The organism is Janthinobacterium sp. OK676 (assembly GCF_900103595.1).
GTDB lineage: Bacteria > Pseudomonadota > Gammaproteobacteria > Burkholderiales > Burkholderiaceae_D > Janthinobacterium.
The window spans coordinates 171186-228856 of sequence record NZ_FNHA01000006.1; the positions used below are offsets into that span (position 1 = coordinate 171186).

Here is a 57671-nt window from a genome sequence, read left to right on the forward strand (position 1 = left end):
GCGCGTGATCCTCGCCGAGCAGCTCTATCGGGCCTGGTCGATCACGCAAAACCACCCCTATCACCGCGTCTGAACTCCCCCATGAAAACGGCTGATCACAAGATCTACCTCGCTTCCAAAAGTCCGCGCCGGCGCGAACTGCTGCGCCAGATCGGCGTCGATTTCGAATTGCTGCTGCTGCGCAGCGACGGCCCGCGCGGCGCCGACGTCACCGAGGAAGTCTTCCCCGGCGAATCGGCGCTCGACTATGTCGCCCGCGTGTCGAATGAAAAAGCCGCCTTCGCGTGGGATCTGGTGCGCCGCCGACACCTGACCCCGCGTCCCGTGCTGGCGGCCGACACCACCGTCACCATCGACGGCGTCATCCTCGGCAAACCGGCCGACCGGGCGGAAGCGGTGGCGATGCTGCAGCAGCTGTCGGGCCGCACGCACGAGGTGCTGACCTCGATCGCCGTGCACTACAAGGATTTCGCCGAGCAGCGCACGCAGGTGTCGCAAGTGCGCTTCGGCGTGCTCTCGCCCGCCTCGATCGCCGCCTACTGCGCCACGCCGGAACCGTACGACAAGGCCGGCGCCTACGGCATCCAGGGCAGCGCCGCGCTGTTCGTCGAGTACATCGAAGGCAGCCATTCCGGCATCATGGGCCTGCCCCTGTACGAGACCGCGCAATTGCTGCGTGAAGCGGGTTTGCCCCTGCCCTGATCCCGGGTATGATGTCATTCGTTGCCTCCACTCCCGCGCCCCCATGAACGAAGACATCCTGATCAATATCACGCCGCAAGAAACGCGCGTCGCCCTCATCCTGCAGGGCGCCGTGCAGGAATTGCACATCGAGCGCACGCTCACGCGCGGCCTGGCCGGCAATGTGTATTCCGGCAAGGTGGTGCGGGTATTGCCGGGCATGCAATCGGCCTTCATCGACATCGGCCTGGAGCGCGCCGCCTTCCTGCACGTGGCCGACATCTGGGAAGCGCGCGGCCACGACGGCCAGAACGCCACGCCGGCGCCGATCGAAAAAATCCTCTTCGACGGCCAGGTGCTGACGGTGCAGGTGATCAAGGACCCGATCGGCACCAAGGGTGCGCGCCTGTCGACGCAGATTTCCATCGCCGGGCGCATGCTGGTGTACCTGCCGCAGGATAAACATATCGGCATTTCGCAGAAGATCGAGAAGGAAGCGGAGCGCGAGCAATTGCGCGTGCGCCTGCAAAGCCTGCTGCCGCCCGATGAAAAGGGCGGCTACATCGTGCGCACCATGGCCGAGGACGCGTCCGACGCGGACCTGAAGGCGGACGTCGACTACCTGCGCAAGACCTGGAGCACGATCACGCACGGTGCGCGCACGCGGCCCGCCACCAGCCTGCTGCACCAGGACTTGAGCCTGGCGCAGCGCGTGCTGCGCGACTTCGTCGGCGATGAAACGGCCACCATCCAGGTCGATTCGCGCGAAAACTATGTGAAACTGCGCGAATTCGCGGAAATCTACACGCCCAGCGAACTGACGCGCCTGCAGCACTACACGGGCGAACGCCCGCTGTTCGATTTATATGGCGTGGAAGAAGAGATTTTGCGCGCGCTGGGCCGCCGGGTCGACCTGAAGTCGGGCGGCTACCTGATCGTCGACCAGACGGAAGCGATGACCACCATCGACGTCAACACGGGCGGCTTCGTCGGCGGGCGCAATTTCGCCGACACGATTTTCAAGACCAACCTGGAAGCGGCGCACGCCATCGCGCGCCAGCTGCGCCTGCGCAACCTGGGCGGCATCATCATCCTCGACTTCATCGACATGGACAACGCCGAGCACCGCAACGCCGTGCTGGCCGAACTGAAACGCACCTTGTCGCGCGACCGCACCAAGGTTTCGGTGAGCAACTTTTCGCCGCTGGGTCTGGTGGAAATGACACGCAAGCGCACGCGCGAATCGCTGGCCCACATTCTGTGCGAACCGTGCCCCGCCTGCGCCGGCAAGGGCCAGGTAAAAACCTCGCGCACGATCTGCTATGAAATCCTGCGCGAACTGCTGCGCGAAGCCAAGCAGTTCAACCCGCGCGAATTCCGCATCCTCGCCTCGCAGGAAGTCGTGGATCTGTTCCTCGAAGAAGAATCGCAGCACCTGGCCATGCTGGGCGACTTCATCGGCAAGAAAATCTCGCTGCAGGTGGAGAATGCCTACCATCAGGAGCAGTACGACGTGATTTTGATGTAGGAAATTTATACAATTAAATCAATAGCTTATCTACAAATTTTGTAAAATAATGTTTTAGCTACGCAGCTGACTACACAAACAGCAGCACTGCAGTTTACTCATTACTCCTCATCAGATTTACTGTCATCTTCCTCCTTGGTGCCGCTTTTATCTTGAAGATAATCTAGCGGCACCAATTCAAGGTACCCGCCATTCATTAAAGCCCGTGCTCGCTTTTTATCCTCGCTAAGCATTCTGCGCGCCCGCGAAAGCGCATCTCCTGTTGGCAAAGTCCTTGTCCGATTGTATGGTGGATATATACACGTAATTATTTCATCATCGGAAGCGTTTGCATAAATGGCATCCAGAATTCGCAAACGAATGAGGAGCTTGTGCCGTCGAGGTTTCTTGATCTTAGGAAGTGGCGCATCTTTAAGTCGAAGCAATGACTCATAACGATCCATCTCCGCCATTAAATCTGCTCGGACATGCGAGAGCATTGACTCTACTGCCGCCCTCCCTGCACTAATTGTACGACTTAGATCGAGCACCACTGCTACTTCACCTTGCTTCAAGGTCAGATTAAGTTCACGTTCGCTGGAAAACTTGGGTACATAAAAACCGCTGTGCCGCTCAGGCAGCCACGCCCGGCTTTCATCCCCAGGCGTAGGGGTATCGTAGTGCTGATTGAAGTCTTTTAGAGTTGTCCGCCCAAACCTAGCATAGAGGTCCCTGTATCCAGGTCCTCGGGCATTCGGTTTGATCGCCTGATACTCAGGATTTCGCCTTAAAAACTCCCAAGCCCACCTCCTAAATGACCAGTTCACACTGATGTCATAAGCATGTTCATCATCCCAGCTAGGACGTTGTCTCTTCACTTCTTGAACCTGTGGTTTGGATGTGTTCATGCAGCTCCCTTAAATAACTAAATCTTTTCACGCAGAACAGTCAGGATACATCAAAAGACTATAACTTTTTCACGGAATAACGCGTAATTGGCTCTTTTCGTGCCCAATGACTACAATCAATAATGTTGTTTTAATTGCATCTATTTGATGAGAAAATTCTTCTTGTCGCGACATACTAAACATGCCCACGGAGAAGAAATGAAAACTGTAAAACATCGAGAAATATATAAGGCTCCCCATAAGAATGCTGACAAGGTTGACGATCGGCTATTAGTCACCCCAGCTCTGGACTCGCTTCCCGAAGCATTTCAAGAACTCATCAACACCGCCCGAAACAGCCCAAATCGAGCCGTTCGTAAAGAAAAGGAAACAGCAGAGAGTTCCGGCATCGCGAGGTCTACTTTATGGCGCGATGTTAAAGCTGGAGTCTTTCCACCACCTATCAAGGTCTCAGCAAGGTCTGTAGCGTGGATTTCTGAAGAGGTGAACGCGATACTTGCGGCAAAAGCACTGAACACGCGTTCGAGGCAAAAAGTGGACATAAAGAAATTCGTCTCGTTGCTTACAGCCATCTAGGCAAGTCACACGGCATGAACGTGCATGTGTTTGATTGTCTCGCAGGATCGTTAGTGCGTGCACGTCAACTGCGTCATGTCAGCACAACATCGTAATACCGTAATACCGTACAACATGGCAACAAACACACCATACATAGACGGTCATTATCAGTTTGCAGACATGGCAACTGCATCCGTACATAGCTAACAAAGAGAGCTATCTACTTGCCAATGATGCTCCCCTTAAAGAATAACTGTTTATACCGTTTTCAACAGCGATTAAGGTCGCTACTTAGCCTGCCATAGCATGGTCTAGCGGCTAGGCAACGCAAAAAAACAGCATGACCATTGAAAGGAACTGAAATGAACAAGGACAAAAAGCGGTTACAGCACATGATGGATTGCATCATGATCGATACCATGGGTCTTCGAGTTCACGGTGTTTTCGGCGTTAAGCTTCAACGGGAATTCGCACAAATTAGCGATGATCCTGAGATCGTACATAACTCCAGTTGGGCCAAGGGCCAACTAAAATCGAACTCAGGCAAACAAATGCCGTTGCGAGTCCGGTCGAAAAAATCTGGGACAAAGCTGGAAGTAGAGGGCAGCAACTCTATGCACTACGTCGGCCACAATATTGTCACCTCGGGCGACGCGGTCATGACTGCGTATTCGATGCTGGATGCTGTCAGGTGTCAGTATCCACTGGAATTCCAGCACCCGCGTCAGGCTATGGTTTTCAGAATGGGGGAAGGTGTTGAGGTAACGAGGATCGATACCCCCGCTATGCTAAAAGTACCTGACGGCTTCAATGCAGGAGCCATTATTAACGCATTAGCATATGCTGCCCTAAGCGCTGGCGTCACAACCAGCATCTACCCCAACGAGACAGTCTACTTTGATCAGCATTCCCAACTCGCGTCGTTAAAGGCATATGTAAAAGCACTGGAAATGAAGCAAAAGCGACGCGAACATAATCTGCCTGATAGCCCAAACGCTGCTGCCCTGATGAGTCTTGCGGAAACCACCGTCCGCTTCGAGGCCGTTTATCGCTTAAAACACTTGAGCCGGGAATTTGACGGGAAGCCTGTTACGCCATCCATGCTTTCCCCCAAGACACTCGCCAGCATGTTTTTGAATTTGCTGGACAACTACGATCTCAAAGGTAGCTTGCGGCGGTTCTTGAAAGATGAAGAGCTATGGCTTATCCGCCCGCCCTATCGCTCTACCGTAGCTCTGTGGCAACGCGGTGCGGATCTTCAGAGGTTGTTCAAGGGCGATGAAAAACTGCTGATTGGTCATCGCAGAGTGCTAAAGAAACAGTACAGCATAGATATATTCCTGCCCCCGCCGGGTACGATAGAAATGCCAATTGAATTGGGTGAAATCTTGCGCATCGAGAACTTCGTGCCGATTCCTGCTGCAATCAAATCAGACCCCGCGCTGTTCTATGACCGCGATATGCAAGCTGAATGGATCGCGCGCACTAGAGAGATCGGGCAACGTGGCATCAGTTCAATCTACGTTGATCCTTACCACTACGACGTTGAAGAAAAAGAGGTTGGCAATCATGACTAAATTCGTGCGTATTCACATTGATCTTGAACACTTGGGTACTGAAATACTTGTCCTTGTACCAGACCTTGGGAACGGTGCCAACAACCTCCCAGGGGCCATATTTTTTACGCTATGGAAGACGATCAACGGCAAAGCTCTTGCAACTTCCGTGGTAGCCGACATCACGCTGCCACACGCGGTCTTACCACCAAATATTGCACTTGGCACTAGCGTGTTTGCTGCCGGGCGTGCAGGATTAGAACTGGTGCGAATCGCGCTGGCCCGTACCGGTTTGCCAAAATCCGCGCTTGATCAGATCGGGATCGGGCATGTGTCAGTGCAATCCGCATCTATCACCTATATTCTGCCGTTTGCGCATGCAGAACAGGCCTCTAATTTCAAAAAATTGATTCGCCAACACGTATTGCTGCTAGGTCTACAGATTATGCCGTCCCACGCTGATAGTCAGAGTCAATATCGTGCTGCGCCCGGCAGCACGTTTGCCGGCGAAGATCAGTCGAATACCGATTTTCTAGGAGTGACGGTGTCAGTCGACTTTAGGCCCAATACCAATTTCGTTTGTATTGATGTCACCCTTGATGAAAACTACCTCCAGCGATACGATTGGGCCGAACTAAGCAATTGGGATGCCGGGTATGCTGGGAATCGATATAAGCACATTTTTGATCGAGCGGTGCGTGGAATCCTGCGCCTGGATGGCCCGTTGGCCCAACACCCGGAACCGAGCAACGCTGCACTTGCTCAACTGGGGCCGAGGAACGAACAGCTGTTGCGCGAGTACTTCACAGGCAAAGACCCCAAGATGTTTTCCGGCTTCCCTTTCAGGCCACCCAATCTTGACTCTGGAAAACGGAAAGGTTGGCGCACTGCACAAAAGGTAATTCTGGAGCAAACAGGTATCGATATCAAAAAACCTTGGCATGAGTACCAGTGGCAACGCCCAGATTTGCTCGTGAAACAGCTTATTTATCCAGGCGACCATTCACCAAAGTCGCGCGATATTTCATTCCGCTTTTGCGCAGAGAACTGGCCGGCACTGCTCGATAGCCTACGTAGTGAATACGACAACGTTTAGAACCAATATTAATAGGAAGGGCATCGATGTTGCATAGGGGTGCAGTATGAATAGAAAAGACAGTTCCCCTTAGCTAAAACTCTACTTCCTATTTTTCTTATCATTTGGTAAACTCCCCCGAAAGTTTCCATAAAGAATTAACGATTCAGACTAAAGGTTTCTCCTCAAATATTCGGGGTGCTGCCTGCCCCGCGACACTACCTGTCGCGCGAGGCAACTATATTGCCCCATGACATCTACCAACACGACCAATAGCGGAAAAGGGGAAAAACTGGCCCAGCGCTTGTCCCGCATCCTCGCCCGCCTGCATCAGGGCGACCGAATCGACAAGCACCAGTTGGCCGAAGAGCACGGGGTCGACGTGCGCACCATCGAACGCGACTTGGGGGAGCGCTTGCTCGGCATCGCCGAACGCGACTCGGAAGGCCGCTGGCAGCTGACGCACGCTGCCCGCAGCAGCATTCCCGTCAAACACCTGCACGGCTACGCCCGCTTATCCGGCACCGAACACCTGTTCCCCGACGGCAGCCTGCGCTATCTGCTGGAACAACTGAACACGCCCGAAGTACACCGTGCTACCCAGGTACAGGCGACTCCCCAAGAGGATTTGCGCGGCACCCGTACCTTTACCGCGCTCCATGCTGCCATCGCCAAACGGCATCCTTGCAGATTCATCTATAAAGCCCGGCCGCGACTTGCCCAGCCATACCGACTGATTCACAAAAACGGCATCTGGTATGTGGCTGCGGAGGAAGGCGCACGGCTCAAGAACTTCAGCGTTGCGCTGATCGATCAACTGGAAGTAGACGAAGCGGCGCAGTTTCCATTCAATCCCGCGCACGCCGACTACATCGATGTCCAGGACGATGTGTGGTTCACCACGGAAACCACGGACGTGCTGCTGCGCGTCGCCCCCGATGTCGCCCACTACTTCAGTCGCCAACCGCTGCTGCCGCATCAACGGCAACACGCAGAAGATGACGGCTCGCTGCTGGTCAACACCCGGATCAATCACATCAATCAATTATTGCCGGTTGTACGGCACTGGTTGCCCCATGTGCGGATACTCCAGCCGCGGGCGTGGGAGGAGGAACTGGTTCGGGGCCTGAAGCAGGCGATCCAGATGTGGGAAGGTTGAGATGGATTCAGCCTACATTTTTCCGCCGCCAATTTTGCCAATATAAGAGTTCGGAGCCACCATGAATAATGAACGCAAAAAAGCCATCACACAGGCGGTCAGCGCCTGCCCCATCTTGCCCGCGCAGGCGGCGGAGCAAATCGGGCGGATGCTGGAGGAAATCAACCAGGCCAACACCCTGATGAGCAATATCTCCATGACCGCGCAAAACAACGCCATCAAAGGCGGAATCGCCGCCGAAACCTTTCATGCGGAGTCGTTCAATCTGGACGCCATTTTGAAGAACAAGGACGTGCGCGCATTCACCGATGGATTCGCCAACTCGCCGCTGGAGCGCAACCATCAGCTGCACGACATCGTCGTCATGAAGGACGGCGAACAGGTGCTAGGCGCGCAACTGAAGTACTTCCAGAACGCCGATGAAACGCAAAAAGCCTTTCGCGCCTCCAAGAACGGCGTGCACAAGTACGAAAACACCGATGTGTTCGTCGGTCCATCCGATCAGATCGACGGCGTGCGGACTTCCGCCCAAAGAACAGCGATGAAGAACCAGGAAACACGCCCGGAAGTGGCGCGCGCGGCGGAAAAGGTTCGTGACAACACCGTCGGGCATTTGGATGCCGACGGTGCGCAATCCACACCACTGAGCAAGTCCGAAGCAGAGCAGCTCGGCAGCGGCTCCAGGACCGGCAAGAAGCGGCATGAACAGATGCAGGACGGCTACCTGAACAAATCCACGCTTCAGCAAAGCCTGAAAGCGGCAACGACGGCGGCCGTAATCACCGGCGTCGTCGCCGGCTGCATTAACGCATTCCAGCACATCCAGCAGGTCAGGAATGGCGAAATCAGCGCAGAGCAGGCGGCGCGCATGATCCTGAAAGACACCGTGATCGCCGCCGCCGACAGCTTCTTGAAGGCGGGCGTGGCGACGGCGAGCGTCAGCATGGCTGCACGCTCGCTGCCTGAGCTGTTCGCCGGCTCCACCTTCACGCGTAGCCTGTCTACTGGCACGGTCGCCGGCGCGGCCATCTGCGTGGTGGATTTGGTGCAATGCCTAGTGCTGTTCTCCGCCGGAAAAATGAGCCGTGAAGAATTGGAGACGCGTACTGGCAAGAATGTCTTCCAGACCGGCGCCGCCGTCGTCGGTTCCTCGGTGGGCGCGTCGATCGGCGCGCTGGCCGGGCCGCCGGGGGCACTGATCGGCGGCTTGATCGGCGGCATGATCACCTCGCTGGCGATGAGTATCGCGCTGGACAATCACGTCGAAAAAACGTTTCAGCTGACGCTCGCTGCGACGGAGCGGGTCGTCAGCAATGGAGTTACCGCTCACGATACGCTGCAGTACCTGCATCGCTCGCAAGAATACTATGCCGATTTCCACAAAGGGTTGTATTTTTCCGAACAGCATTTCGCGCAGCAAGTCAAAACCATGCAGGTGCAAAGCGTGCGCCTGAAAGATAAGATCAACAAGCTCTGAGGTATGAAAAATGAATGAAGCACCCACAGTGGAACAAAAACAAATCTTTGAAGCGTCCCTGGAAGGGGCGGAGTTCGATGCCGTCAATGCGCTAGTCGCCAAGCACAAGTACAACTCCGCGGTGACGCAGCAACTGGCGCTGGACGCCTCGAAACTGGTGACGACGAGCCAGCAGCGGCTTGCCCAGCAATCCGGAGCTGGGTTCGTCAAGCGCCTCGCCTGCGCCATCAGTGGCAAGACCAGTGAAGACCAGTTGCTGAACCAGATGGATATGCTGCAAATGCAAAAGTTTGCCTGGCATTACCTGCAGCAATTGCAGTACCAGAATTTGATAAACTCGCAGGCCATCGCGGTCATCCGCAACAATCTGGGCACGATGAATGAAACCATCATCGAAACCCGGGACTTCCTCGAACAAGCGGTCGACAGGATCGACCAGCGACTGCGCCACGTTGAAAACAACACCAGCTTCAACAACTGGGCATTGCACATAGAGGCGAACAAGCGCCAATGGAAATCGACACCTAAAATCCTGCTGATCCTGCGCCTAACCTACGACTTCATGCGCAGCCATCCGAGCGTGGCGCTGTGTACGCGCGATATCGGCAACTACCTGGTCAACACGCTGGAAAAGCTCGATGTTAACTGCGACGAAGAGGTCAAGCTAATCGACTTCATCAGTGAACTGATTGACCAGATAGCCTTCCCCGGCATCGACCAGTACCGCAACATGATCGATCTGTCGTTCGATGTCCATATCGTGGATTCGCATTTCATCCAGAAAAATATTTCCGGCACCGGCTTCAATGCGCTGTATTTCCTTTCCGATCAATATGAGAGGATCGTCGATCTAACTAGCGACAGCGAGCTTTGCAATAGCGATGCGGCCCGCGAAAAAATCATCTCCAAATTTTTCGGCAAGGAGTTCTCTGGCCTGAGCACAAGCTACAGCATCCGTCATCTGATGTATGAAATCATCGGTGGCAGCCAGGTCGCTATCGATGTCTACAAGGACCAGCATGGCTTGAACCCGATTCTGGAAGTGGCCGCCGGGAAACCTCCGCCAGAAGAAACCGTAACGCTGCTCCCCTCATTGCCGGATATCCATGCACACACCTTCTTCGACGGCAAACACAGCGACGAATCGAAGCGCAGCTATCTGCTATTGCTGGCACTGTGCGTTGACACTGCGGCGTCTTTCAATGCGCAGGCGCTGGAGTTCATCGCGCTGTTGGCTGCGAAAGGCAGCCAGCCCGGAGTTCGCGAAGACATCCTCAGACTGGCCGACAATCCGCGCAAACTGAACGAATACCAGGCCACTATGCTGACGCTGCTGGATGACGACCAAAAGAAATTCACCTGGCTGCTCGATGCATTCTTCCTGCTAACGCTGGCGCAGAAGCCAATTGAAAGCCCGCAAATCAAGGCGCTACTAGGCGCTCTTAAGCCGACCCAGTTGAAGGAGTCCCTGCCGCAACTTCTGGCCATCATTGGCGACGACGACGAGTCCAGAGTCCTGGAGGCGGCGCTCAAGCTGGCCCCGTGCACGCAAGGCTGGGAGAACGCTATCCGATACCGTAAGCTCCGTTTTAGTGGCTACTTCGCGGATGCGGTGAAGCGCCTCAATGCCGCCAGCTGGGCGGGAATGAGTCTTATCTCTGATATGAGCAAGGTGTACGTGAAAGGCATGGAGCATTCGTATTTCTTCAGCTACTCCGACGGCAGTTTCCTCGACAGACTGACTGAAAAGGCCGCAGCCACCTTATGCACCCAAGGCCGCAAGTCCGCGATGTCCAGCCTGAACGAGTCCCGCAAGAAAGCGCTGGACTTTCTGTCCGAGCACCGTTACGCGCTGCATCATGCAAACGGCGTGGTTGGACGTTGGAACATTCCTAATTTCGAGTTCAAGGATGACATCGGCCATAGCGATTTTAATTTGGACAACGCGGCTGAGAATGAGGATTGGGGCGACCAGTTCCAGCGTTACTACAACCAGATCGAGGGCACGCTGAATGCGTTCGAGGAAGCTTGCGGCAATGTCATGAAACAGATCGAGTTCTTCATTGAAGGGAACTTCGATAAGTCCGTCCATGCGATCAAGGAACAGAAGCGCGCGGAATACCTGAGTCAACAACAGCGCGAGAAGCTGGCAAAGCAATCCGTGACCATCAGCAGGAATGGCAAGGAACACATGTTCGCTACCGATTGGCAGCGGGTCGAGCATCCTCCGTGCGATCCGGAGCAGATTAACCATATTAAGACGGACGGAAAAATCTGGCTGATTGCCGCCAAAATCGATTCGGATGACGCGTTCTATCGCAGCGAGGACGGCGTCAATTGGCGGCAGATCCAGATCGATGTTCCGCAATTTAAAGTCTGGCTGGATAGCATCAGCGTCGTCAACGGCATGTGGATCATCAAGAACCGCTCGCTACGAGAAGGGACGCGCGATGAAGGCATCTATTATTCGAGCGACGCCTTAGTCTGGCAGCATAGCGCCGGACCGGGCGGCGCAAAAAACAGTCAGCTGTCGCTGAACGACGGCCACCTTTCTTATGAAAATATCATGTACTTCAAAGGCATGTGGCTTTGGGTGACGACGCAATACCAAAAATATACCTATATTGAAAAAGGCATCTGGAGCGATTCCACGAAAACCGACAGCTATCCCAAGTCCATACTCTTTTCTGCGCAGACCCTTGATGGGCCGTGGCAACGCTGGGACCAGACGCCGCAGCTTAACGATGGCGTTGAGGTGAAAACGATGCGTTCGCTACCCGGAGAAAACGCGCTGCTGGCGTTTTGCGAATACAGTTGGTCCTATCAGCGCAACAAGAAAAAGCCCGACACGCCCCCCTTCGTGATGTACTACGGAGCGGGCAAATCCTGGCAAACCTGCGACTGGGATAGCGACACGCGCTTTTCCCATTCCGGCAACAAGCCTCTCTTTTCGCAACTGGACGGCAAGCTAATGTATTTCTCTTCCGGCGACATTCTTGTGTCGACCAAAGGCTATGACTGGCGCCGGCACGAGGCGACGCTGCATGTGGACGACCACTTCCAGCTGCAAGACCTGAGCCTGTTCACCTCCAACGGTGGTTCGGCGCTTCGTCTGAGCCAGGATGGCAAGCTCTTTAAGGAGATCGCGCTCGAAGACGGTGTCTGGCGTCATCTGACAGCCAACGACGGTGGCATGTTAGGCGTTCATTATGCCAACAAGCATGAAGAAACCGTCTTGCTTGTTGGGCGCTATATCCTCCAAGAGTTAATAGAATAATATTCTTTTCCGGGTCAGCAATGAGCGGTCACACTAGCAAAGCAAGGTGCTGCTGGCCCCGCTGAAGCTGACCGAGAAGACAGGGGTTCCCGCCATTAGTCTGTCGCAAGTCAAACATATCAGCTCGCAAGCCTTCCTGCGCGACGGCACATGAAGCTGCTCCCACAGTCCGGCGTAGTGGCCGCTGTTGCTGAGTTCGTAGAAGACAAGCCGTGGCGGAAGACCGCGAGTTGATCCCCGGCCAGAATCCACAGCCGGCGATGATCGTGGCTTTTTTACTTTAATCTCGGTTATAGCAAGTATGAAGGCATATCTGAAGGCAGAGGGATGATGATGATGATGTCATGCGAAAAACTCGCATTTAAATTCGTCCGCTAACTATCGATAATGGTGGCTTTTCGCTAACTGGTCGACTTACGGCACACCCCTGACTTGCGCATGAACACAACGCGTGCATACAAGTGGCTTCGGATTGATGAGCACATTCCGTTCGTCTGGAATGATGACGGAAGGGACGCCGATCCGAACGGCGCTGTTGCTGGCAGCCCAGTCATCGCCCACCCGCGACGCTGTGCAGGCCGTGAGGTTCGGCATCGCAAACCCACAGGCGGCGGGGCGATGACACGGCGCGCATCGTACGCATCGTCCGGCACCTCGATCCTGACCAGATAGCGATTCAGGGGAAGATAAACGGAGCGAGCATAGCTTCAGCACGATTCTGGGGCTAGGACCTACGCGATAGCCTAACTGCATTGTGGCTGCCAGCAAGTGAGAGGCTGGCCATTGGGTCATAAATACTCCTGCCTGGTTGAAAAATCTTTTATTATGTATGCCTTAATACAACATCGAAACGAATAGGGGGCTGGCACGGCTTTCGCACGGTTATGGGCATGAACTCTACGAAAGCCGAACAGGTGTCGATGCAAGAAATTAAGTCGATGAACTTCGAGCCCTTGCGGGCGGTGTATCCCGAGCTTGCTAATATGGGTGGCTATGCGGAGCACTATGCACATACGGACCCGGAGAGTGCGCTGGTCAAGCTCCGAAATTTTGCTGAGCGCCTGGTTGATCGTCTCTATATCAAGTTGAAGCTTGAACGAGTGCCGCAGTCCAACTTCGTGGACCTGCTGCACGATGCCAGTTTTAAGACTATTGCCCAGCCTCTGGTGCTAGACAAGTTGCACTTGTTACGGCGTCTAGGCAATCGCGGCGCCCACGGAGAAGACGTTGAGGTTTCCGATGCAGTTCGCTGCATCCAAGAAGCCTGGCAGCTCGCTCGCTGGCTTCATGTCACATTCCTCGGCGGCAAGGTCGAGGACTTCGAGGCATTCAAGCAGCCTCCTGCTGAAGGCATCGATAGCAAGGCAGAGTTCAAACGCAAGGCCAAGGCTCTAGCCGAGGAAAACAGCCTCAAGGAGGAACGCCTTAGAATTGCGCTGCAGGAACTCGCCGAACTAAGGGCTGCCGACCGGGCAACAGCGCCTGCCGTCGCCGCTTTTACCCCATCATTGGCCCAAGCTTTAGCACAAGCTAGCCAACTCTCGGTGGCAACAGCCAACCAGCTTCGCTTCACAGAAGACAATACCCGCAAGTGGTTAATCGACCGTGACCTGCGCATGGCTGGGTGGGATGTACCGATGGGAACCGCCAGCAATCATTCAGTTGGCCAAGAAGTCGAGGTTCTACATCAATCCACCACGACGGGTAAAGGTTACTGCGATTATGTGCTGTGGGATGACAATGGCAAACCACTGGCTGTTGTCGAGGCCAAGAAAACATTGGTCGATGCTCGCGCTGGTCAGGAGCAGGCCAAACAGTACGCCGACGCTTTGGAGAAGCATCACGGCCAGCGTCCAATGATTTTCTTCACCAATGGGCACGATATCTGGGTCTGGGACGACGCTGGCGGCTATCCTCCGCGCAATGTGTATGGCTTCTATTCCAAAGACACGCTGCAGTATCGTATCGGCTTCCAGCGGCGCGAGAAGCTCGATCTGCTGAAGGACGTTAGACCCGACGCCAACATCGCTGGCTACCTGCACCAGACCGAAAGCATCACCCGTGTCGCCGAGCGCTTCACGCAACGCCACCGCCGCGCCTTGGTCGTGCAAGCTACGGGCACCGGTAAGACGCGCGTCGCCATCTCGCTGGCCAAGCTGCTGATCGATGCGCGCTGGGTAAAGCGCGTGCTTTTTCTTTGTGATCGCAAGGAACTGCGCAAGCAGGCCAAAAACGCCTTCAATGACTTCGTTCGTGAGCCGATCTACGTCATCGGCCAGGCCAACAATTTGGGCAAGATGGATGCACGCATCTATATCGGCATCTACCAAGGGCTGATCAACGATTACGAGTCCTTCGACGTCGGATTTTTCGACCTTATCATTGCCGATGAATCGCATCGTTCGATCTACAACCTCTACGGTGACCTTTTCAAATACTTTGACGCCCTCCAGGTTGGCCTGACCGCCACGCCGGTGGAGATGGTCAGCCGCAGTACCTGCCAGCTCTTTGGGTGCGACTACAAACTGCCTACAGCCAACTATCCGCTGGAACAGGCCATTGCCGATCGTAAGCTCGTGCCCTTCCGGGTGGTCGCCCACACGACCAAATTCCTGCGCGATGGCATAAAAGCAACGCACCTGACGAATGAGCAGATTGCACAATTGGAAGATCAAGGTATCGATCCCAACACCTTGGACTTCGACGCCAAGGAGATTGATGACGCCGTCTTCAACAAAGACACCAATCGCATCATCCTTCGCAACCTAATGGACAACGGAATCCGCGATGCCGACGGCCAACTCCCCGGAAAGACCATAGTCTTCGCCCGCAACATCGACCATGCCCGCCTGCTGGCAGAACTCTTCAACGAGATGTACCCGCAGTTCGCCGGCAAGTTCTGCCGCGTGATTCACTCCAAAGAGCCCCGCGCCGAAGAGCTGATCGACCAGTTCAAGGAGCCCAACGGCGAGCTGCGCGTTGCCGTCTCCGTGGATATGCTGGACACCGGCATCGACGTACCCGAAGTGGTCAACCTTGTCTTCGCCAAACCAGTCAAGAGCAAGGTGAAGTTCTGGCAGATGATCGGCCGCGGTACGCGCCTCTGCAAAGACTTGTTCGGTCTTGACCTCGACAAAAGCGAGTTCAGGATCTTTGACCACTGGGATAATTTCGCCTTTCACGATCTGAATGCCGAAGAGGTTGAGCCCAGTATTCCCAAACCACTAACGCAGCGCCGCTACGAGGCCCGCATCGAGCTCGCGGCCCTAGCGCTAGCGCGCTCCGATATCCCAGCCTTTGATGTTCTAGCGCTGCAGATCCAGCAAGACGCTGTCGCGCTGCCCGATGGCGGCATATCAGTGCGCGAGAACTGGCAAGCAGTGAACCTGGCGCGCGACGCCAAGTTGGTCCACCAGTTCGCCCCCATCACCCGCCAAGTGCTGACCGACACCGTCGCGCCACTTATGAGTGCTCTGGATGTGCGCGGCCAGGGCGATGCACTGCGCTGGGACCTGTTGCTCGCCAAGGCCGAAACCGCCGCCATCGCAGAACCCGGCCAGCCCAATGCTCACCGAGAAGCCATTCTGGAATGGGTCGGCCGCCTGCCCCCTCATCTCAACCCCGTTCGCGCCAAGGCCAAAGAACTGCAAGCCCTGCGCACCGACGTCTTCTGGCAAGCCCCCAGCTTCGCCCAGCTTGATGCCATGCGAACCGCCTTGCGCGACGTGATGGGGCTAGCCGATCGTCCCGCGTTCCCACCGCCAATGCCCAAACCTCATTTGGACATTCGCGAGGACGAAGCCGAATACCAAGTTCACGTACGCCCGAGCAAGATCAAGTCGGTCGACTTCAGCATCTACCGTAAAGCCGTACAGTCCGCTCTAGAGCCGCTGTTCGAAACCGACCCGGTCCTGCTCAAGCTGCGCCGTGGCGAGCGCATCACGCCCGAAGAGCTGGACAAGCTCAACAGCTTGCTACTCACCCGCAACCCCGATGTCGATCTTGCCACCCTGCGTGAGTTTTACCCCGACACCGCCGTGCAGCTAACGCAAATCCTGCGCGGCATCGTCGGCCTGGACCACGCAGCCGTGGATGTGCAGTTCTCGGCCTTCGCGCAAGCCCATGCACTCAACAGTCAACAGCTGCGCTTCCTCGCCCTGCTGAAGGACCACATCCGCCAGTTCGGCGCCATTGCAGTTGGGCAGTTATTCGACGCACCGTTCAACACGGTCCACGCCGAAGGCCTGGGTGGCGTCTTCCCCAACCCCATGCAACTTGATGAAGTGGTGCGCCTGGTACGTACCTTCGGAGAGCCGCTGCAGCCCCTTGCTGTACACTAACACCTCAACAAACAAGAAGAAGCACGCATATGATCACAGGCGCACTACGAAGCCGCATCGACAGCCTCTGGACCGATTTCTGGACCGGCGGCATAACCAACCCGCTCACCGTCATCGAGCAGATCACCTTCCTGATGTACAGTCGCCTGCTGGACATGCAGGAGCGCGCCCAAGAGAAGCGCGCGGCCGTTACCGGCAACCGCGAACCCAGTCTGTTCGGCGATGCAGATCAAGACTGCCGCTGGGAAAGCTGGCGACATTACGGCGGCCCTGAAATGCTGCCCCATGTGCGTGACCGTGTGTTCCCCCACTTCCGTCGCTTGGCCGAGCGCAGCAGTGGCGACGGTAGTCACTTCGCCGCCTTCATGAAAGATGCCCAGCTGATGATTCAAAAGGAATCGCTGCTGGTGAAGGCCGTCAACGCAGTGCACGAACTACCGCTAGAAAGAGGCGACACCAAAGGTGACCTCTATGAGTACTTGCTCAGCAAGCTCACCACCGCCGGCATCAATGGCCAGTTCCGCACACCCCGCCATATCATCCGAATGATCGTGGAGCTGATGCAGCCCCAGCCTACCGATCGCATCTGCGACCCGTCCTGCGGCACCGCCGGCTTCTTGATCGAGTCCTACGACTACCTCATGCGCCAATACAGCAGCGCAGCCGGCACGCATAAGGACCTGAGAGACGGCGAGGAACATATCAGCTATAGCGGCGACCTGCTCGGAGAACACCGCGCGCATGTGGACACCGACATGTTCCACGCCTACGACTTCGACGCAACCATGTTGCGCATCGCGACCATGAACCTGGTGATGCATGGCGTGAAGCAGCCAGACGTGCATTACCAAGATACTCTGAGCCAGAGCTTCGAAGAGCGCCACCCCAAAGGCTCCAAAAACGCCTTTGACCTCATTCTCGCCAACCCACCGTTCAAGGGTAGCCTGGACGAGCAGGACGTTGCCCCAGACATCCTGCGCACTGTCAAGACCAAGAAGACCGAGCTGCTCTTCATTGGCCTGATCCTGCGCATGCTTAAAGTGGGCGGCCGCAGCGCCACCATTGTGCCAGATGGCGTACTCTTTGGTTCTAGCAAGGCTCACGTACAGCTACGCCAACACCTGATTGAGAACAACCAGCTGGAGGCCGTGATCTCGCTGCCTTCGGGCGTGTTCAAGCCTTACGCCGGTGTATCCACCGCCATCATCATTTTTGCCAAGGGCGGCAAGACCGAAAACGTGTTCTTTTACGACGTGCAGTCAGATGGCTTCACACTGGATGATAAGCGAGCCAAGATTGGCGATGGGAAGGGGGATTTGCCGGCCGTTCTGATGAAGTACCAGCAATGGTGCGATGGCGCGGGGGATTTCACCGATCGAACGGTTTCAGCTTTCGAAGTGGCCGCTGAGGAGATTCGCGGCAATGGCTATGATTTGTCACTCAGCAGGTACAAGGAAACCCGCAACCAAGAGATTCAGCACGATAGACCTCTGGATATTCTCAATCGCCTGATTGAGCTTGAGCATGACATCCTCAAAGAGGCGACAGCACTAAAGGAGTTACTTTGAGCCTCCAACCCAAAAAGCTTGGTGATGTCGCCGAGTTCATTCGAGGGATCACATTCAAGCCAGAGGAACTCGTAAGTTCGGACGAGCCCGATGCTGTTATCTGCATGAGAACGAAGAACATCCAGCAGCAGTTAGAGGTGGATGATGTCATCGCAGTACCAGACACTCTTGTTAGACGTGACGAGCTATACCTTCGAAAAGGGGACATCCTCATCTCCAGCGCCAACAGCTGGAACCTAGTTGGCAAGGTGGTTCAGGTGCCGAACCTTCCGTACCGGGCAACAGCAGGCGGATTTATCGCCATCGTCCGTGCCAAACCGGGGAAGATTGACTCAGAATATTTGTACCGTTGGCTGGCTTCAGACTCAGTTCAGGCCTCCGTACGCGCATGCGGCCGACAGACAACCAACATTTCAAACCTTTCCGTTCCTAGATTTCTGGATCTACCGATCATGGTGCCAGACCCAAAAGATCAGGACCGAATCGCCAACATACTCGGCAAAGCCGAAAGCCTGCGCCGGAAACGCAGGGAAGCAGTCCCCCTCGCCGACGAGTTCCTTCGCTCCATCTACCTTGATCTAGCTAAGAAGCACTCCAACCGAGCTTCGATTGAAAGTATCTTGGCAAGTATTCCCAACGCAGCGAGAACCGGCCCATTCGGCAGTCAATTGCTCGTTTCGGAATTTACCGAAACTGGCATTCCGGTCCTCGGAATTGACAACGTAGTCTCCAACTCTTTCACCTGGGGCGCGCGTCGATTCGTCTCGCCAGAGAAGTACGCTGAGTTGAAACGGTACACCGTTCTCCCTGGCGATGTAATGGTCACCATCATGGGTACCACAGGAAGGGTGGCCATAGCACCAAGCGACTTGCCTCTTTGCATCAGTACCAAGCATCTGTGTACCTTATCCTTGGATCAGCGGAAGATGCGACCATCTTATTTATGGGCTTGCTTACGCTGGGACCCGGAAGTACGATCGCAGACTCAGCGCGAATCAAAGGGCGCCATCATGGAGGGGTGGAACATGGGCATTGTTAAGAGCTTGATGGTCAGTCAGCCACCTATGGACGTGCAATTGAAGTTTGAGACGCTTCTGACGCAGATCGAAAAAATTTCCAAGAGCGCCAGCAAAGGTGCAGATGAGACAGATGCAATGATTGCCTCACTTTCTTCGAAGTACCTCTGCTCCCCAGCTACGGTTTGATAAGGCATCCACGTTCATGACCTCACTGATCAAGTCGCTTTCGCTCAAGAACTTCAAAGGCTTCTCCGAGGAAGTTCGGATTGAGCTGCGCCCCATTACCCTACTCTTCGGTGCCAACAGTGCTGGCAAGAGCAGTGTGCTGCATGCGCTGCAGTACGTCCGCGAGATTCTGGAACGCAACAACGCAAATGCCGATCGTACGTTGAATGGCGGCGATTCCATAGACCTAGGGGGCTTCCTAAACGTACTGCACGGGCGTGCTGGGGCTGCAGAAGGAATGTCTGATCGCAAGATCGAGATTGAGGTGGAGATGGTCCTAGGCGACGCCTACATCCCAGAACTGGTGCCAGACGCCTTTGAAGACTGGCAGACCAACGACGGCGAAGTTTGGTCTTTCTACGAAGCGCTGCAAACCATTCGGCGGCAAGTCAGCACTGTCAGCGTGCGGCTGATCATCGGATGGAACAGCTTGCGTGAAGAGCCGGTCGTGGTGGGCTACGAAATCGGTACGAACGGCGATTGGTGCGTAAAGCTGGAAGCCTCATCAGACGGGCGCGACACCCGCATGCGCATCAATCGTGAGAACTCAATCTTCATGGTTGAGTCTACTGACAGCGATACGCTGCTGGCGGAACTAGATGACTGGATTAGCCCGCGTGACTTGGGAGACACGGGCGCACCGGGACGGCATATGAGTGAACCGAGTGCGAGCTCCGACACCAAGGCACCGCAACGGAAGATATCTGTGCTCTCGGAGGTTTTCCTTGCCGTTCAAGCGGCTGGCATGGAGCGCCCCGGCGACGGCTTACGCTCCTGGCTAAATGGCTTCAACGGCGCCTTGCCGCGTTTGGACCAAATGCTGTTCATTCCCGCGCCGGGAGCAAAGGGGGCTGCGAACGTCTACATCGCTCGCGAGTTCACTGCATTCCTGTCATGGTTGACGATTGGCCCCGCCCTCTTGCTGCGCGAGCAACTGCGCATGCTGCGGTACATCGGCCCCTTACGCCGCATCCCACCGCGCGGCTTCGACGTCTCGCTAACCAAGAGTGACGCGGCTTGGTCAGATGGCATGGCTGGCTGGGAGACGCTCCTCAGTGGGCCGCAAAGTCTGGTGAATAGCTGCAGTGAATGGATGAGCGGCGAAGACAAGCTGAACACCGGCTATGGCATTACCCGCAAGCGCGTGCAAGAGTTCGAACTGAACGGGCCTCACATCACCGCCAATGGCCGAGTACGCAGCCGCCTCTCGCTTATCGATGCGACTGACCTCGCCCATCAACCGCAAGACGTGGGTGTGGGCATCTCGCAGGTCCTGCCTGTTGTCGTGGCAGCCCAGGACGGAAACGCGAGCATTGTGTGCATAGAGCAGCCTGAGCTGCACATTCATCCGTCTGTACAAGTAGGGCTTGGTGACTTGTTCATCGATGGCGCACAAGACAAACGCTTGTCGTTCTTGATAGAGACCCATAGTGAGCATTTGGTGATGCGCTTGCAGCGCCGCATTCGAGAAACGAGCGAAGGTGACTTGCCACCTGAGCAGACACCTCTGTCAGAGGCCGAAGTCAACATCATTTACCTTGACCGTGATGAGTCCGGTACAGTACGTGCCGTCGAGGTTGGACTAGATGCCAATGGCAAATTCACCAATCGGTGGCCACGGGGATTCTTCCCTGAACGCATGCGTGAAGCTCTTCCAAAGGACGTTCGGGAGCGTCTTGCGGCGGCCGAGGGTAAAGCGACATGATTTACGAGTACGCCTTAGATCCAATTCTTGTTGTGAACTGGGCGATTGGCGGCCACGGGCGCGTTGTCGGGCAGTTCGGCATGGATCAACGCCGCATCGTCTCCGACTATCCAAAAGATTGGGTGGGCGAAGTATATGGGGCGTTCTATAAGCATTTTGGCTATGACGACAGCTCGTTGGAATTCCAGAATGCACAGCCAGAACTGCAGTCCTATGTTCAGTGGCTTTCTGAATTTACGGTTCAGAGAGGTGTGAAGCGGGCCGCAGAACATACATGGCTTCAGGGTGCGGTTGCCGAGCATAGTAGGCGGCCATTTCACGCTATCATGACAACTACTGGAGATGGCGTTGAGTGCCATGAAGTCATAACCCCCGAAGCGTTGGACAACCTTCGAGATTCGCGCTGGTATCTGCCGACCATTACAGCGACTAAGAAGTCCGCTGACGATTTGGCTGCAGCTATGGAGCCGATGTTGCGGAAAGCAAAATATATCGTGTTGGTAGATCCATATTTCGATGCCTCCGATGTCCGGTATCAGGCCAGTTTCTCCGCATTGGTTCGGGCTGCTTGTGGGGCAAGAGGTGGCGGAAGCGGCTTGCCTGAGCTCGTCGTAATGACTGGCATTGAGCAAAAGCACAAATCTCATGAGGGCGAGTTTACACGGGAGGCAATGACCCGCGTCGCTGATGATCTACGCGTAAAGGCTCAGCGAGAACTTCCGAAGTTCCTACCTACCGGGATGAGCGTTAGCTTCTATTGTCTGAAGCACCCGGACGCTGGAGACCCGCTTCACAACCGGTATGTCTTGACGGACATAGGCGGCGTGATTGCGCCCTATGGTTTGGCTGAGTACAAGCGTGGCGAAGCACATGATGCCAAGGATGATCTAACCCCGATGCCAAAGGGCATGTACAACGAGCGGCATAAACAGTATGTTGATAAGGCTGGCATCGATATCGTGCTTGGTGAGATAAGGATCGAAGGGCACGCGAAGTAATTGCGAAACTAAAGGGAGCAAAGTATGGGAGCAAAGACTGTACGCTTTCAAGTCGATCGGAGATTGGCCCGCCTGCTGAGCTAGGAGTACCCGTCGACTAAGAACGTGCTCAAGGAACTGGTCGGCAACGCGTGGGATGCGGATGCCGAGAACGTTCACATCTCGCTTCCGGCGCCGATGACCTATGCGCCCATCGTCATCTCAGACGATGGCTCCGGCATGACGGGCAGAGCTTGAATCGCACTGGATATTGCGAGGTTTTGGTGCGGCCATCACCGACCGTAGCTACCAGCGCCGTCGCGGTGAAAGGGCCGATACCACGCACCTTCTGCAAACGCACGGGTACAGGAATTTTCCGTGCAAGCCTCCGCATCTCACGGTTGAGCTTTTCCACACACTCATCAAGGCCCTATCGAAAGGTTTATGATGCATTCTTGTTGATTACAACAAACTGGGAATCTTACGCTTGGAAACTGGACGAATGTAACGAGCAAGCGTCACGTCCGATTTGTGGCCGGTCTGCTCACGGATTTGGTAAGGCTGCAGCCCGACAGTTGCCGCTTCAGTACAATAGCCAGCGCGCAGGCTGTGCCCCGCGACCATCTTCGCCGCTTCGTCACCCGACATCATCCGCACAGATGACTTTACAATGAGCGCCACGGCCTGCGGTGTCAGCGCTTTGGTTCCCACTACTTGGTCGTGCCGATTGACGGGCATAAACAGTGGACCTACTACAATCCCAGCCAATTCGAGCCAGGTCAGCAACGCCTTCACGGGGCAGCGACTGCCTCGCGCATAGGGGATAAACACGGTACGCCCTACACCCTCCTGATCGGTTTTCGACCGCCGAATCAGAAACTCCAGGCCGTTGTCGTAATGGGTTATATCCTCATATCTTAAACCCACGAGTTCGGAGCGCCGAAACGCCCCTGCGAATCCAACAAGTATAAGCGCCCTATCGCGTGCTGCCTTCATGGGCAATTGCTGATCGATGTGAACCATCATTTCAAGCAGATCGTCCTTTATCAGGGCTGTCACGCGCCGCTGCTTAATACCAAACGTGCGGCGGATGCCTTGCATGGTTCGCTTAACAACTTGATCTATGGCCGGCGATCGAAGGCCCTTGTCCGCATGCGCTCGATGAATTGCGATCAGGCGACGTTGAAGCGTGGCGACCGCAAGGGTCCCGGCAAACTTGGCTAAGTATTCGGCGACTACGGCAGCTGTCGCGGGGATCGTGCCGCCGTGCTGTTTGAAATGACGAATGTCCGCGTCGTATGACCGTGTGGTGGCACTCGACTGTGCCGCCGCTGAGTAGCTAGCCACAAGCGCCGATGGCATCACCTGCGACGGTTTATGCTGAGTCTTGGCATTCACAGCTTGCTGCAAGTGCGCGGTAGGTTTTGTAGAGGGCTTCATGATTGCTTTCGGTTAGTGACAAATAGCGTTAGCGATAGTTGCAGGAACAAAAAACGGCACCACAAAGGGTGCCGTTAGGTACTGTGGCGTGGGACAGTCCCCTACCCACAGAATTTACCTGTTGAACAATGTACAAGGGATCAAGCCCCTGGCATTGTTTTAATACTCAGAGGGTAGAAGTAACGTTGTCGCAGAACAGTCGGCCTCCGTGATAACCCAGAGCTTTTCGTCAGAGATTTTGTACGCTGACAATATCCGGAATCCATGAAGAATTGCAATACGATTTGCTTGCTCATCATCCAAACATACCGATCCGAAATCCCCCGACTGATGCCGGGCCAAATAGGTAGAAGCATTCGTCCCCGCTCGGTCAAGTAGATCCAGTGCCCCAGGTGTAGCTACCGTCACACCCAGGGCAAAGATAGGGCAGCGGTATGTGACTGCTTGTCCTGCATTGTCTGGTGGCAAGCTTCCATTGCAAAAAATTTTCATATCATCCTTTGAGAGTAAGAAGTTACGCGCGTGTGCACACCAACCTCGATAGAAGATGAGGTTCACGTGTTCACTGAATTTGGAGGTGGGAAATACAGCAGGTCAGAGTGTTTTCTAACCTGCTTGCAACTTGGTTGCAGGCATCGATTTAAGCAAAGATGCCGTTAGGCGAAAGGGATTGTAGGGATTGGTAAGCGAAGTGGGATTACTTGCACTCAGAGGTGGCTGTGGCCAAGGCCTCTTGCCGCATCAGCTCCTCCATTCCAGAGCTGGAACGAAATTCTTCACCAGCGGCTCGGGCACTTGCTGCAGCCTGTTCAACTTCATTGGAATGCTGCTTCTCCCAAGCCATCAGTTTCGTTTCGACGCAAGGTGACAAGTTAGGTGAGGCGTTTTGACCTTTGACCTCCTCTTCACTTGCTGCTGACGGTCTTACTGCAACAGTAGAAGATGCAGATTCCGGGCGATTGACTTCCTCGCGAATTGAGGCCCACTCATTGGCATCACGCATAAATGCCATCTGCCCCAACTCCCCCCTTAACCGCCAGCCGCTTTCTGATTTGACTAGCTCACCAGCACCCGAGATTTCATACTTTCTCGTTGGTAAGCCCCGAATACGCGTATCTGATAATTGCGCAATGACGAAATGGCAGCCGAGATAGGCTGCTTCTTTTCCATGATCCACATACCTGCGCAGTGTTTGCTCTGGCGTAGCCCTTAGAGTTAATTTAGCTGAAAAATCTACTTGGTACGAATCCTCAGTTGCAATTCCGTCCACCTTGCGGACATCACTTACTGACCATAATGGGCAGTTCGAAAGCTCAGCCATTACATACGGTTCTATATCCGATGCACCTGGCTTCGACTGGCCGCATGCAGAAAGTATGCAGATCGAGCCGAGCATAATCGCTATCCCCATGACTTTATTCATGGCTGGTAAAAATGGAAGTGTCCGACAGTTTAGCCGACCCTTCGTCGTGTTCAGTTGCATGATGCCCCTCATAGATAACGTTGAGAAAACGGCTGGCGAATTGGCCTTCGATCCTATTCAAACCCACCCGCCCTGATGGATCTGCGGGAGGCTGATTCGATAGCCGCGATGCATTCGTCCCGTTTTTGCTTGTTGGTGAAGGTCATTGCCCGCGAACCAAATGCGCCATGTACGTACAGGCTCTTGCCAGCTTCACGTGTGATTTTTGTAATCCCGGACAATGGAATGCTGTCTACGACGCCCATATCCTGTAGGAAGCGAAAACTCAGGTAGTCAGCGACGTCGTAGCTGGCCATGTCGCATGGGAGCAGCACCCGGTCTTGCAATGGGTCTACAAGAACGCCGAAATAGGTTGCTGCGAGCCAGCGAGCAACTTGACGGCCTAGGTAGAGGCAAAGGAGCCCAATGCATGGCACTAAGACAATGCTGAAGTACCACTGCCAATGTGCAAACCAAAAGATCAGGTATGCCGACACAATGCTGATACCGCCCCCAACACCCAGCGGATACCAAAGGTTTGCAGTATCGAAAATCCTCTGTGATGAAGCGTTTGCGGCGAAATCCCTTTTAAGCCGACTGTAGTGTCTCCATGCAAAGACAAGGAACGGGATGAAGAGGATCACTCCCAATGCGATATACGCATCACTATCGTCTTTCTTTTTTGCTGCCAATTGAATCTCCCTAATGAAGAGCACAAGAATAACCAAGCTACGGAATAACACTTTGAGTTTGGCAATTGTCTCACGGAAATTATTTTAAGCAAACTCAAAGTGGGTGGAATTACGTATCAAAAAAATGGATGCTTCGCCGTGTGACAAGCATCCAACCCAAAAAATGTGACGCGCAGCTCCTCTTCGCTGCCAATATGAGACGCATACGCCTCGCCAAGTCTCTGACTCAAGAGAAGGTCGCCGAGTATGCCGAACTCCACAAAAATTACATCTCTTCCGTTGAACGCGGTGAGAGAAACATTTCAATCTGCAATATCGAGCGCATCGCACGCGCCCTGGGTGTACCCATGGCAGAGTTGCTGTCTCCCCCACCGCTGCAGGGGTAGCTAAAGCCGAACGCTTTACCCAGCTAAATAGACGAACGTTATGTCACTTCTTCGTCGATGAAGCAATCTTCCCCATCGGATGCACCCCGATATACCAAGCGGGCTGTAGCACATCGAGATCAGTACGGACGTGAAACTTCACATCTGATGCCGCAGGGTCAATAGCATAGGTGACAAACTTCGCGTCGTGACTCCCCTTGGCCTTATGAACGACAACGAAGCGGCCCATCTCCCAATCAGTGTCGTAGTCCACCAGTGCCATGCAGAGATCCGGCAAGGTTGCTGGGCCGGTGCATTCTTTCCACACTGTTGCGACCCAGCCATACTTTGCGAAGATACTCGCGAGAAAATCGGCATCGATCCAGTGGCTATAGGGCCCAGTTGCCGGCATGCCTAGCTCCTCCGCCTTTTTAAAAACATCCTCAATCGTGGTGGAGGCAATGATCGCAATCGATGCGAATGCATATGCATGACGATCCTTTGTGCCGACATGCTTGAATGCCGGTTGGAAGCCTGCGGCGCTGGAGGTCACTACGCTTGGGAGGGTTGGTAGGGGGTTCATATTGTTCCTTGAAATGATAAAAGAAGCGCGCAGCAACGCCTGACGAACAAGCGGCAACCAAGATCAGGCTGTAATGACGTAGGGGGATTGCTGAAGCATCGATCCACCGTCCTTGTTTCGGAGGCGACTTGCTCAGACTTGCGGCACTGCGCGATGAATCGAGTTCTGCGCCATGAGCGGTGCACAGTTTGAACTCAATATCAACATTTTACCATAAAGATAATATTTACAATAAAGCAAATAACTTTGCCGCCTTCGCTGCTGCTCTAACCATCAGAAGGAATTTGCCATGCATATCGGCGAACAGCGGCTGAGTATTCGTGCGCAAGATGCCAGAGAAGCGCTTAAACGGCCAGACAAGCGCATAACGCGCATGATGTGATACTTGATAGCATCGGCGCTGCCAAACGCCACACACGCGGGATTTCCCGAACCTAGCTCTGGTGCGATTCGAGGCGTTGCAGATATGCTCCCCAGATGGCAAGCGCTTCTCTACGCTCGGAGAAATAAGTATGGACATCATAAATTCCTTCGATGCCAGGAAGCTTGTGATTGAGGCACATCTCGGTGATATCGCGCCCGATACCCAACGCGCGCATGTGACTTTTCGCCGTCGAGCGCAGATCATGGGGAGTAAACCGCCTGATTGCGGGCTTATGTTCAGTAATCCAGAACTCGATCGCTGCTCCAATCGTGTTGGGATTGATCGGGGCATCACCACCAAACTTGGCTTTGCGCCGTTCGGCTCTGCTGGGCAGAATGTATGCCGAATCACCACTCAATGTCTTGAGTTCTTTCAGCCAGGTCACAACAGGTTCCGACAATGGAATTTGCATCCCTGGCCCTGTCTTTGTTGACGGTACACTCCACACCGAGGCAGCAAAATCAAACTGCTCCCATCGAGCATTACGGAGTTCGTCTGAACGTACAGCTGTCCCTAGCAACAATCTGACTGCCAGGCAATTTTCACGATTCATTTCTGCACTAAAAAGTATCGTCAGCTCAGCTTCGGAGAGCATCAACCTGAGTCGAACCGGCGGGCGTCGCCCGAGTAAGGCTGCTAGTTCGATACCGGCACATGGATTTGCCGGCACCAGCTTTCTACCCGCGGCGTGCCTAAACAGCATCCTGGCTGTCGACAAAAGCATGCGAGACTCATTCCAAGGGGCGTCAACGTATTCGATCAGCTCAACTATGTCCATTGATGAAACCTGAGATACTGCCAAAGCTCCCAAGCGGTTTTCTATCCTGAGCAAATTCCGTCCATAGCCGCTTTGCGTACTCTTGCCGAGATCTGCCAAGATTTTGTCGCGATAGTCTTCTATAAGGCGGCGAACTGTCCAGTCCTTCAAGGTCATGGAAACGGCGCGACGCTTATCCGCCGCAGGGTCGCCACCTCGATCTATTTCCACGCGCTTTTCCCTGGCAATCTTCCTTGCGGCGGCCAAGCCGAGATCAGGATAGTTGCCGAGAGTAAGTTCTCGAACCCTCCCACCATATCGATAACGCAAGATCCATGAGGCCGTGCCACTTTTGGAGAGGGTAAAAGTCAAACCATCTCCGTCAGACCTTGCCAAAGGCACAGGAAGCACTGTAACTTCCTGGGTTTCAGGATCGCGTACAGTCGGTGCCTCATCATTTTCCACGGCTCTGAGCCAGTGTTGCAACTGCATGGCATCGAGACCATCTCGCTTCCTGATTTTTAGTGTCATATTCCATCCATTATGTGTAGCTACGCAATTAGCTACACATAATATTAGCAACGTTGATAGACGTCAATAGATGAATAAAGACAAAAATCCAATTAAATCAAATACTTATACTTAAAACACAGACTCCAATGGATGATGCTAGACATTAAAAAAACAATACGACGTGATTTTGATGTGACTTCTTATAAGTAATTGAATTAACCACATAAATTTGACATATCGATCAAGATTCGCGAATAATCAGCGAGTGCAACGGTGCGGGCATTGCCACCAAAAATCGGATGGGATAGGCCGGCATCGCGCTGGTGGCGATCTGGGCAAGCTCGCCGTCGTGGAGGAACTGGCGCCGTCACAACGTCACGGTTCAACGGCAGCTAACGCTTCATCTAATCTCGGTAGCAAATACCGTGTCCGCAATGTTTACCTTCGTCGCTAGCGCATGAGTGTATATGGGCATCTCATGCTCTGTCTGGGCAAGCCAGAGGTGTGTGTCGCGACATGTGTTGTGAATTATAATTACGCCATGTGTTTGTGTATCCGGCAGTCATCAAGGCTATTACGTAAAGCCCTAAGCAGAGGCAACTGTTTTTGCATCCAAGACTGTTGACTTTTTAATCTTTTACAATCATTTCTTGGTACTCGATTAAAGTGCAAAAAATTAATACAAGATCGATTTTCATCAAGTGATATCGACCTTAAGCGCCCTCAGTCTTGAGTTGTCGCTGTACGTCATGAATGCGATATCGACTGAGAGAATTTACGCAAGGCAACTACCCATATCCCAACGGCAAGCATATTGCTGGTGTTGCTGCAGCGTCAAAGAGAAATTAACTGAAGAAAATAAGAGAGAGTTATGCGTTTAGTTCCAACAATTTTATGCGGTGGTGTGGGCTCGCGCCTTTGGCCTGTCTCCCGTGATCTGCATCCAAAACCTTTCATTCGCCTGGCGGATGGACAAAGCCTTTTGCAAAAAGCCTTCCTGCGTGGCGCAGTGTTACCAGATGTCGAGGAAATTCTGACCGTCACCAATCGTGAACTATTCTTCAAGACCAAAGACGAATTCGGTGAAGTCAATCAGACACAGCTACCGACTTCATTTATCCTCGAACCCTTTGGCCGCAATACCTCAGCAGCCATTGCAGCTGCATCACTCCATGTATCCGAGACGTATGGTGCTGATGCCGTCTTGTTGGTTCTGGCCGCAGATCATCTGATCGCTGATCAAGCAGCGTTCGTCGACGCCGTCGCTGACGCAGCCGTACTTGCGCAGCAGGGTAATCTGGTCACGTTTGGCATCCAGCCAGATGCGCCTGAAACCGGCTACGGCTACATTGAGGCAGAGGGCAGCAAGGTGTTGCGCTTCGTAGAAAAGCCATCGCATGAGAAAGCTGTAGAGTATCTCCAGTCCGGGCGATTTTTGTGGAACTCCGGTATGTTTTGCTTTACTGCCGGCAGCATGTTGGAAGCAATGGAGCAGTACTGTCCAGACATTCTCTTGACGACGCGCACATGTATGGCGCAGGCCCGTAGTGTCGAAGGCAAGGGCGTGAAGGAAATCGAACTTGATTCCGGCAGCTTTGCAAAAGTTCCTGACAACTCCATCGACTATACCGTCATGGAAAAATCAAGCAAAGTTGCAGTGGTTCCGTGTAACATTGGCTGGAGCGATATTGGCTCTTGGAGCGCACTGGCCGACCTTTCCGCGCCAGATGCGAACGGCAATCGCATCGATGCTCAGGCATTCTTGCATGATGTTACTAATTGCTATATCCACAGCGACAAACGAGTCATTGGTGCGGTCGGCATCGATAATCTCATCATCGTCGATACTCCCGATGCCTTGCTCGTGGCCGATAAATCTCGCACGCAAGATGTCAGGCATCTCTATGCAAAACTGAAATCGCAAGGGCACGATGCACACAAACACCATCTCACGGCGCACCGTCCATGGGGCACTTACACCGTGCTTGAAGAAGATGCCAGCTTCAAGATCAAGCGCATCGAGGTAAAACCCGGTGCCTCTTTATCGCTGCAAATGCACCATCATCGCAGCGAGCACTGGATCGTCGTCAGTGGCATGGCGAAAGTGGTCAATGGTGATACTGAACTGTTCGTCAGAACTAATGAATCCACTTATATTCCTGCGGGCCACAAACACAGGCTGGAGAATCCGGGTATGCTAAGTCTTGTGATGATCGAAGTACAAAGCGGCGAATACTTTGGGGAGGACGATATCGTGCGCTTCCAGGATACTTATGGACGCGTCTAAGGAGTTTCACCAGCTACAACGCTGACTCTTATCAGCGGCGGGCGATCACATCAATGCAAAGATCGTCTACCGCATCTGCCGCGCTTATGCTCCGTTCATGCAGCGGTAACGGCCGTTATCGACACCGATGTGCATCTGCAAGAAGGTCATACCCTCTACCTGCCGCTATATGCACCAGCAAGTGCAGGGACAATCTGGGCAGGCCGGCGTACTTAGCCAAGCGCTAACCGGCCGAAGCGACGACGCATAAAAACCAATATATCAACCTTCCGTCAATTCGCCCACGGACGCTGCCGCTAGTCCGGCTGCCGCCGGGATTAGTATCCCATTTGACTCGAATATCGATAGCAGCATCCGCGCGGCAGCGAACAGTTGCAAAAGTTATCTACGTGCGAGACCGATACACTCAATTGCTCCGGTCGCGTTTTTTGAGGAGGTTCATCCGTATATCGGCCCAGCTCAGGCAGGATCGAGGTAAAACACGGCATACACCTTCAAGGGCGTCGTTTCCGTCGCCTTTTCCGAGCGCACGACGGAGCAATCGTCGGCGGCCAGGCTGCGCCAGTTCTGGATGCCGGCCTTGGCGAACATGGCGTGCGCGGGAGCATTCGCGGCCAGGTCCAGCACCAGGCAGGCGTTGCGCGGGCCGGCGCCATAGTTGACGGCGCGGATCTCGATGCCGAAGGTCGTCATCCACGGTTCCCACAAGCCCTTTTCCTTGCCGGCCGCGATGCGCTCGAGCATCTCGCCGAACGTCAAACCTTTTTTGACGGTATCGCGCAGTGCTTGCAGCGATGGCGCCAGGCGCGGGTCGGGCTGCTTGTTGCCGGCGCGAATCTCGGCGATCGCCTTCAGTTCCTTGATGATGGCCGCATCGCGCTCCGTATAGTCGCGCATGCGCGCGTAGAAGTCGGCGTCCAGGAAGGGATTGACGGTCAGCTTGGCGACGCCCTCTTCGCGGCGTTTGGGGGAAGGCGTATTGGTTTTGGTCATGGCGGTAGAGGGCAAGAGAAACGATGAGGGGCGCCAGTTTAACATCATGGCGCGCCGGCGGCGGCGTCAGCGCCGCTTTAATGTTGCGCCCGGCGGGTGCGGGGCGGCCACGGTGGCGCGCGCGCCAGGGCGCATGAAGCCGCGCCGCGGCCCGAACAGGAGGACGGCGCCCGCATACAGTCCCGCCAGGGGAAAGCGCACTTCCCTGAGCAACTGGTGGAAAATGGCGATCGACTGCGCGCGGGTGACGGGAATGTCGGCGCGCCACTGGCACAGCACGTCATGCACGAGGCTGGCGTGATAGGTCGCCGGCAAGCCCAGGTGTTGCGCGCCATCGGGCGTGCCCACATAAAACAGGCCGAGCACGCTGATACAGGGCGAACAGCCATCCCAGGCATAGCCGGTGCGGATGCGGATCGCCGATTCGCGGATGGTGACCCACTCGTTTTCAAACTCTATGCCGTCAAGCAAGGGCGAACAATAGCCATAGTCGCTGTCCAGCGCATAGCGCCAGGCGTTGCCGGGCATGCCGAAGTTCTTCGGCATCAGCGGCCTCCCTGCCGGGCTTGCGTTGCTGTCGGTTGCATGGCGTTGTCTTGATAATTATCAATATCAAGATTTAAACATACTCCAGCAAAAGAAGCACAACAAGTGGCAGACTCAGGCGCGCGGCGCGGCCGTCGATTCGCGCACCACCAGTTCGGGTTTCAGGCGCACGTCGAGCACCGGCGAATCGGGCGAGTCTATGGTTTGCAGGATCAGGCGGGCCGCTTCCGTGCCAATGCCGTGGTGGCGGATGCGGATGGTGGTGAGAGGGGGACGGATCATGTCCATGTAGGGCATGTCGTTGTGCCCCACGACGGAAATATCTTCGGGACAACTCAAGCCCAGCTCGCGGATGGCGTCGTAGCAGCCGAGGGCCACCAGGTCGCTACCCGTCACCACGGCCGTCGTTCGCGGCGAATGGCGCAACAGTTCCAGCAATGCCTCCTTGCCGCATTCGCGCGAATAGCCGCTGCTTTCAAAGACGAACGCTTGCGAGGGATCGAGTTCGCTGGCCTGGATGGCGGCCAGGAAACCGAGGCGGCGCACGTGGCCCGTGGACAAATTTTCCGGGCCGGCGATGTGCGCGATATGGCGGTGGCCCAGCGCCAGCAAGTGTTCGACGGCCAGGCGCATGCCGACCACGTCGTCGCTGACGACGCAGGAGGCGACGCCGTTTTCATCGCTGCGGTTGACTGTGACGACGGGTACGTTCTGGTCGATGCACATCTTGATGACGGGATCGTCGCGGCGCGCCGTGGCCAGGATCAGGCCATCGACCTGCTGCCCCAGCAGGCGGTTGATGACGAACAGCTGCTCTTCCTCGTCGGCGCCCACGTTGGTGACGATGGCCAGGTAGCCATGCTTGCGCAAGCCTTCTTCGATGCCCAGCAGGATCGGCGGGAAAACAGCGTTGGTAATGTCGGGCAAGACCACGCCGATGATGCGCGACTTGCGCGTCACCAGGGTGGAGGCGGCGCGGTTGGGCCGGTAGCCGAGCCGGCCCGCTTCGGCCAGCACGCGCGTGGCCACCTCGGCGCTGACCATTTGCCGCGTTGCCGGGTTCATCACGCGCGACACGGTGGAAAAGTGCACGCCGCTGGCCCGCGCAACGTCGCTTAAGGTGGGGTTCTTGTTTGTCATGGGCTTCCCGGATAGCAATAGCGTGATTTTATCGCAAAAAATGCCCATTCCGTCAAAAACCGAGCAAACGCTTGCATTGAATTAATGCCACTGCCCAAAGCGGTTTTGTTGTGCTTAAGTACAATCCAGCCTTGACATCGTGCAAACGCTTGCATACCATGGCTCGGACTTACCACTCGGGCCTGGTTGCCCTTCCCAGAATTCCTATGTCTACTTCGCACAGCAAGCACGCCGAACAGAACGGCGAGACCTTCAACCTGAAAGAAGCCGCCCTCGCCTATCACGCGGAACCCCGCGCAGGCAAGATTTCCGTCACGCCAACCAAACCGCTGGGCGACGCGCGCGCCCTGACCCTGGCGTACTCGCCGGGCGTGGCGTTTGCCTGCGAAGCCATCGTGGAAGATCCGCGCACGGCCGGCACCTACACCTCGCGCAGCAACCTGGTGGCCGTGATCACGAATGGTACGGCCGTGCTGGGCCTGGGCGATATCGGCCCGCTGGCCAGCAAACCGGTAATGGAAGGCAAGGCTTGCCTGTTCAAGCAGTTCGCCGACGTCGACGTGTTCGACATCGAACTGGCCGAGAACGATCCCGACCTGTTCATCGACACCGTCGTGCGCATGGAGCCGACCTTCGGCGGCATCAACCTGGAAGACATCAAGGCGCCCGACTGCTTCTATATCGAGCAGCAATTGCGCAAGCGCATGAACATTCCCGTCTTCCACGACGACCAGCACGGCACGGCCATCATCGTCGCGGCCGGCATCCTGAACGGCCTGGAACTGGTGGGCAAGGACATCGGCAACGTCAAGGTGGCCGTCTCGGGCGCGGGCGCCGCCTCGATCGCCTGCCTGGACCTGCTCGTCTCGCTGGGCCTGAACAAGTCGCTGCTGAAAGTATGCGACAGCCAGGGCGTGATCTACCCGGGCCGCGATGCCAACATGGAAGAGAACAAGGCGCGCTACGCGAATGACACGAGCGACCGCGACCTGGCCGATGCCATGGTCAGCGCCGACATCTTCATCGGTGTCTCGAAGGGCGGCGTGGTGAGCGCGCAGATGGTCGAATCGATGGCCGCCAAGCCGCTGATCTTCGCGCTGGCCAATCCGCACCCGGAAATCGCCCCGGAAAAAGTGCACGCCGTGCGCGACGACGCCATCGTGGCCACGGGCCGCTCGGACTACCCGAACCAGATCAACAACGTGCTGTGCTTCCCCTACATCTTCCGCGGCGCGCTCGACGTGGGCGCCACCACGATCAACGAAGAAATGAAGCTGGCCTGCGTGCGCGCCATCGCCGCGTTGGCCAAGGAGCCGCTGCCGGGCCACGAGAGCAGCGCCCTGACGCCATTGCAACTGATCCCGTCGCCATTCGACGAGCGCCTGCGCAGCTGGGTCGCGCCTGCCGTGTCGCAGGCGGCGATTGCCACGGGCGTCGCGACGCGCGTGCCAGCGGTTGCCTGATCGGCACAAAAAAGATTCGCCATAGTTAGCAAAGTTACATTAAGTTACCATTGCTTACAAAAAAAACCATGGCCAAAACCATGGTTTTTTCGTTTATATCCTTGGGTTTGGCCAGATAGTTCTAAAAAAGCAATTTGCACGTCGGCGTTTTTGCATGAACCTTCGATTACAATGACGTCTACTTTATGTTGTTACAGTTGCCATAACGGCGATGATGTGTTCCCAAGGATATTCATGCTCGGCCTGACTTCTGTTTGTGTCTTTCTTTTCTCAGCGTTGGCGCTGGCCTTCAACAGCGGATATTCACTCGGCGCCTTGGTTCTTCTGCTAGCCAGTACCTATCTGCTCTGGAAACGTCCACGCCTGAATCTGCAACGTCGCGATTACCTGTTGCTCGGCACCCTGCTGTTGTATTTCTCCATTTTCACAGCCAATATGCTGTACCACGCCGACCCGGCACGCGAACTCGACATCCCGCTGCGCGCGCTGCTGGCCACTCCTGTATTGCTGTTACTGCTCGCCTATCCGCCTCGCGCGGCTGCCTGGTGGGGTGGCGTGGCCATCGGTGCCATCGCAGGAGCGGCACTTGCGTTTTGGCAATTGACCGTACTGCACATGGAACGTCCGCAGGCGGCAACCAGCAACGCCATTCACTTTGGCAATGCCAGCATGCTGCTGGGCATGCTGGCCCTATGCGGGCTGAGCTGGGCTCGTGAACAGCGCCATCGCAGAGTTTGGACGACACTATTGCTCACCGGTGCCTTGGCTGGCATCCTCGGCTCCATCGTCAGTGGCAGTCGCGGCGGTTGGCTGGCATTGCCCGTGTGCGGATGCATATTTGCCGCCCAGTATTCGAAAGGCCGAGGCAAGCACTATATGGCCGGCCTGCTGACATTATTCATAGCGGTAGCCGCGCTCGCATACTCGCTTCCAAATTCGCCTGTGCGTGAACGTGCAATCATTGCCATTGATGACTTGAAAAAATTTGAGTACAACGGCAATGTCAGCACATCAATCGGGCAACGGATAGAGATGTGGCGGACGGCAATAGCCTTGTCAGATAAAAATATATGGTTCGGCATGGGGCGCAATGGCTACCTGGCCGCGAAACAGCAACTGGTGGCAGAGGGAAGCATGAGCAAGACGGTGCTCGACCATACCAATGCGCACAATGACTACTTCGATGCCCTGGTCAAGCGCGGCACTTTCGGCCTGCTAACGCTGCTCGCACTATTCTTTATACCGCTGACGCTATTTGCGCGCGCATTGCGTCACAGTCCGCCCGCAGCCCGTCCGTATGCGTTGGGTGGTGTCATCCTTTGTACCTGCTACCCGATTTTTGGATTAACGACGAGCTCGTTAACCCTAAATATCGGCATCATCATGCTCGTCTTCCCGATGGTGATACTGTGGGCTCTGTTGCGCCAGCAAGAGCGCACTGCCTGAGTTCGTTTTCCGCCTGACCGTTTTTGCCGCCCCCTGCAAGGAACCATACCGATGCTCACGCCCGACCTGAAGCGCCTCACCGCGCTGCACGCGCCCTACAAGAAACACCTGGGCATGGCCCTGCTGGCGATGGTCGTCACGGCGGGCACGGAACCGCTGCTGCCGTATGCGCTCAAACTGCTGCTCGACAATGGCTTTGGCGGCAAGGTGAGTTTTTCCTTCTGGCTGGTGCCGCTGATCGTCATCGGCATCTTTGCCATGCGCGGCGCATCGACGTTTGCCAGCAGCTACCTGATGAGCTATGTCTCCACACGCATCCTCAACGAATTGCGGCGCAGGATGTTTGCCAGCATGCTCAACTTGCCCATCGACTTCTACAACACGCACACGGTGGGTAAAGTCATCAACTCCATCATGTTTGAAGTGCAGCAGATCATCGAGATGGTGACCAAGGTGTTTACTTCGATCGTGCGGTCCTCGCTGACCGTGCTGGGCCTGCTGGCGTGGCTGCTGTACCTGAACTGGGCACTGACCCTTGTCACCCTGGTGCTGCTGCCCGTACTGACCATCGTCGTGCGCACCACGGGCAAGCGCCTGAAAAAACTCAACCGCGATTCGCTGGCCGTCAATGCCGAGCTGACCCAGGTCATCGAGGAAACCACGCGCGCCCAGCAAGTGATCAAGATCTTCGGCGGCCAGGCCTACGAGAAAGCCCGCTTTGAAGAGCGCGCCGAGCAATTGCGCCGCTACAGCATGCGCATGACGACGACCTTTTCCGCCACCGTGCCCATCACGCAAGTGATCACGGCCGCGGCCGTGGCCCTGGTCATCGTCATGGCCCTGTTCCAGTCCGAGCAGGGGCAAATCACGGTCGGCGGCTTTGTTTCCTTCATCACGGCCATGCTGATGCTGCTGACACCGTTGAAACAGCTGGCCGAAGTCAACGGCCCCCTGCAGCGCGGCATGGCCGCCGCCGAGGAAGTCTTCCTGCTGATCGACAAGACACCGGAACGCACGGGCGGCAAGCCGCTCGCTGGCCGCAGCAAAGGCCACATCGAGTTCAAGGACGTGAGCTTTGCCTACCCCGGACATCCGGAGCCGGCCCTGCAGCACATCGACCTGAACATCGCGCCAGGACAAACGGTCGCCTTCGTCGGCATGTCCGGCGGCGGCAAGTCAACCCTGGTCAGCCTGCTGCCCGGCTTTTACTCGGCCAGCAGCGGTGAAATCTTGCTCGACGGACAGAATATCGATGCCATCGCCCTGAGCAGCCTGCGCAGCCAGATCGCCATGGTCAGCCAGCAAGTGGTGCTGTTCGACGATACGCTGGCCGCCAACATCGCGTATGGGGATGCGGCACCGGACCGCCAGCGCGTCGAAGCGGCCGCCGCGGCCGCCTTCCTGTCGGACGTCATCGACGGTTTGCCCGACGGTCTGGAAACGCGCCTGGGCGACAACGGCTCGCGCCTGTCCGGCGGCCAGCGCCAGCGCGTGGCCATCGCCCGCGCGATCTACAAGGATGCGCCCATCCTGATCCTCGATGAAGCTACCTCGGCACTGGATACGGAGGCGGAACGGGCCGTGCAAGCGGCCCTGGAGCACCTGATGCAAGGAAAAACCACCTTAGTTATTGCTCATCGGCTATCAACAATTGAACGCGCGGACCGTATCGTGGTATTGTCACATGGGAAAATAATGGAAACCGGCAGTCACCAGCAATTATTGGATGCCAACGGCGCGTATGCCAATCTGCATCGCCTGCAATTTTCCCAGCAAGTGGTATGACACCATCGAATGAATACCTGAAATCGTACTGATACATGACGCCTTTGATTCCCGCCGAACTTCTACAAAAGTCGGAAAAAATTCTGTTCATCGCCCATCTGGCGCTGGGAGACTTTACCTACCTGCAAAATGGTTTCCGCGCCTTTGCCGCAGCCTACCCCCACATCCAGATCCACCTGTGGGTCGACGAAGTACGGCGCACGTCCGACGCCAAACAATGGGAAAGCTTGCGTACCTATTCGCTGTACGACTGGGTAGAACAGTCGGGCCTGTTCGCCAAGGTGTACCGCAAGACCTACAGCCCTGCGCTATACGAAGAATCACTGCGCGAGGCACAGGCGGAGCAGTATCCTGTCGTCGTGTCGCTGGCCCACGTACGGCCACAGCAATATGCGGACCTTGCCCGCGCGATCAGCCCGCACGGGCTGGTGATCGGCACGCGCAAACCGTTCAGCCCGCTTCGCCCCTGGCATTACCTGGCCTACCGCAAGATCGACGCCGTACTGGCCTCGTATGCGGGGCAAGATGCCGGCGAGCACCATATCAGCAGCGTGTATGCGGACTGGTTCCATCAGTTGACGGGACTCGACATTCCCGTGGCCGAACGCTATCCCTTCGTGCACATACCCGAGCACGCATTGCAGCAGGCGCAGGAGCAGCTGGCCGCCTGGGGCTTTGCGCCGCGCCAGGGCCCGCTCGTGCTCTTGAATCCATTTGCCAAGTCGCACAAGCGCGGCTGGCCGCTGGAACGCATTGCCGAACTGATTTCACGCATGCAGGCGATGCCGAAATGGCGGCATGCCTGCTTCCTGATCAATGCCATGCCGCAGGAACTGGCCAAGGTGAATGCCGTCGTACAGGCGCACAACTTGCCGCGCACGCAAGCCTTCAGCGCCGTCGACAACTTTTTCCAGCTGCCGGCCATGCTGGCGCAATGCGACCTGATCATTTCGGTGGAAACGTCGATCATGCACCTGGCGAACGCCGTGCATGTGCCCGTCGTGGCATTGATGCGCAAGAAGAATCCGGAATGGGCGCCCTTCGACAGCGCCAACAGCACCGTCATCACGGTGGCGCGGCGCAGCGACTGGGTCAAGGCGATTTCAAGCGATCAGGTATTGAAGACCATCGCCTAGAGAACGCTGCAGCAGCTAGCCGGTGCCCAGCATGCTGATGCGCACCAGGTCGGCCACATTATCGACACCGAGCTTTTCCATCAGCCGCGCCTTGTGCACTTCCACGGTGCGCACGGAAATGCCCAGCGCCGGGGCGATATCGCGGTTGTGCTGGCCCGTTACCACCAGCTGCATCACTTCACGCTCGCGCGGCGTCAGCGCGCGCAGCAAGGCGAGCCCCTCCACCTGACGCTGCAACTGGCCGCGCGCATGGGCCTCGCGCGAAAACGCTTCATCGATGGCGGCCATCAGCTTGTCGTGGTCAAACGGTTTTTCCAGGAAATCGCTGGCCTGCGCCTTGAATGCCTGGCGTGCCAGCGCCACGTCGCCGTGCCCCGTGATGATAATGATGGGCAGCATGCATTTGAGCTCCAGCAGGCAGCGCTGCAGGCTCAAGCCATCCATGCCCGACATGCGGATATCGATCAGCAGACAGCCGGCCCACTCGGGCCGCCAGCTGTGCAGGAAATCCTCGCCGCAGGAAAACAGGGCCGTGCGGTAACCGCGTATACCCAACAGCAAACCCAGCGCATCGCGCACGGCGGGATCGTCGTCCACGATAAACACCGTCAAATTACTTGTCACCATACTCTCCCTTGGCGGCCGCACTGGCGTGCGCCAGGGGCAGGATAAAACGAAAAATACCATGCTTGCCCACTTCGGCCCACAGCTGGCCGCCATGCGCTTCGACGATGCTGCGACTGAGCACCAGGCCCAACCCCAGGCCGCTGGCCTTGGTCGAGACGAAAGGTTCGAACAGGCGCGCGGCCAGGCTGTTGGAAATGCCCGGCCCGCTATCTTCCACCGACAGGCGCAGCCGGCTCCCTTCGAGCGGCTCGGCCGACACCGTGATGCGGCGCTGGCCGCGCGGCTGGCCCATCACCGCATCCTGTGCATTGGCCAGCAAGTTACGCAGGACCAGCTCGATTTGCAGGCGGTCCGCGTTGACGGCCAGCGGCGACGGCGGTGCCAGCACCAGCTCGATGCCATGTTCATGGAACAGCGGCGTGAACTGGCGCGCCAGGCCATCGATCAGGCCGCTAGCCTCGACGGCCTCGAGCTGCATCGCGCCGGTACGGAAAAAGTCGCGCAGGCGACGCACCACGTCCGCGGCGCGTCCCGATTCCACGATCATGTGCCCGATGGCGCTTTGCAGCAAGGCGCCATTCTCGCCCCGTTCCACGAGGTATTCGCAGGCCTTGCCATAGGTCGACAAGGCCGTCAGCGGCTGGTTCAGCTCATGCGCGAGAGCGGCCGCCATTTCGCCGGCGGCCGCCAGGCGCATCGTGTGTTTCAGTTCGTCAGCCACCTGCCGCATTTCATCGACGACGATGCCGATAAAAAAGCCCACCAGCGCCAGCACGGCGTCGAGCAATTGCAATTCATAAAACTGGATATCGACCGCATGCGTCCATTTCACCAGGGTGATGATGCATAACTGCAATACAAACACGGCCAGCATGGCACCATGCAAGCCCTGGCGCGAGGCGGCCCAGATGACGGGAAGGAATAGGAAATAGAAATGCTTGTATTCGGAACGCACGATGGAACCGAAGACGCTCCACAGCACGAAGCTGGCCAGGGCCAGGTAGGCCAGGGTTTCCCAGCGCCAGACAGCGGCATGCAGGCGCGCCCGCCCGCGCTCGCTGAACAGCACCCAGATCAGCGGCATCGATACCAGCATGCCGACCGTGTCGCCGATGCCGAAACGCCAGACGGCAGTGCTCCACTCACCGGACGGTATGCGCCCCGTGAGCGACAGCAAGGAAATATAGCCGAGCGCATTGAGCGTAGTGCCCAACAGCACGATGAGGACCCAGGCGCTCAGGCGGCGCCGGTTGTCGAAGATGTCGCTGCTGGTGAAACTGCGGCGCAGGACGGCGCCGATACCGCCATAGCCGAGCACCAGCCACGCCGAACAGAGCAAGGTCAGGGGCAGCCCTGCCGGCATGCCGCGCACCAGCACCTCGCCGGCCACCAGGGCAATAAACCAGGGCAGCGCCGCCTTGCGGCCGTGGATCAGCCAGAATACCAGGCCCAGCGCGGGATCGGGATTCCAGGGGGTGATGTTCAGCCCGTACATCGGGTCGATGTACGTGGCCCAGTCAAACAGCAGATACAGGCCGACAAAGGCGGGATACGGCAGGTAGCGGGACAGGAATGGGCGCATAACGGTGTTTTTTAACTGTACAGCATTATGCATCGCAAGCGTGCGCCACGCCATGCCATCTTGCGTTATAGGCACATGAAATAATTTCCGTGCAACATCGCAAGGCGCGCCAGCGCGGTCACGCTACGGCCAAGGGCAAGCGCACCTCCACCAGCAAGCCCAGGCCGCCATTACCGCTGTGCAGCTGAATCGTGCCGCCATGCTGGCGTACGACGGAAGCGACGATGGACAAGCCCAGGCCGCTGCCTGGCTGCACCTGTTGCGGCGCGCGGAAAAAGCGGTCGAACACGCGGTCATACAGCGCAGGCGCGATACCCGGTCCCTGATCGGCCACATGCAACACGGCCTGCCCCCGCTCCGCATGCAGCGACACCGTCACGCTGCTGCCGCGCGGGCTGTACTTGATGGCGTTTTCCACCAGGTTGTCGATCAGCGAAACGAGGCTCTCGCGCTGTCCGGGCACGCTGAGCGAGACGCTGGCCTGCAATTCGAGTTCGATATCGCCCGCCTGGGCCAGGCCGGACAGGGCCGCCAGACGGTCTTGCAGCAAGCTATCGAGCGCCTGCCGCCGCGGCAACTCGCCCGCGCCCGCCTGCACCTCGCTGCGCGTCAGCTGCAGCAACTGCCCCACCAGGCGCGCGGCCCGGTTGCCGCTGTTTAAGATACCGTCCAGCAGTTCTTGCTGGCGCGCATCATGTACCTGGCTCTGCAAGGCCTCGACATTCACGCGCATGGCCGCCAGCGGCGTGCGCAGCTCATGCGTGGCATCGGCGATGAAGCTGCGTTCGCGCGCGGCGCTGGCATCGACCCGCTGCAGCAGCGCATTGATATTGTCGACCAGCGCCGCCAGTTCGCCATGCGGCGGCTTGAACGCCAGCGGCCGCAAATCCTGCGGCCCGCGCGCCGCCACCTCCTGCGCCAGCTTGCGCCACGGCCGCATGGCAAGGCGGATCGACAGCCAGGCCGGCACCAGCAGGAATGGCAGACTGATCAGCAGCGGCAGCAGATAGTAGCCGCGTGAATTAATCGTGATAAACAATTGCCATGCGCCTCCCGCTTCCAGCACCGTCACGCGCGTGCTGCCCTCGTCCAGGCTGCGGCTGCGCCAGGCCTGGCCCTTGATGTACACCACTTCCATCTGCTCCGGGCCGGCGCTGCGGATACCGCTGGGCGCATCGGGCGACTTGTAGACCAGCTTGCCTTCGCGCCAGACGAGGATGCGCGGCGCCAGTTCCGGCACCCGCCCCGTTTCAAACTCCTCGCGCAAGGCTTCGTCGATGGCGCGCAAGCTTTGTTCCTGGCGCTGAGGCTGCTCGGCCAGGTTGTCGGCCACGCTGATAATGGCGTGCAGGACGCCACGGCTCACATTGCTCGCTTCGTCCGCCCCCTCGACCATCACATACGCCACGGCCAGGCTCCACACCATGGTCAGCATCAGCATTTGCGCGATCATCAGGCGGCGCACCAGGGTGGGCCGGCGCAGCATGGCCCAGAAACGCCCCATCATGCGCCGGCACCCGGCGCGGTGGACGTCTCGCCCTGCTGGTCGATGACATAGCCGACGCCGCGCACGGTACGGATATAGCCTTCGCCTATCTTGCGGCGCAGGTTGCCCATGTGCACATCAAGGGTGTTGCTGGCATTGGCCAGCCCGCCGGGCAGGATGTGTTCTTCCAGCACGCGGCGCGTGATGACCCGGTTGGCGCGCATCAGCAAGGTCTTGAGCAAGGCATATTCACTGGCCGTCAGTTCCACGGGACGGCCGTGCACGCTGACACGGCGCGTGGGCACCTGCAGCAGCAGGCCGCGCAATTCGATGGTGTCGCCGTCGAAGCCATAGCTGCGGCGCGCCAGCGCGCGCACGCGCGACAGCAGTTCGGCCAGCACGAAGGGCTTGACCAGGTAATCGTCGGCGCCGCCATCGAGGCCCCGCAAGCGCTGTTCCACCGTATCGCGGGCGCTGAGGATGAGCACGGGCAAACGGGCTGCGCGCAGCCGCGCCAGCAAATCGAGGCCATCGCCATCGGGCAAGCCCAGGTCCAGCAGCACCAGTTCGCAACTGTCGTGCTCGATGCTGCGCGCCGCATCCTCGAGGCTGCGCACCCAGACCACCTGCATGCCCTGGTCGCGCAAGGCGATCCGCACGCCATTGCCCAGGTCCATATCGTCTTCAATCAGCAGTATTTTCATGGTGAGTATTAAACCACCGCAAGCTGAAGAATGGGTAAAGAACCCGCCTTCATGCAAATTTAATAAAAGGCTCATTTTTCCTTCATGGCAAGGACAGATACTGTCGCCAGTCAATCGAGCCACTCCGGACTCGGTTCTCCACCTGACGGAAAACTCCATGCACGCATCTACAACCTTGTTGACCTCGCTGGCACTGGCCTGTGGCCTGAGCTTGAATCCCCTGGCCGCCGCGGCGGCCGAACCGGCGGCGGAAAATGTCTTCACCATCGGCGGTGGCGTCGCCGCCGTGTCCAGCTATTCCGGCGCCGACAAGCTGTCGGCCTCGCCGTTGATCATTCTCGACTACGCGATGGCCAATGGCCTGTTCTTCAGCACCTCGCGCGGCATCGGCTATGGCGGCGAGGTCGGCGCCTTCAGCTACAGCGCTGCATTGGGCTACCGCGGCAACCGCGAAGACCACAAGCGCAAAGGCGCCAATGGCTGGGGCGGCAGCGATTACCTGAAGGGCATGGGCGAAGTCAAAGGCAATGCCAGCGCCCTGCTGAGCGCCGGCTATTCCCCCTTGCCGGGCCTGTCGCTGACCGTCTCGAGCGACATTCCCCTGTCGAACCGCGAAAACGGCGCAAACGTGCATTTCGGCGCCAGCGGCCAGGTTTACGGCAGGTCCGACGCCCAGGGTGTGCAGAAGGACAGCGTGACCATCGCCGGCCAGCTCGCCTGGGGCGAGCGCAAATACGTGCAGACCATGTATGGCGTGACGGCGACCCAGGCCGCAAATACCTCGTTCAAGCAATACACGCCAAAAGGCGGCTTCTATGAAGCGCAAGCCACGGTCAACTGGGAGCACCGCATCGATGCGCGCTGGGGCGTCAATACGCTGATCGGCGTCGAGAGCCGCCTGGGCGACGCGGCCAAGAGCCCCATCGTGCAACGCAAGACATCGCCGATCGGCGCCGTGTACGTCACCTACCGCTATTAAAATCGGCGCCGCATAAGGGAAGCCCGTACGCTGTTTCGCCAATTTACACGGGACGGGGGCCTGGATAAGATGGCATGGTTTTTCCACCACGGCCATCTCTTTCATGCATGCATCGTGCCTTGCCACGCAACGCCACCGCGCCCCGGACGGCGCCGCGGGTGCCTGCGGCAAGCCGGGCCAGGATACCTTGCAGCTGCTCCTGCCCGTCAAGCGCGCCAGCGACATCGTCTACGGCGCGCGCTATGCCAGGCGCCTGCAGGAATGGGGCATCAAAGTCCGCGTCAGCCTGTTGCACGTGACAGCGGCGCCGCGGCGCCAGGCCGATGAGCTGCCCCGGCACCGCGCCGGCGAGTGCCAGGCGATTGACCTGGCCACGCAGCACATGATGCACGAGGCGGGACTCTACCTGAGCCGTTCCCATATCGCCTTCAGCACCCATATTTTCGCCGGCGAGCTGCTGTTTACGATACTCGATACGGCCGAGCTGCTGGGTTGCCACGAAGTGGTCTTGCCGGCGCACCGGCGCAGCGGCTGGCCGCGCCGTTTTTCAGGTGGACTGGCCGGCAAGCTGGCGCGTGGCAGCCGCGGCACCACCATCCTGCTGGCAAACCACGAGGGCGTCAGCAGCCCGGTACCCGTCTGAGCCGAAACGGCTTCGACGTTCTCCCTTTATCATGGACATGCGCACGATGATGCCAACTATTACCCTGTCTGACGGCTTGATGGCGATGCCGAACGGCATGCGCCGCTGGCGCGAAATGCTCAAGCTGCACCTGCGCGCCCGCGTGCAGCAGCGCGAGACCCGCCTCTGGCTACAACTGCTGAACTCGCATCCGGCTTTTCATGACTTGGTACAAGCGTATCCGCACATGATCCACAAGGTCTACCGTCCTTACCTGAGCCTGACCCTGAATTGCCAGCAGCGCGTGGAATTGCTGGCCGAGCACTACCACTTCATCTTGCAGCAAGGCTGGGGCAAGCTGATGGGCCAAGCGGCCCACGGCCCCGTGCGCCTGGGCACGGTGGCGGGCAAGTCGGGCGCGCCCTACCATTTGCAACTGTGTTCGCTGCACCCGATGGACCGCGAAGGCGAGATGGTGCTGCAACTGATGGCCGACGACGACGTGCTGTATTCGATCGCCTTTTCCTTCTTCGGCAGCCAGCTGCGCGCCACCCTGGGCATGCGCATCGGCTGCCTGCAGGGCCCGAAGGGCGAAGACAGCGCGCACCGCGTGCGCGAAGCAACGCGCGACCTGCATGGCATGCGGCCCAAAGCCCTGATGGTGCGCCTGGTGCGCCAGCTGGGATACGAACACGGCTGCCGCAAGATGCTTCTTGTCGGCAATATCAACCGCGCCGTGCACCATTCCGCCAAGAAAGGCCGTTTGTTTGCCGACTACAATGCGCTATGGCAAGAACTAGGCGCGCAAGTGCGTCAGGACGGGGATTTCGAGTTGGCGTGCGAAAACCTGCCTTTGCCGGCGCTGGAAGACATTCCTTCCAAAAAACGCTCGGAAGCGCGCAAGCGCCATGAACTGACACTGGCCATGATCGCCAGCCTGCGCAGCGGCCTCGACGCCCACCGCAGCCAGGTGCAGGCCGCCACGGCAGGCGCGGCGGCCGCCGCCGGCGAGGTACGGCAAGCGGCCATGCTCGACGAGGACGAGGACTACGCTTCCGCCATCGCCTGAGCGCCTTCCCTCTTGCGGCACACGCTACAACCCGTGCTCGGCACAATCCTGTTACGCTAGCGCTATCGGTATGCATTACGGTGCGCCGGTTCCCCCAACGCTTACTAGGAGGCATTCATGCGCGTAGATATTTACCGCCGGGCCGAGCACGACGGCATTTTTTCCTACCTCGCCGTGCCGGAAGGAAAGCTTATTCCGGAAGAAGTGACCAATACCGACTGGCAACTCGAAGTACGCGCCAGCGAAGTGGCCGACGATGCCGAGATCTTGCCCAACTACCATATCGAACAGCCGCACCAGCAGATCGCCGCCAAAGGCTATGCGATCACGGGCCTGAAAGACATGTAAACGAAAAAAGCCAAACCAGCATGTCTGCGGTTTGGCTTTGTTTTTGGCGTTGTCATATGCGCCCGGTGGTGCCGGTCAGTATTCGACCGCCACCTCTTGCGCGCCCAGCATTTGCTCGAGGGCCATCTGCAATTCATCCGATGGCGCCACTTTCCACTCGTCCCCAAACTGCAGCACGCAACTGACGCCCTGCGGGCTGACCCGCGCGGCGATCGGCAAGCCCGTCTCGGCCCGGTGCGGCAGGATCACGTCACGGATGCGCTTGGCGTCCAGGGTGGACGGCAAGGTCAGGCCCAGCTGACGGCCATACTGCACGCGCGCGGCGATGATGTCGAAAGCGCTCTCGGCCGTGATACGCAAGCCGCCCGAAAAACGGTCTTCCGACACCTTGCCGACCACGGCCAGGAATTCATCTTCCTTGAAAATTTTCCGGTTGGCGTCGAACAATTCGCCGTACACCGTCACTTCCACCGTGCCGCTCTTGTCGTCCAGGGTGACGATGAGTATCTTGCCCCGTTGCGTCATCTGCGTGCGCAAGCCCGTGATGACGCCGGCCATCATGCGCGGTTCGCGCGACGGCGACAGTTCCGACAATTTCGTGCGCGCGAAGCGGCGCGCCTCGGGCGCGTACGAATCGAACAGGTGGCCGGACAAATAAAAGCCCAGCGCGATCTTTTCTTCCGTCAGCCGCTGTTTATCGCTCCACACGGGCACCTTGACGTACTCGGGCGGCGCCACCATGTCGCTGTCGTCGCCGCCGAACAGGCTCACCTGGTTGGCCGCCTTGGCGGCCTGGTCCGCGCATTCCATCGCGAACGCCACGGACGCGAGCAGGATGGCGCGGTCGACCTTCAGGCAATCGAAGGCGCCGCTGCGGATCAGCGACTCGATGGTGCGGCGGTTGATCTGCTTCTTGTCCACGCGCTTGCAGAAATCGAACAGGCTCGTGAAGGGACCGCCCGCCTCGCGCGCGGCGATGATGGCTTCGATGGCGTTCTGCCCGGAACCTTTCACGGCGCCCAGGCCATAGCGGATCTGCGTGACTTTCTTGCCGCTCACGGACGGCGGCGCGCCGCTCGGCGTGAAACGGTAATCGGATTCGTTGATATCCGGCGGCAACAAGGTCAGCTTGCAGATCTCCAGCGAGTCTTCCACCAGGATCTTGATCTTGTCCGTGTCGTCCATGGCCAGCGACAAGTTGGCTGCCATGAAGGCGGCCGTGTGGTGCGCTTTCAGATACGCCGTGTGGTACGACAGCAAGGCGTAGGCGGCGGCGTGCGATTTGTTAAAACCGTAGCCGGCGAACTTTTCCATCAAGTCGAAGATCTCGTCGGCCTTTTCCGCCGTCAAGCCATCTTTCGCCGCACCGGCGCGGAAGATCTCGCGGTGCTCGGCCATCTCTTCGGCTTTCTTTTTACCCATGGCGCGGCGCAGCATGTCGGCGCCGCCCAGCGAGTAGCCGCCGACGATCTGCGCCATCTGCATCACCTGCTCCTGATACACCATGATGCCGTAGGTTTCGGACAGAATCGATTCCGTGCGCGGATCGGGATAGTCGAAGCGTTCACCGTGCTTGCGCTTGCAAAAATCTGGAATCAGGTCCATCGGGCCCGGACGGTACAAAGCCACGAGCGCGATAATGTCCTCGAAGCGGTCGGGACGCGCGTCTTTCAGCATGCCCTGCATGCCGCGCGACTCGAGCTGGAACACGGCCACGGTCTTGGCCTTGGTCAGCAGGTCGTAGGACGGCTTGTCGTTCAGCGGCAAGGTCGCCAGGTCGAAGTTCGCCTGCGCGGGATCGAGTTGCTTGATATAGCGCACGGCGCGGTCGAGGATGGTGAGGGTCGTCAGACCCAAGAAGTCGAACTTCACAAGGCCGACGGCCTCCACGTCATCCTTGTCGTACTGCGACACGACGCCCGAGTCGCCGCCCTGCGTGTACAGCGGGCAGAAATCCGTCAGCTTGCCGGGAGCAATCAAGACGCCCCCCGCGTGCATGCCGATATTGCGCGTGATGCCTTCGACTTGCTGCGCCAGGTCCAGCAGCTGCTTGACCTCTTCCTCGTTTTCCAGGCGCTCCTTGAGCAGCGGCTCCTCTTCGATGGCGTCGGCGATCGACACGGGCTTGCCCGGCTTGAACGGGATCAGCTTGGAGATGCCGTCGCAGAAGTTGTAGCCGAAGTCCATCACGCGGCCCACGTCGCGGATCGCACCCTTGGCCGCCATGGTACCGAAGGTGGCGATCTGCGAGACGGCCTCCTTGCCATACAAATCCTTGACGTGCTGGATGACCCGGTCGCGCCCTTCCTGGCAAAAGTCAATATCGAAGTCGGGCATCGAGACGCGTTCGGGATTCAAAAAGCGCTCGAACAGCAGGTTGTACTGCAATGGGTCGAGGTCGGTAATGAGCAGCGAATACGCGACCAGCGAACCGGCGCCCGAGCCGCGGCCCGGACCGACGGGCACGCCGTTTTCCTTGGCCCACTGGATAAACTCGGCCACGATCAGGAAGTAGCCGGGAAACTTCATGTTGCAAATCGTGTCCGTCTCGAATTTCAAGCGCGACTCGTAGCGCGGACGCTCCTTCTCGCGGCGCTCGGGATCGGGATACAGCTGCAACAAGCGTTTTTCCAGGCCCGCCTGCGATTCGGCGACGAGGAACTGGTCAATCGTCATGCCGGGCGGCGTGGGGAAGTTCGGCAGCTGCGGCTTGCCCAGGGTCAAGGTCAAATTGCAGCGCTTGGCGATTTCCACGGAATTGGCCAGCGCGGCGGGCAAGTCGGCGAACAGTTCGGCCATATCGGCCTGCGACAGGAAGCGCTGGCTGTCATTGAAGCGTTTCACGCGCTTGGCGTTGGCCAGCATTTCGCCTTCGGCGATACAGGTGCGGGCTTCGTGGGCAATAAACTCTTCTGGGGAAATGAATTGCACGGGATGCGTGGCCACCACGGGCAAGCCCAGCTTGGCCGCCAGGGCCACCGCATGGCGCACCTGCGCCTCCTGGTTGGCCTGGCCGCCGCGCTGGATTTCAATATAGAAATGGCCAGGGAAAATCTCGGCCCAGCGCTGCGCGTTGCGTTCGGCCAGGGCCAGGTTGCCATTCTCGATGGCGATCCCGACATCGCCGAAGTGCGCGCCGGACAGCACGATCAAGCCGTCGGCCGCGCTTTCGCCCGGGTACAGGTCGTAGGTATTCGTCGCCAGCGCCTGCAGCCACTCGATGCGCAGCTCGGCGCGCCCCTTGTACTGGTTCGTCAGCCAGGCCGTCGACAGCAGTTCGCACAGCTGCAGATAACCCATGCGGTTCTTCGCCAGCAACAGCAAGCGCGACGGCTTTTCGCGGTTGTCGTCATTCGTGATCCACACGTCGACGCCGACGATGGGCTTGATGCCCTTGCCGCGCGCTTCCTTGTAGAACTTGACCATGCCAAACAGGTTCGACAGGTCGGTGACGGCCAGCGCCACCTGCTTGTCCTTCGCCGCCGCCTTGACCACGTCGTCGATGCGCACCAGGCCATCGACGATCGAGTACTCCGAGTGCACGCGCAAATGGACGAAAGCAGGACCGGGCTGCATCGCTTGCTGTGAACCTGCCGGAGTGCCGGCCTCTTGCATTACCATTTCCATCCTGTGTACCGTTTCGTGCAAAATTCAATGGGGTCTATTCTACCGCGTCGCGGGTGCGGACCGGGTATCCCGTCCGGCCTGTCGGGCTTATAATATCGGCTGTTCAGTCTAAGCCGATCGCCATCATGCAAGCCATCAACCCAGCAACACCCGCCGTTTCCGCCGCCGCCAGCCCGCTGGCCGCCACGTTTGTCAATATCGCCGCGTATAAATTCATCACGCTCGACGATACGGAAACCATGCGTCCCTTGTATCAGGAGCAATGCCTGGCGCTGGAACTGAAGGGCACGATCCTGCTGACGCCGGAAGGCATCAATATGTTCCTGTCGGGCACGCGCGAGCATATCGACAACTTCCTCGCCTGGGTGCGCAGCGATGCGCGCCTGGCCGATCTGGAATGGAAGGAAAGCTTGTCGAACGAGCAATCGCACAAGCGCATGCTGGTCAAGCTGAAAAAGGAAATCATCACCATGCGCATGCCGCTGATCAAGCCGGAACTGGGCCGCGCCCCGTCCGTCGACGCGCACACGCTCAAGCGCTGGCTCGACGCCGGCGTCGACGATGCGGGCAAACCCGTGGTCATGATGGAAACGCGCAATGCGTTTGAAGTGGACGTGGGCACGTTCAACAACACGCTCGACTACCGTATCGACAAGTTCACGGAATTCCCGGCCGTCGCCGCCGCGCACAAGGACGAACTGGAAGGCAAGACCGTCGTCACCTTCTGCACGGGCGGCATCCGCTGCGAAAAGGCCGCCATCCACATGAAGGAAATCGGCTACGACAGCGTGTACCAGCTCGACGGTGGCATCCTGAAATATTTTGAAGAAGTGGGCGGCGAGCACTACACGGGCGACTGCTTCGTGTTCGACTACCGCACGGCCCTGAACCCGAAACTGGAACCGACGGAAACCGTGCAATGTTTCGTCTGCCGCGCCGTCGTCACTCCGCGCCAGCAACTGGCGCAGGAATATGTGTATGAGGTGTCTTGCCCGCATTGCTTTGACAAAAAACAGGCGTAGGCGCCGGTACGGCGCATCGCGCGCAGAGTGGACTCTTGACGAAGGAAAGCTAAAAATGCAATTTTTTAACAAGTTCGACCGGTTTTATACGACCAGTGTTACCAGCCCGTTTCCAGACCGCCTCAACGGACGTCACGCTGCGATTATTGCCCGCAATAGCGATCAACTGGCGGGCAAGCGGATCCTCGATATCGCCAGCCATGACGGGCGCTGGACTTTCGCCGCCCTGCAGGCCGGAGCGGCGCATGTGACGGGAATCGAACCGCGTCAGGAATTGATTGACAATGCCATCGCCACCTTCGATCAGTATGGCATCGATCGGTCGCGCTACACCTTCCACTGCGGCGACGTGTTCGAACACCTGCAGGCACAGACTTACGACGTGGTCCTGTGCCTGGGCTTTTATTACCATACGGTCCGCCACGCGGAATTGCTCGACCGCATTGAGCGCACGGGCGCCACCTTTGTCATTATCGATACGGAAGTCATCCCGCCCGGAGGCAATGCAGGCTCGGCCGCTAGCGACGATAGCCGCCTGGTGTTCAATAACCCCAACAGCATACAGCTGCTGCGCGAACCGGTCGATGACCAGCAGATGGCGTGCAGCGACTCCCTGACCCGCAATGGCCATACTCTGGTGGGCCGCCCGTCGCGCGCCGCCGTCGAGTATCTGGCCAATCATTTCGGCTACACATCGCAGAATTATGACTGGGCAGCCTACTTCGCGGACCATCCCGAACACAGCGCGACGATGAACGATTACCACAAAGGCTGGCGCGAGACGTTTTACCTGTCCCGCAAATAAGCGGGCCCGGCCACGTTGCGGCCGCATGCGCCGCAACGTATCAGGCCGGCTGCTCTTCGCTGACAAGGCAGATATCGCCCTGCCAGGACACATAGCCCGATGATTTGATGTGCCACTTGAAGACGCCTGCGGCGATCTGGTCTTCCGAGGTGACGACTGGCGCGCTGAAGCGCACTTCCGAGGCAAATTCCTGCGTCAGCTCCAGCACGCCGTCATGTTCGCCCTGCTGCGTCAGCACGCGCCATGGCAAGGGATTATCATTGTCATTGCGGTTATTAAAACGGATGTAGATGTGTTTTTTTGACATTTTCTTTCTCCTTGATAAAATCAGTTATGCAGGACCAAAGGCAACGACTGCGCGGTCCGGCCCTCAGCCCAGCGTTTTGATGCCAGCCAGCAGCAACACGCCTGCCAGCGCCACCTGCAATCCCCGCGCTGAAAAATAGCGCGATAAAAAACTTCCTGCGAGAACGGCGGGCACCGAGCCTGCCAGCAAGCTCAGCAACATGTGTCCATCCACCAGACCGGCCCACAGATAGCCGCAGCCGGCGATCACGGCCAGCGGAATCGCATGGACGATGTCCGTGGCGACGAGCCGGTGCGGCGGCATCTGGCCCGGATACAGGCACAGCAGCAACACGCTGCCCAGCGCCCCGGCGCCCACCGAGGTCAGCGCCACGCAAATGCCGAGCCCGGCCCCGGCGGCGATCGTCAACGCTGCCTGGCGGCGTGCAGCGGCAGGCCGCGCCGTGCGGGCGCGCGCAGCAGCCATCGTCAATAAACGGGGGGCCAGCAGCAAGCCGCCGGCCGTCAGCAACACCAGCGCGCCCACCAGGTGCGTCAGCCAGTCCAGTTTGTGCACTTTCACGCCAGCGGACACCAGTAGCACGACCACCAGCGCCAGCGGCAGACTGCCGATCCACAAGCGGCGCGCAACGCGCCAATCGACATTCCCGCCGCCCTGATGCACGGCGGCGCCAAACACTTTGGTGATGGCGGCAAACCACAGGTCCGTGGCAATCGCCGTGACCGGCGGCACATTAAAAAACAGGAGCAGCAGCGGCGTCATGACGGCACCGCCTCCCACGCCGGTCAAGCCAACGAGCAAACCGGTCAGGGCGCCGGCCAGCGCATAACCAGCGTCAATCATGGCCGGTGGCTGCCGCACAGGCAGCGATAAAATGTGGATTGAGCACATCGGCTTTGCCGTAGCGCAAAGGTTCACCGGTCAGCGTGGTCACCTGGCCACCAGCGGCCTCGACAATCGCATGCGCAGCCGCTGTATCCCATTCGCAAGTTGGCCCCAGGCGCGGATAGAGGTGTGCAGCGCCTTCGGCGATGCGGCACAACTTGAGGGAACTGCCTGCCTGCACTACTTCGCACGGCCCCAGCGCGGCAATAAAGGCGTGGGTTGCTGCATTCATATGACTTTTGCTGGCGACGATACGCAGCGGCATGCCATGCGCAGGCAGCGCCGCGCAAATCGCCGTGCTGCCGGCCGTATCCACGCGAAACGCGCCCAGGTCTTTTGCGCCCCAGTATGTTTGCTCCAGCGCTGGCGCCACCACGACACCGAAAACCGGGCAGCCATCCGAGACCAGCGCTACATTGACCGTAAACTCATCATTGCGCGCCAGGAACTCCTTGGTACCGTCGAGCGGATCGATCAGCCAGAAATCCCCCTTCTTCGCTGGCGCATGCGCAGCAGCGTCGGTATCTTCCTCGGAAATCACTGGCACATCCGGCGTCAGCTCGGCCAAGCCACGTATCAGCACGGCATGCGCCAGCAAGTCCGCCTGCGTTAGAGGGCTGGCATCGGCCTTGAAACGCACGCCCAGGTCGGCGGAGCGATAAATATCCATGATGGCCACCCCGGCCTGTTGGGCCAGTGCGACAACGGATTGCATCATTTCACTGCTGAGGATTTGTCGCATTACGTATTTTTCCATAATTTTTACATGCATATGCTATCATCAAATCTGAAAAACGCGAATTTAAATATTTAATAGCAAATTGCGACAAGCGAGGATTGCATGACACGGCCACACACACCTCTGTTCAACCTGGATACCGACCGCATCTGGGATACTGAAAGCGCCTTCCTGCAACTGCAGGCCCTGGGGGCCGCCGACACCAAGCGCACCGCGGAGCGCCTGCTGCACAAGCTGGAAATGCTTCCTGCGGCACTTGGCACCAGTGCCATTCGCGATGAAAACGGCGCAGCCCCGATCCCGGCCGTGCTGGAGTGGGAAATCGCACAGGCGCGCAGCAAGCGCATCTTGCCGGTCTTTGCCCAATTGGCGAAGTTGCCTGGCGGCCAGGAGTGCCTGCACTTCAATGATGCGCGCGGTGCCCGCTATTGGCTGCCACTCGGGGACGCCATCCCGAGCCAAAACAGTATCGCCACCGCGTTTGCACGCCTGCAAGAGCATCTCGGCAAGCCGCTCGCCCTCTTCCCGCACGGTCAACTTACCAAGCTGTGCCGCGATATGCCGCTCAGCCCCGGCATCGGCATATGCCTGCTCAGCTATCCCGCCACCACGCCGAATGTCAATCGCGGCCCGGTCCTGCCGACCTCGCGCCATTTGAAGCGGCTGGAGGCAGAGAGCATCGACATCCTGCGTGAAGCCGTCGCGGCGGGTGGCAATCCATGCATGCTGTACTCGCTGGGCAAGGATAGTTCCGTCATGCTGCATCTGGCGCGCAAGGCCTTTTACCCCTCCCTGCCGCCCTTCCCGCTATTGCATGTCGATACCCGCTGGAAATTTCAGGAAATGTATCAATTCCGCGATGCCATGGTACGCGCGAGCGGCATGGAAATACTCGTGCACACCAATCCTGAAGCGATTGAAAAAAACATCAATCCTTTCGACCACGGCGCGACGCTGCATACGGACATCACCAAGACGGCGGGCCTGAAACAGGCACTGGATAAATATCAATTCGACGTGATCTTCGGCGGCGCGCGCCGCGACGAGGAAAAATCACGCGCCAAGGAGCGCATCTTCTCGTTTCGCTCGGCAAGCCACGGCTGGGATCCAAAGAACCAGCGCCCCGAACCCTGGAACCTGTACAACACCAGCAAGAACAAAGGCGAGAGCGTCCGCGTATTCCCCTTGTCGAACTGGACCGAGCTGGATATTTGGCAGTACATCCACCAGGAAGGCATACCCGTGGTGCCGCTGTACTTTGCCAAGGAGCGCGCTGTCGTACAACGCGACGGCATGTGGGTCCTCGTCGACGACGCACGCATGCCCCTGCTTCCTGACGAACTCTTTTACAAAAAAATGGTTCGATTCCGTACTCTCGGCTGCTACCCTTTGACCGGGGCAATCGAGTCGACTGCCGCGTCTTTGCCCGAAATCATTATGGAGCTGGTACATGCCAGGAATTCGGAGCGCCAGGGGCGCGCCATCGATAACGATGCATCTGCAAGCATGGAAAAAAAGAAACAAGAAGGATACTTTTAATGTCTCGCCCAAAAAAAATAACGCCAGCACCTGCAGCCAATCTGCGACCGCAGACACATCTCGATACGCTCGAAGCACTGCAGAAGCAGCAAGATAACCAGGAACTGCTGCGCTTCATCACATGCGGCAATGTCGACGATGGCAAAAGCACCTTGATCGGGCGCCTGCTGTGGGAGTCCCAGCAATTGCTTGACGATCAATTCAGCTCGCTGCAAAAAGAGTCAAAGAAGTTTGGCACGCAGGGGGACGAGATCGACTTTGCCTTGTTGGTCGATGGCCTGGCCGCGGAGCGGGAACAAGGCATCACGATCGATATCGCCTATCGCTTCTTTGGCACCAGCCAACGCCGCTTTATCGTCGCCGATACGCCTGGGCATCAGCAATACACGCGCAATATGGTGACCGCAGCGTCGACGGCCGATGTCGCCATCCTGCTCATCGACGCGCAAAAAGGCATCCAGACCCAGACCCGCCGCCATGCTTTTCTGGCGTCGCTGATGGGCATACGCCATATTGTGCTGGCGATCAATAAAATGGACTTGGTACAGTTCTCGCAGGAAATATATACGCAAATAAACGAAGCGTTCGCGGCATTTGCCGCTTCGTTCAAGTTTGCCAGCGTGACGGCCATTCCGCTCAGTGCGCTCAAGGGCGACAACCTCAGCCAGCGTTCACCGCACACGCCATGGTATGCGGGCCCTACGCTGCTCGGCTATCTGGAAACGGTCAAGCCCGAGCCATCTGCAGGCAAGTCCTGGGTCTTCCCCGTGCAATGGGTCAACCGCCCCGACTCCTCGTTCCGCGGCTTCAGCGGCACGGTAGCGCAAGGCGCGATATGCGTCGGCGACGAAATCCGCGTGGCGGCCTCCGGACAAACCAGCCACATCGCGGAAATCGTCACCATGGATGGGGCGTTAGCGCAAGCCAGCCAGGGCGACGCGGTCACGCTGCGCCTGGCAACGGAAATCGACGTGTCGCGCGGCGATATCCTGTCGCTTGCAGCCTCCCCGCTGGAAATGACGGACCAGATGGAAGCAACGCTGATCTGGACCGACCAGGATGCCGGCCTGATGGGACGCAACTACAACATCAAGCTGGCCACGCAGAGCGCGGCGGCATCCATCACCAACATCAAGTATGAAATCGACGTCAATACGCTGACACATCATGCTGCCAAACAACTCAAGCTGAACTGCATCTCGGTGTGCAACATCGCTCTCAGCAAGCCCATGGTGTTCGACAATTACGAGCAGTCAAAAACATTGGGCAGCTTCATCCTGACCGACCGTTTTACCCATGCCACCGTCGCCATCGGCATGGTGCGCCACAATCTGCGCCGCGCCCAGAACGTCCACCGGCAGGCACTCTCGATCCAGCGCCCGGCGCGGGAAAAGCTGAATGGACATAAAGGCAAGGTCATCTGGTTCACCGGCCTGTCGGGCTCAGGCAAGTCCACCATCGCCAATGCGCTGGAAGTGGCGCTGCATGCCGAAGGCAAACGCACCTACCTGCTCGACGGGGACAATGTGCGCCAAGGCCTGAACAAGGATCTCGGCTTTACCGATGCCGACAGGGTGGAAAACATACGCCGCATCGCCGAAGTGGCCAAGCTGATGCTCGATGCGGGCTTGATCGTGCTCACGGCATTCATCTCGCCCTTCCGCCGCGAGCGTGAAATGGCGCGTGAATTGATCGGTCCCGACAATTTCGTGGAAGTCTATGTCGATGCGTCGCTGGAGGTGTGCGAACGCCGCGACCCCAAGGGCCTGTACAAAAAGGCAAGGGCCGGAAAACTACCCAATATGTCGGGCATCGGCAGCCCGTACGAAACACCGGGGACGCCGCAGGTCACCATCAATACAGACACTATGCCGATCGAGCTCTGCGTAGAGACATTACTGAAAGAGTGCTTTGACTGATACTGTCACAGTCCGGAGGATCTTGCTCTTGCCCGTAGCAGCAATGATGTAAACAACACGCCGTCACTGACAAGTCGCGGGAATGCTCCCGCGACTTGAGCAACGCTTTACTTCCCTACGGAAACTACCCCGCATACATCCAGCGCAGTGTTTCCTCTAATGGCCGCAAGGCCAGTGGCCCCGTATGGACCTGCAACTTCGCATTGCTGCCCACCAGCCGCGCCACCTCGTTGCCACGCACAAAGGCAGGATTCACGTGGACATTGATGCGATAGCCGGCAATATCTGCCATCAGATCGAGCACCTGTTGCAACGTATATGCCACGCCAGAACAGATGTTGAAAGTA

Annotated in this window: 46 protein-coding genes and 1 pseudogene (2 of these 47 cut by a window edge); 29 read left to right on the plus strand and 18 right to left on the minus strand. The window is 57.6% G+C overall.

All coding sequences use genetic code 11. The annotated features are described in order from the left end of the window. The 3 genes in view from rlmH to rng are tightly spaced (at most 43 nt apart) and all read left to right on the plus strand, a layout consistent with a single transcriptional unit that may run on beyond the window. Nucleotides 1-73: the end of a 23S rRNA (pseudouridine(1915)-N(3))-methyltransferase RlmH gene (gene rlmH, locus BLU39_RS14020; protein WP_034747108.1), read on the plus strand. The gene continues 398 nt to the left of window position 1, outside the view; the window shows 73 of its 471 coding nt (coding positions 399-471); its start codon lies beyond the left edge, outside the window; the stop codon is at nt 71-73. Nucleotides 74-81: 8 nt separating this feature from the next. Beyond that, entirely contained in the window at nt 82-702 is a 621-nt protein-coding gene (locus BLU39_RS14025) for a Maf family protein (RefSeq protein WP_092713945.1), read from the plus strand. Between the two features lie 43 nt (nt 703-745). Continuing rightward, nucleotides 746-2209 carry a ribonuclease G gene (gene rng, locus BLU39_RS14030; RefSeq protein WP_034747098.1) on the plus strand — a complete coding sequence of 488 codons (1464 nt, stop codon included), beginning with the start codon at nt 746-748 and terminating at the stop codon, nt 2207-2209. Between the two features lie 101 nt (nt 2210-2310). Here rng and BLU39_RS14035 read toward each other — a convergent pair whose 3' ends face one another. Then, nucleotides 2311-3096: a DNA -binding domain-containing protein gene (locus BLU39_RS14035; RefSeq protein ID WP_083292498.1), complete on the minus strand. Its 786-nt coding sequence runs from the start codon at nt 3094-3096 to the stop codon at nt 2311-2313. A gap of 198 nt (nt 3097-3294) precedes the next feature. Between BLU39_RS14035 and BLU39_RS14040 the strand changes: the two genes are divergently transcribed. The 12 genes from BLU39_RS14040 to BLU39_RS28945 all read left to right on the plus strand — a co-directional run bounded on the left by BLU39_RS14040 (nt 3295) and on the right by BLU39_RS28945 (nt 22290). Further along, entirely contained in the window at nt 3295-3672 is a 378-nt protein-coding gene (locus BLU39_RS14040; RefSeq protein WP_083292497.1) for a helix-turn-helix transcriptional regulator, read from the plus strand. Nucleotides 3673-4016: 344 nt separating this feature from the next. Beyond that, complete coding sequence (locus tag BLU39_RS14045) at nt 4017-5231, plus strand: phage/plasmid replication protein, II/X family (RefSeq protein WP_070301339.1); 1215 nt, start codon at nt 4017-4019, stop codon at nt 5229-5231. Beyond that, a complete protein-coding gene (locus BLU39_RS28190) occupies nt 5224-6306 on the plus strand; it encodes a hypothetical protein (RefSeq protein WP_139143264.1) in 1083 nt (360 codons plus the stop codon). Before BLU39_RS14045 ends, BLU39_RS28190 begins: the two co-directional genes overlap by 8 nt. A gap of 229 nt (nt 6307-6535) precedes the next feature. Beyond that, nucleotides 6536-7444 carry a helix-turn-helix transcriptional regulator gene (locus tag BLU39_RS14055; protein ID WP_070301337.1) on the plus strand — a complete coding sequence of 303 codons (909 nt, stop codon included), beginning with the start codon at nt 6536-6538 and terminating at the stop codon, nt 7442-7444. Nucleotides 7445-7505: 61 nt separating this feature from the next. Next, complete coding sequence (locus BLU39_RS14060; protein WP_070301336.1) at nt 7506-8921, plus strand: magnetosome protein MamC family protein; 1416 nt, start codon at nt 7506-7508, stop codon at nt 8919-8921. A gap of 10 nt (nt 8922-8931) precedes the next feature. Next, a complete protein-coding gene (locus tag BLU39_RS14065; protein WP_070301335.1) occupies nt 8932-12198 on the plus strand; it encodes a hypothetical protein in 3267 nt (1088 codons plus the stop codon). An 890-nt stretch (nt 12199-13088) separates the two neighbouring features. Further along, nucleotides 13089-16538, plus strand: coding sequence for a DEAD/DEAH box helicase family protein (locus tag BLU39_RS14070; RefSeq protein ID WP_083292525.1), 3450 nt, complete (start codon nt 13089-13091; stop codon nt 16536-16538). 29 nt (nt 16539-16567) lie between these two features. Further along, a complete protein-coding gene (locus BLU39_RS14075; RefSeq protein ID WP_070301334.1) occupies nt 16568-18106 on the plus strand; it encodes a type I restriction-modification system subunit M in 1539 nt (512 codons plus the stop codon). Further along, the gene (locus tag BLU39_RS14080) at nt 18103-19311 is read left to right on the plus strand and encodes a restriction endonuclease subunit S (protein ID WP_070301333.1); all 1209 of its coding nucleotides are present in this window, start codon (nt 18103-18105) and stop codon (nt 19309-19311) included. The genes BLU39_RS14075 and BLU39_RS14080 overlap by 4 nt, the downstream gene beginning before the upstream one ends. A gap of 16 nt (nt 19312-19327) precedes the next feature. Continuing rightward, nucleotides 19328-21055, plus strand: a complete 1728-nt coding sequence (locus BLU39_RS14085) for an AAA family ATPase (RefSeq protein WP_070301332.1) — start codon at nt 19328-19330, stop codon at nt 21053-21055. Then, on the plus strand, nt 21052-22053 hold the full coding sequence (locus tag BLU39_RS14090) for a hypothetical protein (protein WP_092713947.1): 1002 nt from the start codon (nt 21052-21054) through the stop codon (nt 22051-22053). Before BLU39_RS14085 ends, BLU39_RS14090 begins: the two co-directional genes overlap by 4 nt. 105 nt (nt 22054-22158) lie before the next feature. Then, on the plus strand, nt 22159-22290 hold the full coding sequence (locus BLU39_RS28945; RefSeq protein WP_254671435.1) for an ATP-binding protein: 132 nt from the start codon (nt 22159-22161) through the stop codon (nt 22288-22290). 204 nt (nt 22291-22494) lie between these two features. On the opposite strand, the gene BLU39_RS14100 is transcribed toward BLU39_RS28945, so the two are convergent. The 3 genes from BLU39_RS14100 to BLU39_RS14110 all read right to left on the minus strand — a co-directional run bounded on the left by BLU39_RS14100 (nt 22495) and on the right by BLU39_RS14110 (nt 25626). Continuing rightward, nucleotides 22495-23472, minus strand: coding sequence for a site-specific integrase (locus BLU39_RS14100; RefSeq protein ID WP_254788969.1), 978 nt, complete (start codon nt 23470-23472; stop codon nt 22495-22497). Nucleotides 23473-24169: 697 nt separating this feature from the next. Further along, the gene (locus tag BLU39_RS28195; protein ID WP_139143263.1) at nt 24170-24955 is read right to left on the minus strand and encodes a hypothetical protein; all 786 of its coding nucleotides are present in this window, start codon (nt 24953-24955) and stop codon (nt 24170-24172) included. Between the two features lie 53 nt (nt 24956-25008). Continuing rightward, complete coding sequence (locus tag BLU39_RS14110) at nt 25009-25626, minus strand: hypothetical protein (RefSeq protein ID WP_139143262.1); 618 nt, start codon at nt 25624-25626, stop codon at nt 25009-25011. A 194-nt stretch (nt 25627-25820) separates the two neighbouring features. Between BLU39_RS14110 and BLU39_RS14115 the strand changes: the two genes are divergently transcribed. Continuing rightward, nucleotides 25821-26012: a helix-turn-helix domain-containing protein gene (locus BLU39_RS14115; RefSeq protein WP_368087027.1), complete on the plus strand. Its 192-nt coding sequence runs from the start codon at nt 25821-25823 to the stop codon at nt 26010-26012. Between the two features lie 43 nt (nt 26013-26055). Here the strand turns inward: BLU39_RS14115 and BLU39_RS14120 are convergent, their stop codons facing one another. After that, a complete protein-coding gene (locus tag BLU39_RS14120; RefSeq protein WP_070301328.1) occupies nt 26056-26574 on the minus strand; it encodes a hypothetical protein in 519 nt (172 codons plus the stop codon). A gap of 434 nt (nt 26575-27008) precedes the next feature. Beyond that, nucleotides 27009-28286, minus strand: a complete 1278-nt coding sequence (locus tag BLU39_RS14125) for a tyrosine-type recombinase/integrase (protein WP_254671430.1) — start codon at nt 28284-28286, stop codon at nt 27009-27011. An 853-nt stretch (nt 28287-29139) separates the two neighbouring features. Between BLU39_RS14125 and BLU39_RS14130 the strand changes: the two genes are divergently transcribed. Beyond that, the gene (locus BLU39_RS14130) at nt 29140-30555 is read left to right on the plus strand and encodes a mannose-1-phosphate guanylyltransferase/mannose-6-phosphate isomerase (RefSeq protein WP_092713949.1); all 1416 of its coding nucleotides are present in this window, start codon (nt 29140-29142) and stop codon (nt 30553-30555) included. 459 nt (nt 30556-31014) lie between these two features. On the opposite strand, the gene BLU39_RS14135 is transcribed toward BLU39_RS14130, so the two are convergent. From BLU39_RS14135 to BLU39_RS14145, 3 genes are all read right to left on the minus strand, one after another. Next, complete coding sequence (locus BLU39_RS14135; protein WP_232731194.1) at nt 31015-31548, minus strand: hypothetical protein; 534 nt, start codon at nt 31546-31548, stop codon at nt 31015-31017. Between the two features lie 66 nt (nt 31549-31614). Further along, nucleotides 31615-32094: a hypothetical protein gene (locus tag BLU39_RS14140; RefSeq protein WP_092713953.1), complete on the minus strand. Its 480-nt coding sequence runs from the start codon at nt 32092-32094 to the stop codon at nt 31615-31617. 114 nt (nt 32095-32208) lie between these two features. After that, a complete protein-coding gene (locus BLU39_RS14145; protein WP_092713955.1) occupies nt 32209-33234 on the minus strand; it encodes a LacI family DNA-binding transcriptional regulator in 1026 nt (341 codons plus the stop codon). Between the two features lie 206 nt (nt 33235-33440). On the opposite strand from BLU39_RS14145, the pseudogene BLU39_RS14150 reads away from it, so the two are divergent. The 4 genes and pseudogenes from BLU39_RS14150 to BLU39_RS14165 all read left to right on the plus strand — a co-directional run. Continuing rightward, nucleotides 33441-34679 (plus strand): annotated as a pseudogene (locus tag BLU39_RS14150) (malic enzyme-like NAD(P)-binding protein); the annotation flags it as partial. 252 nt (nt 34680-34931) lie between these two features. Continuing rightward, the gene (locus BLU39_RS14155) at nt 34932-36143 is read left to right on the plus strand and encodes an O-antigen ligase family protein (protein WP_092713959.1); all 1212 of its coding nucleotides are present in this window, start codon (nt 34932-34934) and stop codon (nt 36141-36143) included. 51 nt (nt 36144-36194) lie between these two features. Further along, entirely contained in the window at nt 36195-37928 is a 1734-nt protein-coding gene (msbA, locus tag BLU39_RS14160) for a lipid A export permease/ATP-binding protein MsbA (RefSeq protein ID WP_092713961.1), read from the plus strand. A 35-nt stretch (nt 37929-37963) separates the two neighbouring features. Continuing rightward, the gene (locus BLU39_RS14165) at nt 37964-39064 is read left to right on the plus strand and encodes a glycosyltransferase family 9 protein (RefSeq protein WP_092713963.1); all 1101 of its coding nucleotides are present in this window, start codon (nt 37964-37966) and stop codon (nt 39062-39064) included. A 15-nt stretch (nt 39065-39079) separates the two neighbouring features. On the opposite strand, the gene BLU39_RS14170 is transcribed toward BLU39_RS14165, so the two are convergent. The 4 genes from BLU39_RS14170 to BLU39_RS14185 all read right to left on the minus strand — a co-directional run bounded on the left by BLU39_RS14170 (nt 39080) and on the right by BLU39_RS14185 (nt 43463). Next, nucleotides 39080-39691, minus strand: a complete 612-nt coding sequence (locus tag BLU39_RS14170) for a response regulator transcription factor (protein ID WP_092713964.1) — start codon at nt 39689-39691, stop codon at nt 39080-39082. Next, on the minus strand, nt 39678-41273 hold the full coding sequence (locus BLU39_RS14175) for an ATP-binding protein (RefSeq protein WP_092713966.1): 1596 nt from the start codon (nt 41271-41273) through the stop codon (nt 39678-39680). The genes BLU39_RS14170 and BLU39_RS14175 overlap by 14 nt, the downstream gene beginning before the upstream one ends. Before the next feature lie 118 nt (nt 41274-41391). After that, a complete protein-coding gene (locus tag BLU39_RS14180; protein ID WP_092713968.1) occupies nt 41392-42780 on the minus strand; it encodes a sensor histidine kinase in 1389 nt (462 codons plus the stop codon). Then, complete coding sequence (locus tag BLU39_RS14185) at nt 42777-43463, minus strand: response regulator (protein WP_092713970.1); 687 nt, start codon at nt 43461-43463, stop codon at nt 42777-42779. Before BLU39_RS14185 ends, BLU39_RS14180 begins: the two co-directional genes overlap by 4 nt. Before the next feature lie 157 nt (nt 43464-43620). Between BLU39_RS14185 and BLU39_RS14190 the strand changes: the two genes are divergently transcribed. The 4 genes from BLU39_RS14190 to BLU39_RS14205 all read left to right on the plus strand — a co-directional run bounded on the left by BLU39_RS14190 (nt 43621) and on the right by BLU39_RS14205 (nt 46481). Then, nucleotides 43621-44442: a MipA/OmpV family protein gene (locus BLU39_RS14190; protein WP_157808819.1), complete on the plus strand. Its 822-nt coding sequence runs from the start codon at nt 43621-43623 to the stop codon at nt 44440-44442. A gap of 103 nt (nt 44443-44545) precedes the next feature. After that, entirely contained in the window at nt 44546-45085 is a 540-nt protein-coding gene (locus tag BLU39_RS14195) for a universal stress protein (RefSeq protein WP_092713972.1), read from the plus strand. Nucleotides 45086-45131: 46 nt separating this feature from the next. Further along, entirely contained in the window at nt 45132-46133 is a 1002-nt protein-coding gene (locus tag BLU39_RS14200) for a VirK/YbjX family protein (protein WP_175539300.1), read from the plus strand. Between the two features lie 117 nt (nt 46134-46250). Further along, nucleotides 46251-46481, plus strand: coding sequence for a DUF6139 family protein (locus tag BLU39_RS14205; RefSeq protein WP_092713976.1), 231 nt, complete (start codon nt 46251-46253; stop codon nt 46479-46481). A gap of 75 nt (nt 46482-46556) precedes the next feature. Here BLU39_RS14205 and dnaE read toward each other — a convergent pair whose 3' ends face one another. Next, the gene (dnaE, locus tag BLU39_RS14210) at nt 46557-50096 is read right to left on the minus strand and encodes a DNA polymerase III subunit alpha (RefSeq protein ID WP_092713978.1); all 3540 of its coding nucleotides are present in this window, start codon (nt 50094-50096) and stop codon (nt 46557-46559) included. 137 nt (nt 50097-50233) lie between these two features. Between dnaE and BLU39_RS14215 the strand changes: the two genes are divergently transcribed. Continuing rightward, nucleotides 50234-51130 (plus strand): sulfurtransferase, encoded by an 897-nt coding sequence (locus BLU39_RS14215; RefSeq protein WP_092713980.1) that lies wholly within the window; start codon nt 50234-50236, stop codon nt 51128-51130. Between the two features lie 55 nt (nt 51131-51185). Next, entirely contained in the window at nt 51186-51935 is a 750-nt protein-coding gene (locus BLU39_RS14220) for a class I SAM-dependent methyltransferase (protein ID WP_175539302.1), read from the plus strand. A 40-nt stretch (nt 51936-51975) separates the two neighbouring features. Here BLU39_RS14220 and BLU39_RS14225 read toward each other — a convergent pair whose 3' ends face one another. The 3 genes from BLU39_RS14225 to cysQ all read right to left on the minus strand — a co-directional run bounded on the left by BLU39_RS14225 (nt 51976) and on the right by cysQ (nt 53869). After that, the gene (locus tag BLU39_RS14225) at nt 51976-52242 is read right to left on the minus strand and encodes a hypothetical protein (RefSeq protein ID WP_092713984.1); all 267 of its coding nucleotides are present in this window, start codon (nt 52240-52242) and stop codon (nt 51976-51978) included. A gap of 63 nt (nt 52243-52305) precedes the next feature. Then, entirely contained in the window at nt 52306-53085 is a 780-nt protein-coding gene (locus BLU39_RS14230; protein ID WP_092713986.1) for a sulfite exporter TauE/SafE family protein, read from the minus strand. Beyond that, on the minus strand, nt 53078-53869 hold the full coding sequence (gene cysQ / locus BLU39_RS14235) for a 3'(2'),5'-bisphosphate nucleotidase CysQ (protein ID WP_092713988.1): 792 nt from the start codon (nt 53867-53869) through the stop codon (nt 53078-53080). Before cysQ ends, BLU39_RS14230 begins: the two co-directional genes overlap by 8 nt. Before the next feature lie 633 nt (nt 53870-54502). Here cysQ and cysD point away from each other — a divergent pair. Continuing rightward, the gene (gene cysD, locus BLU39_RS28955) at nt 54503-55405 is read left to right on the plus strand and encodes a sulfate adenylyltransferase subunit CysD (protein WP_254788979.1); all 903 of its coding nucleotides are present in this window, start codon (nt 54503-54505) and stop codon (nt 55403-55405) included. Then, nucleotides 55405-57324, plus strand: a complete 1920-nt coding sequence (cysN, locus tag BLU39_RS14245; RefSeq protein WP_092713990.1) for a sulfate adenylyltransferase subunit CysN — start codon at nt 55405-55407, stop codon at nt 57322-57324. The genes cysD and cysN overlap by 1 nt, the downstream gene beginning before the upstream one ends. Nucleotides 57325-57448: 124 nt before the next feature. On the opposite strand, the gene BLU39_RS14250 is transcribed toward cysN, so the two are convergent. Next, on the minus strand, nt 57449-57671 hold the 3' end of the coding sequence (locus BLU39_RS14250) for a GDP-mannose 4,6-dehydratase (RefSeq protein ID WP_092714207.1). The gene runs 707 nt beyond the window's last position; 223 of the gene's 930 nt are visible here — the last part of the coding sequence; the start codon falls outside the window, past its right edge; its stop codon occupies nt 57449-57451.

Bases quoted from the DNA above. Each gene is read 5' to 3' on its own strand.
- BLU39_RS14075 (WP_070301334.1), top strand. From the start codon at position 16,568: ATGATCACAGGCGCACTACGAAGCCGCATCGACAGCCTCTGGACCGAT.
- BLU39_RS28195 (WP_139143263.1), bottom strand. From the start codon at position 24,955: ATGCAACTGAACACGACGAAGGGTCGGCTAAACTGTCGGACACTTCCA.
- BLU39_RS14120 (WP_070301328.1), bottom strand. From the start codon at position 26,574: ATGAACCCCCTACCAACCCTCCCAAGCGTAGTGACCTCCAGCGCCGCA.
- BLU39_RS14190 (WP_157808819.1), top strand. From the start codon at position 43,621: ATGCACGCATCTACAACCTTGTTGACCTCGCTGGCACTGGCCTGTGGC.
- BLU39_RS14130 (WP_092713949.1), top strand. From the start codon at position 29,140: ATGCGTTTAGTTCCAACAATTTTATGCGGTGGTGTGGGCTCGCGCCTT.
- rng (WP_034747098.1), top strand. From the start codon at position 746: ATGAACGAAGACATCCTGATCAATATCACGCCGCAAGAAACGCGCGTC.
- BLU39_RS14115 (WP_368087027.1), top strand. From the start codon at position 25,821: ATGAGACGCATACGCCTCGCCAAGTCTCTGACTCAAGAGAAGGTCGCC.
- BLU39_RS14085 (WP_070301332.1), top strand. From the start codon at position 19,328: ATGACCTCACTGATCAAGTCGCTTTCGCTCAAGAACTTCAAAGGCTTC.
- BLU39_RS14185 (WP_092713970.1), bottom strand. From the start codon at position 43,463: ATGAAAATACTGCTGATTGAAGACGATATGGACCTGGGCAATGGCGTG.
- BLU39_RS14165 (WP_092713963.1), top strand. From the start codon at position 37,964: ATGACGCCTTTGATTCCCGCCGAACTTCTACAAAAGTCGGAAAAAATT.
- BLU39_RS14070 (WP_083292525.1), top strand. From the start codon at position 13,089: ATGAACTCTACGAAAGCCGAACAGGTGTCGATGCAAGAAATTAAGTCG.
- BLU39_RS14100 (WP_254788969.1), bottom strand. From the start codon at position 23,472: ATGAAGCCCTCTACAAAACCTACCGCGCACTTGCAGCAAGCTGTGAAT.
- BLU39_RS14065 (WP_070301335.1), top strand. From the start codon at position 8,932: ATGAATGAAGCACCCACAGTGGAACAAAAACAAATCTTTGAAGCGTCC.
- cysQ (WP_092713988.1), bottom strand. From the start codon at position 53,869: ATGCGACAAATCCTCAGCAGTGAAATGATGCAATCCGTTGTCGCACTG.
- BLU39_RS14135 (WP_232731194.1), bottom strand. From the start codon at position 31,548: ATGACCAAAACCAATACGCCTTCCCCCAAACGCCGCGAAGAGGGCGTC.
- cysN (WP_092713990.1), top strand. From the start codon at position 55,405: ATGTCTCGCCCAAAAAAAATAACGCCAGCACCTGCAGCCAATCTGCGA.
- BLU39_RS14215 (WP_092713980.1), top strand. From the start codon at position 50,234: ATGCAAGCCATCAACCCAGCAACACCCGCCGTTTCCGCCGCCGCCAGC.
- dnaE (WP_092713978.1), bottom strand. From the start codon at position 50,096: ATGCAAGAGGCCGGCACTCCGGCAGGTTCACAGCAAGCGATGCAGCCC.
- BLU39_RS14170 (WP_092713964.1), bottom strand. From the start codon at position 39,691: ATGGTGACAAGTAATTTGACGGTGTTTATCGTGGACGACGATCCCGCC.
- BLU39_RS14025 (WP_092713945.1), top strand. From the start codon at position 82: ATGAAAACGGCTGATCACAAGATCTACCTCGCTTCCAAAAGTCCGCGC.
- BLU39_RS14090 (WP_092713947.1), top strand. From the start codon at position 21,052: ATGATTTACGAGTACGCCTTAGATCCAATTCTTGTTGTGAACTGGGCG.
- BLU39_RS14200 (WP_175539300.1), top strand. From the start codon at position 45,132: ATGATGCCAACTATTACCCTGTCTGACGGCTTGATGGCGATGCCGAAC.
- BLU39_RS14060 (WP_070301336.1), top strand. From the start codon at position 7,506: ATGAATAATGAACGCAAAAAAGCCATCACACAGGCGGTCAGCGCCTGC.
- BLU39_RS14045 (WP_070301339.1), top strand. From the start codon at position 4,017: ATGAACAAGGACAAAAAGCGGTTACAGCACATGATGGATTGCATCATG.
- BLU39_RS14040 (WP_083292497.1), top strand. From the start codon at position 3,295: ATGAAAACTGTAAAACATCGAGAAATATATAAGGCTCCCCATAAGAAT.
- BLU39_RS14180 (WP_092713968.1), bottom strand. From the start codon at position 42,780: ATGATGGGGCGTTTCTGGGCCATGCTGCGCCGGCCCACCCTGGTGCGC.
- BLU39_RS14155 (WP_092713959.1), top strand. From the start codon at position 34,932: ATGCTCGGCCTGACTTCTGTTTGTGTCTTTCTTTTCTCAGCGTTGGCG.
- BLU39_RS14035 (WP_083292498.1), bottom strand. From the start codon at position 3,096: ATGAACACATCCAAACCACAGGTTCAAGAAGTGAAGAGACAACGTCCT.
- BLU39_RS14230 (WP_092713986.1), bottom strand. From the start codon at position 53,085: ATGATTGACGCTGGTTATGCGCTGGCCGGCGCCCTGACCGGTTTGCTC.
- BLU39_RS14195 (WP_092713972.1), top strand. From the start codon at position 44,546: ATGCATGCATCGTGCCTTGCCACGCAACGCCACCGCGCCCCGGACGGC.
- msbA (WP_092713961.1), top strand. From the start codon at position 36,195: ATGCTCACGCCCGACCTGAAGCGCCTCACCGCGCTGCACGCGCCCTAC.
- BLU39_RS14175 (WP_092713966.1), bottom strand. From the start codon at position 41,273: ATGCGCCCATTCCTGTCCCGCTACCTGCCGTATCCCGCCTTTGTCGGC.
- BLU39_RS14145 (WP_092713955.1), bottom strand. From the start codon at position 33,234: ATGACAAACAAGAACCCCACCTTAAGCGACGTTGCGCGGGCCAGCGGC.
- BLU39_RS28190 (WP_139143264.1), top strand. From the start codon at position 5,224: ATGACTAAATTCGTGCGTATTCACATTGATCTTGAACACTTGGGTACT.
- BLU39_RS14205 (WP_092713976.1), top strand. From the start codon at position 46,251: ATGCGCGTAGATATTTACCGCCGGGCCGAGCACGACGGCATTTTTTCC.
- BLU39_RS14055 (WP_070301337.1), top strand. From the start codon at position 6,536: ATGACATCTACCAACACGACCAATAGCGGAAAAGGGGAAAAACTGGCC.
- BLU39_RS14140 (WP_092713953.1), bottom strand. From the start codon at position 32,094: ATGCCGAAGAACTTCGGCATGCCCGGCAACGCCTGGCGCTATGCGCTG.
- BLU39_RS14125 (WP_254671430.1), bottom strand. From the start codon at position 28,286: ATGACACTAAAAATCAGGAAGCGAGATGGTCTCGATGCCATGCAGTTG.
- BLU39_RS14225 (WP_092713984.1), bottom strand. From the start codon at position 52,242: ATGTCAAAAAAACACATCTACATCCGTTTTAATAACCGCAATGACAAT.
- BLU39_RS14220 (WP_175539302.1), top strand. From the start codon at position 51,186: ATGCAATTTTTTAACAAGTTCGACCGGTTTTATACGACCAGTGTTACC.